The organism is Enterococcus sp. LJL120, from assembly GCF_054871765.1.
The window spans coordinates 173,014-230,684 of record NZ_JBTXLV010000002.1; the positions used below are offsets into that span (position 1 = coordinate 173,014).

General features: G+C 41.2%; 52 protein-coding genes (2 of these 52 only partly in view). 10 read left to right on the forward strand and 42 right to left on the reverse strand.

From position 1 onward, the window contains the following. The 4 genes from ACYSNU_RS03975 to ACYSNU_RS03990 all read right to left on the reverse strand — a co-directional run. Positions 1 to 215, reverse strand: partial view of a thiamine pyrophosphate-dependent dehydrogenase E1 component subunit alpha gene (locus ACYSNU_RS03975; protein ID WP_461735914.1) — the 5' end (the start) only. The gene continues 772 nt to the left of window position 1, outside the view; the window shows 215 of its 987 coding nt (coding positions 1–215); the start codon lies at positions 213 to 215; its stop codon lies off the left edge, out of view. 17 nt (positions 216 to 232) lie between these two features. After that, positions 233 to 1,645, reverse strand: a complete 1,413-nt coding sequence (lpdA, locus tag ACYSNU_RS03980) for a dihydrolipoyl dehydrogenase (RefSeq protein ID WP_461735915.1) — start codon at positions 1,643 to 1,645, stop codon at positions 233 to 235. A gap of 26 nt (positions 1,646 to 1,671) precedes the next feature. Next, a complete protein-coding gene (gene buk / locus ACYSNU_RS03985) occupies positions 1,672 to 2,742 on the reverse strand; it encodes a butyrate kinase (protein ID WP_461735916.1) in 1,071 nt (356 codons plus the stop codon). Between the two features lie 115 nt (positions 2,743 to 2,857). After that, positions 2,858 to 3,691: a phosphate acyltransferase gene (locus tag ACYSNU_RS03990; RefSeq protein WP_461736165.1), complete on the reverse strand. Its 834-nt coding sequence runs from the start codon at positions 3,689 to 3,691 to the stop codon at positions 2,858 to 2,860. A gap of 487 nt (positions 3,692 to 4,178) precedes the next feature. On the opposite strand from ACYSNU_RS03990, the gene ACYSNU_RS03995 reads away from it, so the two are divergent. Beyond that, entirely contained in the window at positions 4,179 to 4,550 is a 372-nt protein-coding gene (locus ACYSNU_RS03995) for a hypothetical protein (protein ID WP_461735917.1), read from the forward strand. Positions 4,551 to 4,813: 263 nt separating this feature from the next. On the opposite strand, the gene ACYSNU_RS04000 is transcribed toward ACYSNU_RS03995, so the two are convergent. The 10 genes from ACYSNU_RS04000 to ACYSNU_RS04045 all read right to left on the reverse strand — a co-directional run bounded on the left by ACYSNU_RS04000 (position 4,814) and on the right by ACYSNU_RS04045 (position 17,281). Beyond that, on the reverse strand, positions 4,814 to 5,707 hold the full coding sequence (locus ACYSNU_RS04000; protein WP_461735918.1) for a LysR family transcriptional regulator: 894 nt from the start codon (positions 5,705 to 5,707) through the stop codon (positions 4,814 to 4,816). A 108-nt stretch (positions 5,708 to 5,815) separates the two neighbouring features. Next, on the reverse strand, positions 5,816 to 6,925 hold the full coding sequence (locus ACYSNU_RS04005) for an alpha/beta fold hydrolase (RefSeq protein ID WP_461735919.1): 1,110 nt from the start codon (positions 6,923 to 6,925) through the stop codon (positions 5,816 to 5,818). Between the two features lie 16 nt (positions 6,926 to 6,941). Continuing rightward, positions 6,942 to 8,138 carry an MFS transporter gene (locus ACYSNU_RS04010; protein ID WP_461735920.1) on the reverse strand — a complete coding sequence of 399 codons (1,197 nt, stop codon included), beginning with the start codon at positions 8,136 to 8,138 and terminating at the stop codon, positions 6,942 to 6,944. A gap of 1 nt (position 8,139) precedes the next feature. After that, positions 8,140 to 9,738: an acyl CoA:acetate/3-ketoacid CoA transferase gene (locus ACYSNU_RS04015; protein WP_461735921.1), complete on the reverse strand. Its 1,599-nt coding sequence runs from the start codon at positions 9,736 to 9,738 to the stop codon at positions 8,140 to 8,142. Between the two features lie 87 nt (positions 9,739 to 9,825). Beyond that, positions 9,826 to 10,548, reverse strand: a complete 723-nt coding sequence (locus tag ACYSNU_RS04020) for an SDR family oxidoreductase (protein ID WP_461735922.1) — start codon at positions 10,546 to 10,548, stop codon at positions 9,826 to 9,828. Between the two features lie 171 nt (positions 10,549 to 10,719). After that, positions 10,720 to 12,279, reverse strand: coding sequence for a ribonuclease Y (gene rny / locus ACYSNU_RS04025; RefSeq protein WP_461735923.1), 1,560 nt, complete (start codon positions 12,277 to 12,279; stop codon positions 10,720 to 10,722). Positions 12,280 to 12,614: 335 nt separating this feature from the next. Continuing rightward, on the reverse strand, positions 12,615 to 14,048 hold the full coding sequence (locus ACYSNU_RS04030; protein WP_461735924.1) for a hypothetical protein: 1,434 nt from the start codon (positions 14,046 to 14,048) through the stop codon (positions 12,615 to 12,617). Between the two features lie 3 nt (positions 14,049 to 14,051). Continuing rightward, positions 14,052 to 14,606, reverse strand: a complete 555-nt coding sequence (locus tag ACYSNU_RS04035) for a sigma-70 family RNA polymerase sigma factor (RefSeq protein WP_461735925.1) — start codon at positions 14,604 to 14,606, stop codon at positions 14,052 to 14,054. 262 nt (positions 14,607 to 14,868) lie between these two features. Further along, complete coding sequence (gene recA / locus ACYSNU_RS04040) at positions 14,869 to 15,915, reverse strand: recombinase RecA (protein ID WP_461735926.1); 1,047 nt, start codon at positions 15,913 to 15,915, stop codon at positions 14,869 to 14,871. A 127-nt stretch (positions 15,916 to 16,042) separates the two neighbouring features. Next, complete coding sequence (locus ACYSNU_RS04045; protein WP_461735927.1) at positions 16,043 to 17,281, reverse strand: competence/damage-inducible protein A; 1,239 nt, start codon at positions 17,279 to 17,281, stop codon at positions 16,043 to 16,045. Between the two features lie 174 nt (positions 17,282 to 17,455). Here ACYSNU_RS04045 and ACYSNU_RS04050 point away from each other — a divergent pair, with 174 nt between their 5' ends. Both ACYSNU_RS04050 and ACYSNU_RS04055 read left to right on the forward strand, forming a co-directional pair. Continuing rightward, a complete protein-coding gene (locus ACYSNU_RS04050; RefSeq protein ID WP_265459295.1) occupies positions 17,456 to 18,001 on the forward strand; it encodes a DUF2179 domain-containing protein in 546 nt (181 codons plus the stop codon). 460 nt (positions 18,002 to 18,461) lie between these two features. Beyond that, the gene (locus ACYSNU_RS04055) at positions 18,462 to 19,919 is read left to right on the forward strand and encodes an NAD-dependent succinate-semialdehyde dehydrogenase (RefSeq protein ID WP_461735928.1); all 1,458 of its coding nucleotides are present in this window, start codon (positions 18,462 to 18,464) and stop codon (positions 19,917 to 19,919) included. 194 nt (positions 19,920 to 20,113) lie between these two features. On the opposite strand, the gene lacD is transcribed toward ACYSNU_RS04055, so the two are convergent. The 4 genes from lacD to pfkB are packed head-to-tail and all read right to left on the reverse strand — an operon-like array spanning position 20,114 to position 23,925. Beyond that, entirely contained in the window at positions 20,114 to 21,076 is a 963-nt protein-coding gene (gene lacD, locus ACYSNU_RS04060; RefSeq protein ID WP_461735929.1) for a tagatose-bisphosphate aldolase, read from the reverse strand. A 2-nt stretch (positions 21,077 to 21,078) separates the two neighbouring features. Continuing rightward, entirely contained in the window at positions 21,079 to 21,537 is a 459-nt protein-coding gene (locus ACYSNU_RS04065; RefSeq protein WP_461735930.1) for a PTS sugar transporter subunit IIA, read from the reverse strand. Between the two features lie 22 nt (positions 21,538 to 21,559). Then, entirely contained in the window at positions 21,560 to 22,990 is a 1,431-nt protein-coding gene (locus tag ACYSNU_RS04070; protein WP_461735931.1) for a PTS fructose transporter subunit IIC, read from the reverse strand. After that, complete coding sequence (gene pfkB / locus ACYSNU_RS04075) at positions 22,969 to 23,925, reverse strand: 1-phosphofructokinase (protein ID WP_461735932.1); 957 nt, start codon at positions 23,923 to 23,925, stop codon at positions 22,969 to 22,971. The genes ACYSNU_RS04070 and pfkB overlap by 22 nt, the downstream gene beginning before the upstream one ends. A gap of 147 nt (positions 23,926 to 24,072) precedes the next feature. Between pfkB and ACYSNU_RS04080 the strand changes: the two genes are divergently transcribed. Beyond that, positions 24,073 to 24,816 carry a MurR/RpiR family transcriptional regulator gene (locus tag ACYSNU_RS04080; RefSeq protein ID WP_265459300.1) on the forward strand — a complete coding sequence of 248 codons (744 nt, stop codon included), beginning with the start codon at positions 24,073 to 24,075 and terminating at the stop codon, positions 24,814 to 24,816. A gap of 83 nt (positions 24,817 to 24,899) precedes the next feature. Here the strand turns inward: ACYSNU_RS04080 and pgsA are convergent, their stop codons facing one another. The 4 genes from pgsA to yfmF form a co-directional block, all read right to left on the reverse strand. Continuing rightward, positions 24,900 to 25,478: a CDP-diacylglycerol--glycerol-3-phosphate 3-phosphatidyltransferase gene (gene pgsA, locus ACYSNU_RS04085; RefSeq protein ID WP_461735933.1), complete on the reverse strand. Its 579-nt coding sequence runs from the start codon at positions 25,476 to 25,478 to the stop codon at positions 24,900 to 24,902. Between the two features lie 67 nt (positions 25,479 to 25,545). After that, the gene (locus ACYSNU_RS04090) at positions 25,546 to 26,439 is read right to left on the reverse strand and encodes a helix-turn-helix domain-containing protein (protein ID WP_461735934.1); all 894 of its coding nucleotides are present in this window, start codon (positions 26,437 to 26,439) and stop codon (positions 25,546 to 25,548) included. Between the two features lie 357 nt (positions 26,440 to 26,796). Then, complete coding sequence (gene yfmH / locus ACYSNU_RS04095; protein ID WP_461735935.1) at positions 26,797 to 28,086, reverse strand: EF-P 5-aminopentanol modification-associated protein YfmH; 1,290 nt, start codon at positions 28,084 to 28,086, stop codon at positions 26,797 to 26,799. Continuing rightward, positions 28,079 to 29,347, reverse strand: coding sequence for an EF-P 5-aminopentanol modification-associated protein YfmF (gene yfmF / locus ACYSNU_RS04100; protein WP_461735936.1), 1,269 nt, complete (start codon positions 29,345 to 29,347; stop codon positions 28,079 to 28,081). Before yfmF ends, yfmH begins: the two co-directional genes overlap by 8 nt. Positions 29,348 to 29,849: 502 nt before the next feature. Here yfmF and mscL point away from each other — a divergent pair. After that, positions 29,850 to 30,287, forward strand: a complete 438-nt coding sequence (mscL, locus tag ACYSNU_RS04105; RefSeq protein WP_461735937.1) for a large conductance mechanosensitive channel protein MscL — start codon at positions 29,850 to 29,852, stop codon at positions 30,285 to 30,287. Positions 30,288 to 30,399: 112 nt separating this feature from the next. On the opposite strand, the gene ACYSNU_RS04110 is transcribed toward mscL, so the two are convergent. From ACYSNU_RS04110 to ACYSNU_RS04175, 14 genes are all read right to left on the reverse strand, one after another. After that, positions 30,400 to 31,854 (reverse strand): glycoside hydrolase family 1 protein, encoded by a 1,455-nt coding sequence (locus ACYSNU_RS04110; RefSeq protein ID WP_461735938.1) that lies wholly within the window; start codon positions 31,852 to 31,854, stop codon positions 30,400 to 30,402. Between the two features lie 64 nt (positions 31,855 to 31,918). After that, complete coding sequence (locus ACYSNU_RS04115) at positions 31,919 to 33,778, reverse strand: beta-glucoside-specific PTS transporter subunit IIABC (protein WP_461735939.1); 1,860 nt, start codon at positions 33,776 to 33,778, stop codon at positions 31,919 to 31,921. Positions 33,779 to 33,793: 15 nt separating this feature from the next. Beyond that, positions 33,794 to 34,633 carry a PRD domain-containing protein gene (locus ACYSNU_RS04120; protein WP_461735940.1) on the reverse strand — a complete coding sequence of 280 codons (840 nt, stop codon included), beginning with the start codon at positions 34,631 to 34,633 and terminating at the stop codon, positions 33,794 to 33,796. A 392-nt stretch (positions 34,634 to 35,025) separates the two neighbouring features. Further along, positions 35,026 to 35,460: a GNAT family N-acetyltransferase gene (locus ACYSNU_RS04125; protein WP_461735941.1), complete on the reverse strand. Its 435-nt coding sequence runs from the start codon at positions 35,458 to 35,460 to the stop codon at positions 35,026 to 35,028. Positions 35,461 to 35,981: 521 nt separating this feature from the next. After that, positions 35,982 to 36,227 carry a Veg family protein gene (locus ACYSNU_RS04130; protein WP_265459308.1) on the reverse strand — a complete coding sequence of 82 codons (246 nt, stop codon included), beginning with the start codon at positions 36,225 to 36,227 and terminating at the stop codon, positions 35,982 to 35,984. A gap of 101 nt (positions 36,228 to 36,328) precedes the next feature. Continuing rightward, positions 36,329 to 36,919 carry a sigma-70 family RNA polymerase sigma factor gene (locus ACYSNU_RS04135; RefSeq protein WP_461735942.1) on the reverse strand — a complete coding sequence of 197 codons (591 nt, stop codon included), beginning with the start codon at positions 36,917 to 36,919 and terminating at the stop codon, positions 36,329 to 36,331. 387 nt (positions 36,920 to 37,306) lie between these two features. Beyond that, complete coding sequence (locus ACYSNU_RS04140) at positions 37,307 to 38,158, reverse strand: DNA/RNA non-specific endonuclease (protein WP_461735943.1); 852 nt, start codon at positions 38,156 to 38,158, stop codon at positions 37,307 to 37,309. Positions 38,159 to 38,313: 155 nt separating this feature from the next. Then, entirely contained in the window at positions 38,314 to 39,252 is a 939-nt protein-coding gene (locus ACYSNU_RS04145; protein ID WP_461735944.1) for an NADP-dependent oxidoreductase, read from the reverse strand. Positions 39,253 to 40,246: 994 nt separating this feature from the next. Next, positions 40,247 to 41,683 (reverse strand): 6-phospho-beta-glucosidase, encoded by a 1,437-nt coding sequence (locus ACYSNU_RS04150; protein WP_461735945.1) that lies wholly within the window; start codon positions 41,681 to 41,683, stop codon positions 40,247 to 40,249. Between the two features lie 15 nt (positions 41,684 to 41,698). Continuing rightward, positions 41,699 to 43,015, reverse strand: coding sequence for a PTS sugar transporter subunit IIC (locus ACYSNU_RS04155; protein WP_461735946.1), 1,317 nt, complete (start codon positions 43,013 to 43,015; stop codon positions 41,699 to 41,701). Positions 43,016 to 43,257: 242 nt separating this feature from the next. Continuing rightward, entirely contained in the window at positions 43,258 to 43,995 is a 738-nt protein-coding gene (locus tag ACYSNU_RS04160) for a MurR/RpiR family transcriptional regulator (RefSeq protein ID WP_461735947.1), read from the reverse strand. Positions 43,996 to 44,147: 152 nt separating this feature from the next. Further along, a complete protein-coding gene (locus ACYSNU_RS04165) occupies positions 44,148 to 44,537 on the reverse strand; it encodes a hypothetical protein (protein ID WP_461735948.1) in 390 nt (129 codons plus the stop codon). A 218-nt stretch (positions 44,538 to 44,755) separates the two neighbouring features. After that, positions 44,756 to 45,976, reverse strand: a complete 1,221-nt coding sequence (pepT, locus tag ACYSNU_RS04170; protein ID WP_461735949.1) for a peptidase T — start codon at positions 45,974 to 45,976, stop codon at positions 44,756 to 44,758. Between the two features lie 9 nt (positions 45,977 to 45,985). Then, complete coding sequence (locus ACYSNU_RS04175; RefSeq protein ID WP_461735950.1) at positions 45,986 to 47,650, reverse strand: peptide ABC transporter substrate-binding protein; 1,665 nt, start codon at positions 47,648 to 47,650, stop codon at positions 45,986 to 45,988. A gap of 688 nt (positions 47,651 to 48,338) precedes the next feature. Here ACYSNU_RS04175 and ACYSNU_RS04180 point away from each other — a divergent pair. After that, a complete protein-coding gene (locus tag ACYSNU_RS04180; RefSeq protein WP_461735951.1) occupies positions 48,339 to 48,524 on the forward strand; it encodes a hypothetical protein in 186 nt (61 codons plus the stop codon). 99 nt (positions 48,525 to 48,623) lie between these two features. On the opposite strand, the gene ACYSNU_RS04185 is transcribed toward ACYSNU_RS04180, so the two are convergent. From ACYSNU_RS04185 to acpS, 6 genes are all read right to left on the reverse strand, one after another. Further along, positions 48,624 to 50,507 carry an ABC transporter ATP-binding protein gene (locus tag ACYSNU_RS04185; protein WP_461735952.1) on the reverse strand — a complete coding sequence of 628 codons (1,884 nt, stop codon included), beginning with the start codon at positions 50,505 to 50,507 and terminating at the stop codon, positions 48,624 to 48,626. Next, the gene (locus tag ACYSNU_RS04190) at positions 50,497 to 52,236 is read right to left on the reverse strand and encodes an ABC transporter ATP-binding protein (RefSeq protein WP_461735953.1); all 1,740 of its coding nucleotides are present in this window, start codon (positions 52,234 to 52,236) and stop codon (positions 50,497 to 50,499) included. The genes ACYSNU_RS04185 and ACYSNU_RS04190 overlap by 11 nt, the downstream gene beginning before the upstream one ends. A gap of 379 nt (positions 52,237 to 52,615) precedes the next feature. Further along, on the reverse strand, positions 52,616 to 52,900 hold the full coding sequence (locus ACYSNU_RS04195) for a hypothetical protein (protein ID WP_461735954.1): 285 nt from the start codon (positions 52,898 to 52,900) through the stop codon (positions 52,616 to 52,618). 210 nt (positions 52,901 to 53,110) lie between these two features. Further along, on the reverse strand, positions 53,111 to 53,470 hold the full coding sequence (locus ACYSNU_RS04200) for a type II toxin-antitoxin system PemK/MazF family toxin (RefSeq protein WP_265459322.1): 360 nt from the start codon (positions 53,468 to 53,470) through the stop codon (positions 53,111 to 53,113). Positions 53,471 to 53,482: 12 nt separating this feature from the next. Continuing rightward, complete coding sequence (alr, locus tag ACYSNU_RS04205; protein ID WP_461735955.1) at positions 53,483 to 54,604, reverse strand: alanine racemase; 1,122 nt, start codon at positions 54,602 to 54,604, stop codon at positions 53,483 to 53,485. A gap of 1 nt (position 54,605) precedes the next feature. Further along, the gene (acpS, locus tag ACYSNU_RS04210; RefSeq protein ID WP_461735956.1) at positions 54,606 to 54,965 is read right to left on the reverse strand and encodes a holo-ACP synthase; all 360 of its coding nucleotides are present in this window, start codon (positions 54,963 to 54,965) and stop codon (positions 54,606 to 54,608) included. Positions 54,966 to 55,224: 259 nt separating this feature from the next. On the opposite strand from acpS, the gene ACYSNU_RS04215 reads away from it, so the two are divergent. From ACYSNU_RS04215 to ACYSNU_RS04230, 4 genes are all read left to right on the forward strand, one after another. Further along, entirely contained in the window at positions 55,225 to 56,022 is a 798-nt protein-coding gene (locus tag ACYSNU_RS04215; RefSeq protein WP_461735957.1) for a DUF2785 domain-containing protein, read from the forward strand. 13 nt (positions 56,023 to 56,035) lie between these two features. Beyond that, positions 56,036 to 56,194, forward strand: coding sequence for a hypothetical protein (locus tag ACYSNU_RS04220; RefSeq protein WP_461735958.1), 159 nt, complete (start codon positions 56,036 to 56,038; stop codon positions 56,192 to 56,194). Positions 56,195 to 56,281: 87 nt separating this feature from the next. Next, positions 56,282 to 57,247, forward strand: coding sequence for a S66 family peptidase (locus ACYSNU_RS04225; protein WP_461735959.1), 966 nt, complete (start codon positions 56,282 to 56,284; stop codon positions 57,245 to 57,247). 166 nt (positions 57,248 to 57,413) lie between these two features. Then, on the forward strand, positions 57,414 to 57,671 hold the start of the coding sequence (locus ACYSNU_RS04230; protein ID WP_461735960.1) for a dihydrolipoyl dehydrogenase family protein. It continues 1,092 nt past the right edge of the window; only the first 258 of its 1,350 coding nucleotides appear in the window; it begins with the start codon at positions 57,414 to 57,416; its stop codon lies beyond the right edge, outside the window.

A 57,671-nucleotide genomic window follows, 5' to 3' on the forward strand; every position in this document is an offset into this window, starting at 1 on the left:
CGGTAATAAGGTAAGAAATAATCTTTTTCCGGAATAAAAGCCAATGACATAGCAACTTGCGCAACTTCGGCCCCTTGACCGGAAATATTAAAAGATGTTTTACCAATGCGGGTTAATTGCCAGAGACGTTCATCTAGCCGGCGCCCCCGCACAACATATTTATAGGCTTGGATAATTTCCTCTTTGCTTAAATCAGTTTTCTTGATTGCTTCCATTTTTATCAACCTTTCTGCTATTTATGGATGGCTTTTCCGTAAGTATCTAGGGCCGCCTCTTGAATCGCCTCGGAAAGTGTCGGATGCGGGTGGACTGCCTCGCCGATTTCAAAAGGTGAAGCATCCAGATAAAGGGCGGTGCTCACTTCAGAAATCAAATCGGTAGCGTGGGGACCAATAATAGACACTCCCAATAAATCATCCGTATCTAAATCTCGAATCACTTCAACAAAGCCCGCCTTTTCGCCGTAAACTAAAGATTTGCCATTTCCAGAAAAATTAAAACGGCCAAATTTGACCTTTTTATCTTCTGGTAAATTCTCCTTCACATAACCAACGCTGGCAATTTCCGGATTGGTGTACACAGCCCGAGGCACGTTTTTATAATTTAGTGGCTCAGTCTTTTGCTGCAATAGATGACTGACTGCCAGCTCCCCTTCTTTCATCGCAACGTGGGCCAGCTGCAGCGTATCGATACAATCGCCAATCGCGTAAATGTGGCCTTCCGTTGTCTGATAATGCTGATTGACCTCGATGCCTTTCTCGTTGTATTTTACAGAAGTATTTTGCAAGCCTAGTCCTTCAACATTAGCTGAGCGACCGATTGCCACCATCACTTTATCGACCAGCAGCGGTTCCTGCCCGTCAATCGCAACTTTGACTTTTCCCTCTTGAATTTCTGCCTCTGTCACCTTACTCTTAAGTAAAACTTTGATGCCCTTTTTGCTAAAAGTTCGTTTCAACTCTTTAGAAATCGTAGCGCTTTCATTAATCAACAGCCGATCGAGAAATTCGACGATTGTCACGTCGACTCCTAAACTATTTAATAGCGAAGCCCATTCAACGCCAATCACGCCACCGCCGACAATTACGATACTCTCTGGTAAATTTTCCAAACGCAGCATACCGTCTGAGGACAAAATATTTTCTTCATCCAAAGGTAGATTCGGCAAAGTTTTGGGACTGGAGCCAGTTGCTATAATCACATTTTTCGGTACGATAATTTCTTCTTCCTGACTCTTATCATTAAAGGTCACCGCAATAGCACCGGAAACTGGCGAGAAAATCGATGGGCCTAAGACAGCTCCTGTTCCCTTCAACACACGAATTTTATTTTTCTTACATAATTCCTCCACACCTTGATGCAGCTGATTGACAATCCCTTGTTTGCGCTCTTGCATCCTTTGGAAATTAACCACCGCGGTCTCGACCTGTTCGATACCGAATTCCCCTGAGCGTTTTATTGTGTCGTAAACTTCGGCACTTCTCAGTAAAGCTTTAGTCGGAATACAGCCGCGATGCAAACAAGTTCCACCTAATTTATCCTGTTCAACCAATACGACATTTAAACCGGCTTGAGCTGCTGAAATTGCTGAAACATAGCCACCAGTTCCGCCGCCTAATACTAATAAATCTGTTTGTTCTGCCACTTTACCTCACTCCTATTTTTTGTGGTCTACATCTGACTGTACTCTAAAGGGTCTTCCTCACCAGCCAAGACTCTATTGGCCCCTTCATATAAGGCCTGCATTTCCATCTCACCGGGAAACTTCAGCACTGGCGCTAGCCAATCAACATATTCTGTAATGACATTGCCGACATATTCAGAATGAATCAGCCCGCCAGTTAAAATAATGGCATCCACCTGCCCCTTAAAGACGGCCGCCAATTCAGAAATACTTTTGCCAACTTGGTAGCAAAGCCCGTCTAAGAAAAATTTTGCATCTTGATCCCCTGCATCAATTCGTTTTTGAATTTCCCGCACATCGGTTTCCCCTAGATAAGATTTAAGTCCGGCCTCACCAGCAATTAATTTTTTGACTTCAGCTAAGTTCAGCTGCTTGCTTAAAATAAATTCAGCAAATTCAACTAGCGGCAGCCCGCCACTCCTTTCAGGTGTGTAGGGCCCTTCTCCGTCTAAGCCGTTGACGACCTCCACCATTTTTCCTTGCTGATGGGCGCCAATACTAATGCCGCCCCCTAAATGGGCTACAATCAGTGAACTGTCTTCGTAAGTTTTGCCCAGCTTTTTGACTAGCTTGCGGGCCACTGCCTTTTGATTGAGGGCATGGGCCACACTGCGGCGCTCAATTCCTTTTAAGCCGGAAATCCTTGCTAAGGGCTGCAGTTCATCGACAACTACTGGATCGACAATAAAAGCGGGAATCCCTAACGTCTTGGTAAATTCATTGGCTAAAATTGCGCCGAGATTGGAAGCGTGGGTATTGTACTTTTCTTCCCGCAAATCCGTTAACATTGCTTCATCCACGCGGTAAGTCCCGCCAGGAATTGGTTTTAATAAACCACCACGACCGACAACCGCCTTTAACTGATCCAACATGTGCTGATCTTTAACAAACTCTAAAATCAGCTGGTAGCGAAACGCAATTTGATCCATCACCTGAGGATATTGCGCTAGTTCTGACACACTATGGCGCATCGTTGTTTCTGCAATTAGTTGATTTTCACCATAAATGGCAACTTTCGTCGAGGTTGAACCAGGGTTAATAACTAAAATGGCTTCCATAAGATTCTCCTTTTTTTAAGGCTTACAGTAACAGTGAATGCTTAAAAACTACTTTAAATATTTTTTTGATTGGCATTGGATTCATGCCTGTTAATCTTAAAAAATGACTCAAAGACTACTGCTGTTGAACTTGCTTAACCGCAAACTCTAGTGAAAAAAGCTTAGCTTCTGGTGAATCGCTTCTTGAAGTTAATACGATGGGAATTTTGGTTCCGACAATCGTGCCGCCAACCTTTGCGCCAGCATACATCGTCAGGGACTTATATAAGCTGTTGCCAACATCAATCGTCGGCACAACTAGGACATCCGCATCCCCCATAATCGGGCCTTGATAGTGTTTGTGCTGAACCGATTCCTTGGACAACGCCAGATCAAAAGAGATTGGGCCAAAGACAACGCCATTCTGTTTATTCTTAAAATGCTGTGTCACCTCTGCCGCTAAGACCGAAGAAGGCATTTTAGGATTAAAGTTTTCTGCGGAACTCAAGAGGGCAATCTTAGGCTGACTAATCCCAATCTGCTGAGCCACTTCCTCCACATTTTCGACAATCCCAATCATCGTTTCTTGATTGGGAGCGATATTCATGGCACTATCGGTTAACAAAAAAGATTGCTGAGCTGCCGGCAAATCAATCAAAGCCACATAAGAAATAACTTTCCGCGTTTTCAACTCATGTTTTTTCTGTAAGACTTCTTTTAACAGGGTATGAGTCTGAATAATTCCCTTGAATAAAATTTGAGCTTGACCTTGTGCCACCAAGGCCACCGCTTTTTCAACGACTTCTTCCTCACTTTGACAATGATGATATTCCCACAGGCTCTCATCAGCAATATTTTCCTTTGTATCAAATACAACAAATTTCATTTCAGCGGCAAAATGCTGCTGGGCATTTTGGACCACTTCTAAAATCTCCGGTTGAGAACCACCAGCAATCGAGACGACAATCATTTCGGTCACCCTTTCTTTAATTTCCTGCTGTTAATCTTAACTTACACCATTTTGTAAGCGTTAACAAATTGTTATTATTTATTCATTTATTAAAAAAATTAATACCAAAAAAGTTAGTTTTTGAGAAAAATATGAAAAGCTTTTACAGCAGTGGTTCCCCTTTGCTAACTTGGCTATAGTCAGAATATTCACTAAATAAAAACCGCGAAAAAGAAAAATATTTCACATAATTTTTTCGATAAAATCCTATTTCAAAGGTAAAAATAAATTGGATTGTGAATTTTGTTAAAAGATTAAACGAAAAACATTTTTTAAAATCCACAAATATTTTCATGGATTTTAAAAAAAGAATTTTCATTTTCAGCATGATTTTTTTGCCAGACAACTTTTTGGGTTGGAAAAATCGAACAAGTCGATTTCTTGTTATTTATAATAAAATAGGAGTAAAGTAAAGGTGAGATTAAACTAAAAAAACGAGGGTGATTAAATGTTAGATGTACGAGGTTCAATTAATAATTTAAAATGGAATACCGAGCATCATTTTCTGCATATCCAAGCGCAACATGAATTTATCAGAATCTGGGCGATTCAATTTGAGCTAGGCTACACAGATTTTCGCACCATTCAAATGGCGCTGCAATTAGATGGTAAAATTGATTTATTGAAACGCTTTGCCAAAGCGTATGATGCTGTTTATCGCTATGAATACAGCTTTGTCAAAGGTGGCTTAGAGGGCTTTAACCAAGAATTCGGTGATAAACTTGCCGATTACGATCAAGCTCATCAAACATTGCTGCAAATCATCGATGAAATTTCGCAGTTCCAGCCAGCGCCGGATGAGGATAGTAAGTTGATATAGTGCAATTCATATTTGATTTATTACTTATGTATTGCAAAGTATCGGGGTTGTGTCACAAATTTTGTAGATGTAATTTTTAAAATATATTGTATTTTTTGTGTAGTCCATTGAACCCGCAAGAGAAAAAAGGCTTGTTCTTGCGGTTCAATGGACTTCGTCGCAAATCTATAATATCTTGTAGCCTTATCAAACAGTTAATTTATAAAAAAACACTTCTATATTACTGACGTCTCAGCCATTTGTTTTATCTTAAAATAGTGCTTTTACATTTTTTTAAACCAATCTCTGACAAACGTCATAAAAGCTAGTCTGGCAGGGGTCATTTCCATGTTTTTCTTGTGGGTCATAATAATTTTCCAGTCAAAGGTTAATTCTACAGGGATTGAGATCAGTTCCTCTTTTCCATAAATATCCACAATGGGCGTCGGCAAAATGCTAATTAACTCTGGATTATGAATAATCATGTTGATCAACAAGTCCCATTGCTTACTTTTGAAAACTATTTTAGGATTAATTCCATGTTTTTGAAAACTTTCCATAATAACATGATAGAGCTGGAAATCTTCATTTAAAAGAATTAAGTTTTCATTCACTAAGTCCTCTAAAAGTAACGGTTTTTTTTGGCTAAGAGGGTGCTTTTTGTTGATAACTGCTGAAATTGTACTTTCTACAAGAATCTCCTTTTCAATCTTGGGGCTTTCGAAAGGCTCAATTAAAACAGCGATATCGACGCCTCCTTCTAAAAATTTGTTTTTTAATTTATCACCACCTAGTTCAACTACTTCAAACTCGATATTCGGATTTTGCATAGGGAAGTTGGAAATCACTTCATAAAAATAGACTGTCAAGATTACCGGCGGAATGCCAACAATGACTTTACCTGAATGACTAGTAGTAATCTCCTTTAACCTATTTTCAAATTCATTAACAGATAGTAATAAAACCGCAATTTCCTTTCTAATCTCCTCTCCTTGCTTGGTGATTTCAAGCGTCCTACCCCTTCGGTGAAACAGAGAGACTTGGTGTTCCGCCTCAAAATCTTGAATACTTTGAGTCATCGCCGGCTGAGAGATAAAGCATTTTTTTGCTGCTTTACTAACGCTTTTCATACTCAAAACAGCATAAATGTAATCTAGTTGTTTAAGATTGATACGCACTTGAACACCTCTTTCGTCCTTTGGCTATAAGAATATTGTACCCTAAAAAAAACAAAAAAATCTCAAAAGCTAGCAAAATTGTTAGCCTTTGAGATAAAATATTTGCTATTATGAATGTAAAAAATCGGCAACATCTTTGGCAAATAGTGGGCTTTCAAGAACGCCAGCCATATGGCCTTTATTACTGTCAATTTTGACTAATTGAGCCTCTTTGCCTACCCCTTTTAAGTAATCTACCATTCTTTCGTTAAAAACTGTTTGCTGAATCATGTCCTGTACGCAAGAGATCATCAGTACTTTAGAAGAAATCCGATCAAAAGCTGCTTCTAAACTTTCGTATCCATGGGCTACATCATGCATCATCGTTGCTCTGGAAGTGTAGTACCAATGACTTGCATCCATCAATGGTAAGTTAACTCCCACAACTTCTGCCAAAGCTTTTTCATAAGAGTTTGGCGTATGAATATTTTTATAAGGCTCATCATCAAAACTATCCCGAGGGTAAGTTTCCTCATAAAAAGTACCCGAAAAAGCGCCAGTGTTCATCATCTGTACTGCCAGCTCTAAGCCTTCTAACGGTTGCTGATCATCTTCGTAATTTCCGTCATGCCAGTTTTTGTCCATGGCAATAACACGCATCGCATGTTGTAAAACACTAAAGGAAGTTAGCACCGGATTTTGTGGATTTGTAATGACACCGATTACGCGTTCGACCATTTCTGGAAATTCAACAGCCCAAGACAGGGAAATCATTCCGCCAGCTGAGGCCCCCATAACAGCGTACAGTTTCGTAATACCTAACTGACTAATTAAAAATTCTCTTTGGATCCCTGCGATATCTTTAAGTGTATACGCTGGAAAATCAAGCCCCCATCGCTTACCAGTTTCAGGATTGATTGACCGTGGTCCAGTCGTAATGACGTTAGGATTATGGTACTGCACGTTCGCAAGGTTATCTGTACTGATAACAAAGAATTTATTGGTATCTACAGCCTTCCCTGGCCCGATCAACTCATCCCAGTAGCCAGGAATTAGGTCCTCTTCAGTATATTTTCCAGCCGCATGACTAGATGCGCTAAAATAATGGGAAACTAAAATGACGTTATCCTTCGCCTCATTTAAAGTCCCATACGTTTCATAACCCAACGTCACTGGGATTTTAAATCCATTTTCTAAAATATATTTCTCTAAATGAAATTGCTTTTTTTCAACTAACATTTGTTTCCTCCCAAACTTATTTTGTTTTTCCGGTTTCCGGCATTAAAAATGATCCAATAAAGAAAGACAAACTAGCAATTACCGCTAAAAGTAACCCGACTTTAAATCCAGCACTATCAATGACAACCCCAATAATATAGTAAAAGATTGTCTCAAATATATACGAGAAGGACCAAAAGATTCCCATGATTAAAGTTAATTTTGATGGTGTCATACCTGGCAGCTCTTGTGGGATAGTCATCAAAGCTGTCATTGGTAAAAACATTAGAAAGCCGACCAACGCCGCTGCTATTAAGGCAATGGTGCCAGATTTTGTCAACATCATTAATAGGGCACAGAGTGTCATAAAAAGACCTGACCATCTGACCACCGGCAACCTTTTGGTAACTTTTTTAACAACACCAATCCCTACAGCTGAACCGGCTACTCCAGAAATTGCAACTACTGTACTCAATAGCTTCGCATCAACTGCTGCACTATTAGAGATTGGAAAGACAGTTAAAATGACAATATATAAAGTTAACAAACCAGCATAAGTAAAAGGAAAAGCAAAGGTAAATTTTTCTTTTAAAGCTTGTCCTAACGTATATTTTTCAGCAACTTCATTGGCTCCGCCTTTATTCAATTCAAAATCTTCTCCAAAGATTAACCATAAAACCAATAAGACCATGCTGCAACCGGCAAAAAATAGCATGCTGTTTTGCCAGCTAACAAGCCAGTTGCTAATCGGCACTACAATCGCCATTGCTAAAATGCTCCCAATATTATAAGCAGCCGCATTGACTCCATTCACAACAACCCGTTTTTCTGGTGAGAAATAATTTAAAACAATCGGACCGAAATAAACAACAAACAAGGCACCACCAAATCCCATAATGAAGCGGGCTACTACAAATAGCCAATATTGTGGTGATAAGACTCCTAATACACTACCTCCGACAATTAAAAAGGAGGCTAAAGCAATAGCTTTTTTAGGATATAATTTCACCAAAATCCCTGCTGCCATCAAGTTCCCAATAATTTTTGCAACAGTAATTGCATTTGAAATAAATGTGGCTGATGAAAAAGATTCGAGATTAAAATAAGCCATAATTTGCGGTGTTAAGGTAGTCCCAGCAATCCAATTTACTGCAAAAAATGCATAACTCAAAAACATAATTATTTCAATAATGTACCGCCTAGAAGCCATTCTTTTTTCAGTTGTCTGTTCCATATTACCCTACCTCTCTTTGATTGCCTTTCAAATTTAAGTGCATTAATCCTTGATTGAAAATCGCTGTATCCATAACTTTTAAGTGTGCTGAAACAATCGGTTTAAATGCCATCTGATCCAGAATGTCCTTTTCTAAATCGATTCCCGGAGCTACTTCGATTAACGTCAGTCCTTCTTTTTTTAATTCAAAGACAGCCCGTTCTGTGACATAGTACACTTCTTGCTCCAGTTTACGGGCATAGGATCCGCTGAAAGTAATCTGTTCCACAACTGATACAAATTTTTGTTTTTCTCCCTCAACTAGGATTTTCAAATGCTGATTTTTTAGTTCATATTGGACATTTTTAGCAGTAAAGGTTCCCACAAAAATGACTTTTTTAGCAGTTTGAGTAATATCAATAAAACCACCCGCTCCAGCAATTTTAGGTCCAAATTTTGAAACATTAACATTTCCTTGTTGGTCGGTTTCTGCCATCCCTAAAAATGCTACATCTAAGCCACCACCATTGTAAAAGGCAAACATATCACTTTGCTGAATAATTGCTTGTGGAAAAATGGAGCTGCCAAAATCAAGATTACCTTGAGGCGTGCCCCCAAAAACTCCAGGTTCTACTGTCGGAATAAAATAATCCTCTTGATTCTCCTCACTCAAAACCTCCGCAACCACTTCAGGCATCCCAATACCATAGTTCACAACATAATCGGTGTCAGGATTAAGAAATTTGGCCGCCCTCCTAGCAATGACTTTTCTAACAGTCAATGGTGTTACTGAAACAGTATCTACCTTTTCTTTAACTCCCGCAGATATAAATTTGGCATTGAAAACTGTGTCAAAGGTTTGCTGATGATTAGCAGCCTCTTGAGCTATAACAACATAATCTACACAAACCCCTGGTATTGCAATCGATTTTGGATCCAAGCTTCCCCTCGCACGTCTTTCTTTCACTTGTACAATTACCTTGCCACCATTATTTTTAGTTGCTAAGGCCATTGGCAGTACCTCCAAAAGTAATGGTTCTTCCGCAAAAGAGATATTGCCACTATCATCTGCATAAGTACCTTTAAGTATTGCTACATCGGGAAAAATTGTCTTATAAGCTAAGCAGGTTTCCCCTGCTAAAGAAATTTTTTCAACTAGATTTTCGGTTGTTACATCATTTAACTTACCACCAGAATATTCAGGATCAACAAAAGTTTCTAGGCCAATATGTGATAGATGCAGCGGCCTCTTAGCTGCGGCATCCCGAAACATTTGTGAGATGACTCCTTGAGGAAAATTATAAGCTTCCACTAGATTTTTCTCGACCAAAGGCTGAAACTTCGGCACTAAGCCCCAATGTCCGCCGATAATTCTTTTTAGCAATCCCGGACTTGCATAATGATTTAGTCCACGGTCCCCCTTATCCCCAATTCCTGCCGCATAGGCCAAAGTCAGATTTTTTGGATGTCCAGTTTCCTGATAATTTTTTTCCACAGCTGCATGAATTTCTTCTGCCACTCCAGTTCCAATAAAACCACCAACGACTAATGTATCTCCATCTTTAATTAAGCCAGCCGCTGTCTGAGCATCAATGAAATTCACTTTTCCTGAAGCTCCCATCACTACTTCACCTCCGTATTTTACTCTCTAAATCGATTTCTATCTCGGCGCCTGAGAAAGAGTCAGATTCTTTAAAAATTTGTCCCTTTAAATTCGCATACCACCATCGACAGACAGAACATGTCCATTAACAAAAGATGCTTGATCACTCGCTAAAAATGCAACTGCCTGCGCAATTTCACTTGGTTCAGCTAATCTTTTAAGTGGATTTTGAGCCTTCAATTGCTCCAAAATTTTTTCTGGAACAGTCTGAACCATTTCAGTATTTACATAACCTGGCGCCACCGCATTCGTGCGAATATTGGCGCCCTTCCTAGTAAATTCCTTAGCCCAAGTATAAGTTAAGCCAATAACTCCAGATTTCGTAGCGGCGTAATTACTCTGCCCGATATTTCCATATATACCAACGATAGATGATAGGTTGACAATGGCACCTACCCCTTTTTGCAACATGCCTTCAACTACTTTTTGAGTTACTAAAAAAGTTCCTTTCAAATTAACATCAATTACAAAGTCCCAATCTTCTTCGTTTAACTTATTAAGTAATTTATCTCTCGTGACACCAGCGTTATTAATTAGGATATCAATTCCTTCTTCGTTATTTAAAATCTCCTGAACCCCTTGATTGACTGATATCTTGTCTGTGATATTCACCTTTTTTTGAACAAAATTCGGCAAATCTGGACCAACTTGAACGTCAAAAGAATAAACTCTTTTTGCACCTTCAGTTAAAAATAACTTTGCAATTTCAAAACCAATGCCTGCAGCGCCACCTGTGACTAAAATTACTTTCCCTGTGAATCTTCCCATCATCTCTCGCTCCTTTTTGTATCCGCTTTCATTTATAGTATACGTGACATTCTCTACTTTGATAAATACATATTATCAATTTTAATATAAGTACAGCTTATATTAAAAATAAAATTTTTTCCAAAAAAAAATCACACAGCCCGCAAGCTGTGTGATCTCGATTTGTACAAGTTACTTCGCATAGTCCGTTGCCCGGGTTTCCCGGATAACGGTAACTTTGATATGGCCTGGGTAATCCAAGTCGTCCTCAATTTTCTTGCGGATGTCACGGACCAAGCGGACCGCATCCATATCGGAAATTTCTTCTGGTTTCACCATGACGCGAACTTCTCGTCCTGCTTGAACAGCAAAACTGGATTCGACTCCAGGGAAGCCGTTGGAAATGTTTTCCAAGTTTTCTAAGCGGCGAATGTAATTTTCTAATGATTCGCTGCGGGCACCTGGCCGCGCTGCGGATAGTGCATCGGCTGCCGCTACCAAAACAGAGATGATTGAAGTGGCTTCAACGTCTCCGTGGTGGGAAGCAATTGCGTTGATGACTACCGGATTTTCTTTGTATTTTGCGGCTAATTCAGCACCGATTTCAACGTGGGAACCTTCAATTTCATGGTCAAGAGCTTTACCAATGTCATGAAGTAAGCCGGCACGTTTGGCTAACTGAATATCTTCTCCCAATTCGGCTGCTAAAACTCCGGAAAGCTTGGCAACTTCAATGGAATGGTTTAAGACGTTTTGTCCGTAACTTGTTCTGAAGCGTAGACGGCCTAAAATCTTGATTAAGTCAGGATGCAGGGTGTGGGCGCCGACTTCAAAAGCCGCTTGTTCGCCGTATTCACGAATCCGTTCATCCATTTCTTTACGAGATTTTTCAACCATCTCTTCAATCCGTGCCGGGTGAATCCGACCGTCTTGAATTAATTTTTCCAAAGTCATCCGGGCAATTTCCCGGCGAATCGGATCAAAACCAGAAAGAACAACTGCTTCAGGAGTATCATCGATAATTAAATCGATACCCGTCAGCGTTTCCAGTGTGCGAATATTCCGACCTTCACGACCGATGATGCGACCTTTCATCTCATCATTTGGTAATGCCACCACGGAAACTGTGGCTTCTGACACTTGGTCAGCGGCAGCCCGTTGAATGGCCAGTGAAAGCAAGTTCTTCGCTTTACGATCTGATTCTTCTTTGGCACGCTGTTCAGCATCCTTCACTCGCACGTTGATCTCATGATTCAACTCTTCCTCCGTTGACTTCATAATCAAACCGCGGGCATCTTCTCTCGATAGAGCAGCTACCTGTTCAAGTTTTTCCTGCTGTTCAGTGATTAAGTTTTCTACTTCTTTTTCTCGCTCGTCAATTAATTGCTGTCTAGCACCAAGTTTCTCTTCTTTGTCTTCAAGTGAGTTTTCTCGTTTTTCAAGAGAGTCGTCTTTACGGTCTAAAGACTGTTCTCTTTGAAGCAAGCGATTTTCTTGTGTTTTTAGCTCTTGTTTGCTCTCCTTCAACTCACTTTCAATTTCTTGTCGATACTTTTGGTTCTCTTCTTTAGCTTCTAACAAAGCTTCTTTTTTCAGGGTTTCTGCTTCCTTTTGGGCTCCCTCAAGGATACCCGTCGCAGAATTTTTCGCTCCAGCGATTTCTTTTTCGTGCTTAGATTTCGCTAGATAGAATCCTAAAGCCAGACCGGCAATTAAACCGATGATAGCGAGGAGAAGGCTAATAAAGTCCATGTACTCCACTCCCAAACTATCTTTTTTTATTCATAAAATCGTGTAGCTTTTTTGATAAATCTCTTCTTATCAATATGCCTACATGCATAAATAGTGCCTACTGACACATAACTTTATTCTAATGTTTGTCTTGGCAAGTGTCAACTCAATTTCCTGCTTTTGCCATAATGCCAATGGCAAAGAACTCGCTAGCTAAAATCTCCAGCATCTTCCAATAGCGGCTAACCATTTTCTCCCCTTCAACCGCCTACCATTAAGAATGAAAAAAAGTGCTGACATGCAAAAAAACTGTTCTGCAAAGGAATGTATTCTCTGCAAAACAGTTTTCTCTTCAACTAGTTTACTTGAACTTCAACTCCATTAATGATTAAAGCTTCAACATCATCAATATCTAAATACTCACCAAAAATTTGGACGTCTTCAGTTTTTTGGTAGCTGACTACTGTTAATGAGTCGCCATAATAATAAGGAAGCTCCTGACCATCCTTCATCTGTACTTGAATGTCCAGTGGCAATTCTTCTGCCGATAAATCTTCCTTCGTTTGCAAATCAGAAACAAAGCTTAGGCTAATACCCGACAATTTTACATCCTTTAAAGCGACTTTGTAGCCGGCAGAAGTAATTTCCACATCACCGAGTTCAACTGTCGGCAAACTTTGCGGTTCTTTTAACTTAATCGCCCAGTCTCCTGTTTGATAGACTTCATAATCAAGGCTTTCAATTTTTAAATCATATTGGCTTAGCTCATCTTGAGGTAAATCAAAAACAAGCTCCTCATAATCACCTCGCCCAGTCTCGTTATTGTGGGTGCCATAATCAATTCCAAAACTAGCAATCTCATTAATCTCTTTTCCAGTTGTCTTATTGACAAAAGAAACGAAGGTATACTGCCGTTGGACAGTGTTTGGTGCTTTAATTTGTAGATGCAGCAAGTCATCTTTATAGGCAATGTTAGATAGACTGACCTGCTTTGCTTCGGAAATCACCGCCGTCTTTTCCTCTGGCAACAGCATTTCTGCTCCCAACTCCTCCAGGGTGAAGCCATATTCTTTTTCTAGCTCAGGTATCATGCCGCCACCAAAACCACTTCGTTCTGAATCTTTAGTCCAAGTGGCATCCTTGGTTAAATATTGGGACAAATCAACCTCCACTATCTCATTGTTTTCCACCTGTCGACTAGAAAAACTATTCAGAGCGAAGGCATAATTGTTTGCTCCTCCGTCAAAGGTATCAATCGAATGGACCATGATGGTCGCCGTTTTCGTATCTGGATTGTAATCAACCACCTGAGCGTTACCGCCGCCGTTCATCTGCCAATCATTTAAAATCATGTCGGCACTTAGACGGTCCCCCGTCAAATCTGTCAGCTCCGCTAAAAAATGGGTGCTGTTAGTGTCCCGGAAGCTAGCCAAAGCCCGCAGCTCTAGACCTTGGTCACTGACTGTCTCCGTCAGTTTATCTGTATTAAGCAACATTTCCTCTGCTTGGTTGCCAAATAACCGATAATAAATGCTAATCAAACGGTCCGCCTGAGTAAAGGCGGTCAAAAGCATTAAGGACGCCGCTGCCGCAATTAGCCAACCAATTTTTTTGTGTTTTTTCTTTTTATGAAGAACTGGCGGGTCCGCTAATGTATCCCGCTGCTCCATGAACCGCTGTTGTATATTTTGAAAATTATCCTCAGTAAAAGTCTCCGTGTAACTCAAAAAATCATCCAGCTGTTCATCTGTTAAATGTTCTAAAGGAAGCTCATTCTTTTTGTCAGTCATTTTTTACACCTCTTTCAAATATTCACGGTCACCTAAAATTCGCTTGAGCTTTTGTTTGCCACGATATAAAAAGTTGTCCACTTCCTTTGACGAAAGCTGCATCCGTTGCCGAATCTCCTTAGGCTTTTCTTCATAAAAGAATCGGCGAATAATTATTTCCTTGAAAGGTTCTTCTAACAACTGAATTGCACTGTACAATTCCGACCAATCTTCCTCCGCCAGCGCAACAGCCTGCTCCTTGGCTTCCTGATTGTCAATCAACTGCAGCACATTTTTCTTTTGGTTTTGGCGATATTTATTAATCGCCAGACTTTTCGCCATCACAGCCAGATAACTTTTCAAGCTACCTTTGCTGGGATTAAATTTCTCTGGATACTGCCACAGACGAATAAAGACATCACTGACGACCTCTTCAATGTCCATCGCCGAAAACCTGTTCTTATCATTTAAAACGCTGGCAGCAATCGCCCATAATAATTTTGTATAATACTGCATGACCAGCTGATAAGCTCTTTCATCATGCTCAAGTAAACCTAAATAAAGCTCTTCTTCCTTCATCTTTACACCACGCTTCCCTTTTCTAATAATACAAAGAAAAAGGTTAAATTCCTCAACTTTAGGAAAAATTTCTTAGCTGAACATAAAAAAAAGGAACAAAAAGCTTTGCGTTACCTCGCTTTCTGTTCCTTGATTTTTTTCTTATAAAACAAGCAAAAGCCATGGTATTCATAGCTTCTAACTTCTTAAAATTTTTAAATCCCATTAAGTAAATAAAAAACTGAGTAAGGTGTCACCATCCTACTCAGATTGTTTGTCATTATTAGTCTAAAGGCAATTCTTCTTGGCCTTCTTCAACTGTTTCCTCGACTTCGACCGGCTCACCGATGCCATAAGCTGCCCGCACTCGTTCAGCAATTTCTTGCATCATTTCTGGATGTTCCATCAAGTAAATCTTGGCATTTTCCCGACCTTGACCAATCCGGTCGTCTTTGTAGCCGTACCAAGCGCCGCTCTTATCGACGATATCTTTTTCAACGGCCATATCCAGCAACTCGCCTTCTTGAGAAATACCCAAGCCGTACATAATATCAACTTCCGCCACTTTAAATGGCGGTGCCACTTTGTTTTTCACCACTTTAATTTTCGTGCGGTTTCCGACAATATCGGTTCCTTGTTTTAATTGTTCAGCTCGGCGAACTTCTAAACGAACCGTTGCGTAAAATTTCAACGCCCGGCCTCCAGGAGTTGTTTCGGGATTTCCGAACATCACGCCGATTTTTTCACGAATTTGGTTGATGAAAATGGCGATGGTTTTCGTCTTATTAATTGAGCCGGATAATTTCCGCAAGGCTTGTGACATTAAACGCGCTTGCAAGCCGACATGGGTGTCTCCCATTTCCCCATCGATTTCCGCACGGGGAACCAAAGCGGCTACCGAGTCGATAACCACGATGTCAATTGCACCACTGGAAACTAAAGCGTCAGCAATTTCTAGACCTTGTTCACCAGTATCTGGTTGTGAAAGCAAAAGGTCATCAATATTAACACCAAGTTTTGCAGCGTATTGGGGATCTAAAGCATGCTCTGCATCAATGAAGGCTGCAGTGCCGCCTTGTTTTTGAACTTCGGCGATTGCATGCAAAGCAACCGTCGTTTTACCAGAACTTTCTGGTCCATAAACTTCAATAATCCGGCCGCGGGGATAACCGCCGACACCTAAAGCAACATCCAACGCCAATGAACCGCTGGGAATCGTTGCGATTTGCTGGTCAATTTTTTCCCCCAGCTTCATGATAGAACCTTTACCATAATTTTTTTCAATTCTTTTAAGTGCAGCATCTAAAGCCGCTTTACGATCATCTGCCAATCGAAAATCCTCCTTATATAAATTCAACAAGTAGCTTGTCTATAACTATTTCAACTGTATTTATCATAGCTGTTTTACTGCAAAAAAGCAAGAAAAAGGCGAATGTTTGTTCGCTTTTTATTTTTCCTTATAAAGCGGCCCGCCGAATCAAATCCAAGCCCCGCATCACAGCACTGTTGCGAACATAGGAGCGGTCTCTCGTGAAGTGATATTTTGTGGCAACAGTGGGCTGATTTTTTTGCGCCAAAGCAATCCAAACTGTTCCTGGCCGTTGATTTTCTAATTCATCGGGCCCAGCTACACCTGTAAAGGAAACTGCAAAATCACTGTCTGCCAATTGCAATGCAGACTCCGCCATGGCTGTCGCACAATACTCGCTGACTGTGCCAACCTCCGCTAATTTTTCAGGATCCAATCCTAAAAATTTGACTTTGGTTTCTGGCGAATAGGTGACAAAGCCACCTTTAAAGACTGTCGAGACCCCAGGGATATCTCCCAATGCTGCTTGAAATTCACCCGCTGTCAAACTTTCTGCGGCTGTTACGGTCTTCCCTTTGGCCTTTAATAACTCTACGACAACTTTTGCTAGGGAATTGTCGTCACCATAGCCGTAGAAAAATTTTCCGACACGGGCTTGAATCACCTGTTCCATCTCATCTATCAGCTGTAGTGCCTGAGCCTCATCCGCTTCTTTGGCGGTAATTCTCAAAGTCACTTCATTGGGTTTAGCGTAAGGTGCCAGTGTTGGATTCGTTTGTGCTTCAATTAAATCCGCCAGCTCGGTCACCAGCGCTGACTCACCGATGCCAAAAAAGCGCAGTACACGGGAATACAATTTTTCTCTTGCTGGAAAAACTTCCCTCAAAACTGGTGCCGCCATCTGCGCAAACATTGGTTTCATTTCACTAGGTGGTCCCGGCAAAAGTAAATAGCTTGCAGAAACCCCTTGATAGAGACAACCAAGAGCTAGGCCAGTTGGATTTTGCAGGGTGATGCCATTTTGAATAGTTAATACCTGCCGCAGATTATTTTCTGTCATCTGGCGCTTACCGGCTGCAAAAAAACTTTCCAAATGCGCTAACCCTTCTGCATCTTGAACTAAAGGTTCCTGCACATGAGCCGCCACAACATCCTTGGTCAAATCATCATCCGTCGGGCCCAAGCCGCCGCACAAAACAACTAAGTCGCTGCGCTGATCGGCTAATTGAATCATCTCCTCAAGTCGCTTAGGGTTATCACCGACAACCGTATGGTAATAAATCTCAAAGCCTAATTCTGTCAATGACTCTGAAAGATAAGTCGCATTGGTATTGACGACCTGACCTAATAATAATTCTGTGCCGACAGCAATTATCTCTGCTCTCATAAGTTACTTCCTCTTCTCTATAAACTACGCATTTGCCTCGTAAATATTTTAGCACAGTTTCAATTATGCCGAGAAAAATTAACCCGAGAATCAAAAATTTTTTTAAGAAAATCAGATTTTTTTCGAATTGCAGCATTTTCTGGTAATCTAGGGGAAATGCTTGGGGGTTGGAAAATGGATTTTAAAATGTTAGCCATGATTTTCTTAATAAATTTTGCTTACATCACCTTAAATACACTACGTTTTATGCTAGCAATGAAGGGCTATCGCGTCATTGCTCCGCTGATTAGTATGGTGGAAATCGTGATTTATGTTTTAGGATTATCAATGGTCTTGGATCGATTAGACAATCCAATTAATTTAATCGTTTACGCTTTAGGGTACGGAATCGGCGTCAGCGTCGGTATCAAAATCGAAGACAAATTAGCTTTAGGCTATACGATGGTCACCGCCATTTTACCTAGCAACACGGAAGAGATCAGTGTCTTGCCGCAACGTTTACGGGAAGCCGGCTTTGGTGTAACCGAAAGTTTAGGCGAGGGCTTGAATGGTCCCCGGCTAATTTTAGAAATTTTATCCCCCCGCAAAGATGAAAAACAGCTCTACCAGCTGATAAAAGAAATCGAAGAACGGGCCTTTATCATCAGTTACGAACCGAAATATATCTCCGGCGGTTTTTGGACTAAAAAGATCAAAAAACGGCGGCAGAAGTTGGGCTAGCTTGAGTAAAACAATCCCTATAAAAACTAAATAAAGAATGCAAAGCTTGTCTGAAAATTAATTTTTGGACAAGCTTTTTTGCACTCGTGGCAAGCAGCAAATTTATTCAATTGAAAAAGTGAACGCTTGCCAATATCTCAAAATAATTGGCCCGCTTTTGATTTTTAAAAGGAAAAAAATGAAGGATTATTTGTTTTTTCTCTCTAGACCAAAAGCTTTGATTGCTGAATTCACTTGAGGAATCACCATTCATCGTTCCTGTTTGCTATTCCTCTTTGAGAAGCAATTTTTATCACCTGATAAAAATAACAGGCGCCATTTTTGAGACCACTTTCAAATCATGTTAGGTTAACTGTGTCACAGCCACTTAAGTGAACTCGTTTAAAGCAAACTTTTTTAATAAAAGTTTGTACGCAGTGACGGGCAACATTACTTGAAGACTATTAGGAGGAATCGAAACATGGCAAAACACGAATTACCGGAAGTCGAAACTCGTCTTTTTATTGATGGAAACTGGCGGGAAGGCTCGCAGGATAAACATCCTGTAATCAATCCCGCAACAGAGGAAGTTTTAGCGGAGGTCCACTGGGGCGGTGCAGCAGAAGCTGAGACAGCGATTGCGGCAGCTGAAGCGGCTTTACCGGATTGGTCAACAATGGCGCCAGCTGAACGGGGCAGCATTTTAACTAAATTAGCTGACTTAATTGAAGCAGATGCCACTCGTTTGGCTACAATTATGACCATGGAGCAGGGAAAACCCCTTGCCCAAGCGAAAAGTGAAATTACATCAAACGTTGAAAATCTGCGTTGGAATGCCGCAGAAGGCCAACGGGTGTTAGGAGATATTATTCCTTCACCAGATACGAATAAGTGGTTGGTGCAAAAACAACCGATTGGTGTCGTCGGGGCAATTACACCGTGGAACTTCCCTTCGAATATGATTATCCGTAAAATTTCACCAGCGCTTGCTGCCGGCTGCACGGTTATTTTAAAACCGGCAGAGGATACACCGCTATCTGCTTTGGCTTTAGCCGAATTGTTTGAAAAAGCCGGCTTACCAAAGGGTGTTGTAAATATTATTGTCGGAGACGCTGAGGCTATCGGTGAAACCTTAACCAAATCTGATGTGGTGAAAAAAATTACCTTCACCGGCTCAACTGAAGTTGGCAAAACTTTATACGAACAAGCAGCACCAACTTTGAAAAAAGTTTCAATGGAATTGGGAGGACATGCACCGTATATTATTTTCCCTGATGCTGATTTAGAGCTGGCGGTGACCACTCTGATTGAAACGAAATTTATCAATAACGGGCAAGTATGCACTTCGCCAAACCGCATCTTTTTACACAAGGATATCAAAAAAGAAGCGACTAAATTAATTTTAGAAAAAATGGCTGAGGTAACTGTTGGCAATGGCTTAGATGACCCAACAACTGGTCCCTTAATCAATGAAGAGGGTCGTAAAAAAGTTGAAGAGCAATTAAAAGATGCCCAAGACAAAGGCGCAAAAATTTTGTTTGGTGGGCAACGTTTAACCGAAGGCGACTATCAGCAGGGCTTTTTCTTTGAACCAACTGTGCTGGATTTAGTTACGACTGATATGGATATTTTCTACCAAGAAACCTTTGGACCTGTGATTCCTTTGATTGAATTTGAGGATGAAGAAGCAGTTATTCAGGCCGCTAACGATTCAGAATTCGGCTTGGCTTCATACTTCTTTGCCACCAATATCCACACGATTGACAATGTCAGCAAAAAATTGGCCTATGGTATGGTGGGCGTCAATAATACTGACCTTGAGAGTTCCGCCACACCTTTTGGCGGCATTAAACACTCTGGTTTTGGTCGTGAGAACGGCACTTACGGAGTGGAAGAATATGTTGTAGAAAAATTCGTCAACATTCGGACGGCTCGTTAAATAATAGACAGCAGCTGCAAATATTCCCGATTATCCATGGGGATACTTGTAGCTGCTATTTTTTTGAGAAAACCCGAAATACCCCGACCATAAAAATTGTTTTCAGCTTCAATCGCTGTTTGAAAAACAGGCAATTAGCTAGAACAATCCACAGTCGAGGTATCGTAGTTTAACTTATTTTCACACTACTGCTTTTATAATTCAATCGCAGTTGCGGTTTCTTTTAAGACCTCATTTAATTCTTCAATATTTTGGCGGCCTTGATTTTCCATCCAGGTCTTAGCAGCATCAGCCCCCTTGGTAATAAAAGGTTCTACGCCGTTAGCCCAAGTTGCCCGACCACAGAGGACACCGTTGAAGGTTGAGCCAGCTGCTTTGGCAAAGCGCAACGTTTCTTGGAAGAGTTCGGCGGAAACGCCGGCACTCAAAAAGATAAATGGTAATGCGCTGGCAGCACTTTGCTCTTTGAAATATTCTTGGGCCTCAGCTTTTGAGTAAACTACCTCTGTGCCGTAGCCTTCGACAAAATTCATGTTGACGGGAACTTCGACTTTTAAGACATCCACGCCATAGCGGGGCTTGGCAAATTCCTTCATCCCTTCAATCACTTTGCGGGGTTTCACTGCGGCATATTCTTTTGAGCTGGCATCGGTGATACTTGCATCATAAGAGACAACCTCTAAAAAGAATGGAAGTCCTTCAGCTGTACATTCTGAACCAATGCGTTCCATATAGGCTTTTTTGTGGTCGTTGATTGCTGTGGGTTCATCGACATCATAATACAGGAGGAATTTGCAGGCGTCTGCGCCGGCTTCCTTCAAGCGTTTAACCGACCAGACGTCTAAAATATCCGGCAGGCGGCCTGGTGTTGCGGCATCGTAGCCGGTTTTTTCGTAGGCTAACAATAGTCCGGCTGTCTTGGCCCGGACTTCAGCAGCCGGCAAGCCATATTCTGGGTCTAGTAAAATTGAAGAGGCATAAGGCGTTAATTCAGCCGAAACGATTTTCTTAAACTCAATAATATCCTGATCTGCGGCACCTGCCGTTTTGTATTTGCCAATCATTTTTTTCAAAGCACCCCGTTGGTCAATCGCCAAAGCGCTGATAATGCCATCCTCATTTAGGATATTTTTCATAAAAGTCTGCTTATTCGTCACGACTATTGCTCCTCACTTAAATTTTTATTTAGTAATGCAACAATTTCTGCTTTGGTTTGTGCCTGTTTTAACTCATCTTTAAATTCACTGCGCATCAACATGCGGGCAATGGTTGACAATAATTTCAAATGGGTGGCACCAACCTCTGCTTCTGGAATAAACAAAGCAATGATAAAATCTGTTGGCTGGCCGTCCATACTTTCCCAGTTAATTCCTTGGGTCAGCTGCATAATTAAAATACTCGCTTGCTTGACAGCGGGAGTTTTCGCATGGGGAATCGCAAATCCATCCATCATCCCGGTGGTCCCTTCTGATTCCCGTAATTTTAAGCTGTCATACACAGCGACAGCATCATTCGCAATTCCTAACGCAACTGTTTGGTCCGCTAAAAATTTGAAAATGGTATCTTGGTCGCTAAATTCTTGGTTCAAATAAATTTGCTCTTCTTGAATCACACTCATCTTACATTCTCCTCTAATTTGCTTAGCCTTCGGTGACTGGTGCAACGGACTCTTCTTTGACTTCCTTTTGAACACGATTCTTTTGGATGAAGCCAAGAATCACACCGCCGACAATTGAACCGGCTAAAATTGCTAAGACCCAAAGTAAGCCATGGGTCACCACTGGCAGAACTAAAAAGCCACCGTGGGGCGCTGGGACTTGGACGCCGAACATATAGGTCAAGACGGCTGCAATAGAAGAACCTAACATCATCGTTGGCAACACACGCAATGGATCTTTAGCAGCAAATGGAATTGCACCTTCAGTGATATGAGTTGAGCCCAAAATGAAATTAACTAAACCAGCGTTACGGTCATTGGTGTCAAAATATTTTCCAAACAGTAAGACTGCAAACCCAGTAATTAATGGTGGTGCAATACATGCGGCTGACACGCCGGCCATAAAGCTAGTATTCCCCTGAGCCAAGAGGGCTGTCCCGGTGACATAAGCAGCTTTATTGATTGGTCCTCCCATATCAAAGGCTGACATACAGCCAACAATAATGCCTAAAACAATCGGGCTAGAATTTTCAAAGCCAGCTAAAAAGGACATCATGCCTTCATTAACGGCCGACATCGGACCGGATAATAAACTCATCACAACGCCGGTCACTGCCACACCTAATACCGGATATAAGAAAATCGCCTTCAAGCCATCCAATGATTTAGGTAGTGGGCTCAGTAATTTACTAAATCCAAGAATTACAAAACCACCGAGAAAACCAGAAAGAATCCCACCGAGGAAACCAGTCCCACCATTTGCGGCAATTAGCCCGCCGACAAAACCAACGACTAACCCTGGACGTTTGGCAATACTTTCTGCGATGTATGCTGATAGAATCGGCACCATCAAGCCCATAGCTGTACTGCCGATAGTATTTAATAAAGCGGCTGTTTCATTGTACTGAGCATTGGTTGGATCGGCAGAATAAATGCCCCATAAAAATGAAATTGCTACTAAGACACCGCCGCTGACGACAAACGGCAACATGTGGGAAACACCATTCATCAAGTGCTTGTAAATCGTGTGACCAATGCCTTTTAATTCAAAACTTTTTTCTTCGACTTCACCGACGGCTTCGGCTTCAGCGGTAATCGAGCCTTTGCCGGCTAAAGCATCGGCGACTAATTTATCCGCTTCTTTAATACCCTTTGCAACCGGCACTTCGATAATTCGTTTTCCAGCAAAACGTTCGGCATGAACATCTTTATCAGAAGCAATAATCACGGCTTCAGCGTTAGCGATTTCTTCTGGCGACAATTGATTTTCCACACCAACTTGTCCGTGGGTTTCGACTTTAATCGTCACCCCTTGCCGCTTGGCCGCTTGTTCCAAAGCTTCTTGGGCCATATAAGTATGAGCAATCCCCGTCGGACAGCCAGTCGCTGCAATTAATTGATATTTTTTTTCCATAGCTCAATTTCTTCCTCTCTGTTAATCTGGATTTGTTTTTCTAAAAACGCTACATCGGAAAAATCGGTTAAGCCTTTGCGAAATGCCGTTGAACTTCCAGCAGCGATACTTTTTCTTAAACCGGCCCCAGAGGACTCATTTAAAATTAATTCTCCTAAAAAGGTACCCAATAAAGTGTCGCCGGCACAAGCTGTATTGACAACTTTGCCGCGGGGAGCATTCCCCGCTAAAATTTCTTTTTGATTGATAAAGACGGCGCCTTGTCCCCCTAAGGAAAGTAACACATTCTGGGCACCAGCCTGAATTAGCTTTTCGGTGGCCTGCAAGTAGTCATCCGTTTGAGGATTCTCTAGCTGGTACCACTCTGCCAGCTCTTCTTCATTCGGCTTAAGTAAAAAAGGTTGATAAGGCAAGCAATCCAAAATTTCTCGATAGCTACTATCAAGAATTAAGTGAACTTGCTTTTCGTAACAAATTCGGCTAATTTCAATCAGAATGTCTGGTTGAACACCACGGGGCAAACTCCCTGAAACACAAAGATAATCACCCGCTTGTAACTTTTTGATTTGATCGACTAATGCGGCAACTTTTTCAGGCGGTATTTCCGGCCCTCTGTTTACCAATTTAAATTCTTCATCCGTTTGATCCACTTGTGTAAAAACGTTGATGCGGGTCATGCCGGGTACTTTTACAAAATCCGTCGCAATTCCCTGCTCCTGCAAAAAATCATCAATATAATCTCCAGTAAAACCGGCCTTAAATCCTAAGGCGGTATTATCAATCCCTAACATTTTTAAAACTAAGGAAACATTGACCCCTTTGCCGTTGGCTTGAATATCATCATCGATTGTGCGATTAACCGTATGAGGCAAAAGATTTTCAGTTTCAATAAAAAGATCAATGGCTAAATTCATCGTACAGGTATAAACTGTCATGTTTTTACCTCCTCTCTGCTTATCCTTATTATGCCTGACAAATTGATGTAAATGTTTTCAGCTTTGACAACTTTTACTGTCAAGGTTTTCATCTTTAGCTTTATTTGAGTATAATGAAGCCAGAATAAACGAAAAGGCGGTCCAGCTATGGAAACCAAACTCAGCGATTCAGAAGCGTACCTCTGGAGTTTTATTGAAAAAAATATCCACCGGATTCCCGATTACTCCATCACGAAACTCAGTGAAGAGGCCAGCGTGTCAACGGCTACCATTGTGCGAACGATGAAGAAAAAAGGCTATGACGGCTTCACCTCCTTTAAGCATCACCTAAAGGATAATCACAATACCAATCTGAATTTTGCCGCCATTGACAAAATTGACGACCGCATCAAGCAAGTGATTTTGAAAAATGAACAAGAAGTTATCCGCACCTTAAACATGCTGGATACGTGGAATATTGAAGATGCCATTCAAAAAATTAAAGCGGCTCAGCGGGTCTTGATTTTTGCCCGTGGTTTTTCGGAGCTGATTGCCGAAGAGATGACCGTCAAATTTCAATTGACGGGGAAATACTGCGAATTTCATAAAGATCCGGAAATTATCAAAAATATCAGCAAAAAAATCCATCATGACGATACGGTAATTTTCGTGTCTTTAAATGGTGAGACCAAGGAACTGGTGACGGCCGCCAAAAACTGCTACCAAAATGAAATTGGTACCATCGCCATTACCGCCTCCAATAGTTCCAGTTTGATGCAATATATCGACATTCCCTTAGTCGGCTATAAAGCGGAAGGCTCTTTGTTTCCTGATTACGAAGTGCGTTCCCGTCTGCCTTTGTCAATTATCGGCCGAATTTTATTGGATGCTTATGCGATTCGAACCATGTAACTGTGAGACTAAAAAGTCGACCAGATAATTGTGACCATGCAAAAGGCCCCTCGGAAAAAATCCGAGGGGCCTGATTATTTTTATTACATTGAACCTTTGAAGACGTCCAAGTTTTTCAAGAAGTAGTCAACACCTGAGTAGATGGTGAAAATCAAGCAGACATAAAGTAAAATTTGGTCTAGTGGAAAACCGATGGCACTGAAAGGAATATTGTTGATAAATAAGAAAATAATCGCAAACATTTGGGTTGCCGTTTTAATTTTACCAGGCCACGCTGCTGCCATAACTTCCCCGTGTTCTACTAATAATAAACGTAGACCTGTCACTGCTAATTCACGACAGACAATAATTGCCACCACCCAAGCTGGCGCTTTATCTAAGCCAACTAGAATGATAAAAGCTGTCATAACTAACATTTTATCCGCCAATGGATCAGCAAATTTGCCGAAGTTGGTGATTAAATTATTGGCCCGCGCAATTTTTCCATCCAGCCAGTCCGTTAAGCTGGCTAGTGCAAAAATAATTGCACCTACGAGATGGGTGACCTCCAAACTTGTTCCCGCAAGATTGACCGTGCCCCAGTCCCAATTGACTGTCACAATCACAATAAAGAGCGGAATCATGCAAATCCGCAACACCGTTAATTTATTAGGTAAATTCATTTTTGATAAGCTCCTCTTTCCTCTTCAGGTTAGCCGCAAAATGTGCCGGCTGGCTAAAATTTTCAAACTAAACTGTTAAGTAGTTCAAAGTCAAACTAATGTCTCTGCGTTGCGTCGTAGTGCTATTAGGATTAAAGTTTAAGGCTTCATTATTCAATTGAATTGAAACATTTAAAGAGGCGCCTAAAACAATCGTCGCTGCTTGTGTTCCGCTTGGTAAGACCGTCGATTGAGTGTCGCCGGCTGCTAACGTGTATTGATAAACATACTCACCGTTGACTTGAACCCCTACCCAACAAGCTCCTGTTGCGGTAAAGGAAATCGTGGCAGGATCGGTCACATTATTGGCGGTCATCGCCACCGTGCGACCGGATTCGCTATCAAAAGCAATTTCCATTGCTGGTGCTTCACTGCTGGACTCAGTTGTTGAGCTTTCGGCGGTCGAGCTAGTCGTTTCTTCTGTGGAGGAACTGGATTCGGTGGTTGAACTGCTGGAACGATCCACCACCACTGAGCTTGAAGGTGTCGTGATTAAGCGATCGCTCTGGAAATTTTCCATCATAAAATAGGCGACAACCGCAATAATCGCAAAGGCCACCACACCTAAAGTAATCATCGGTAGATAGCTCCAAAAATCTTTTGGTACTTCCTCTTGGTGCCGACTGCGGCTCAGTTCTTCCTCTGGCTCGGCTTTTTCCGGAGCTGGCGGCAGCGGTTCTTCTATTGCCTTTTTGCCGTCAAAAATATCGACTAACTCATCGCCGTCTTCACCGACGGCATCGGCATATTGGCGGATAAAAGCCCGCACATAAAAAGTGCCGGGGATGGCATCAAAATCATCATCTTCTAAAGCAATTAAATAGCGTCTTTGAATTTTTGTTCTCTGTTGTAATTCTTCTATTGTTAAACCCTGCTGCTGCCGGGCGTTATGTAGTCTAGTACCAACTGTTCTCTGCTGCACGTTTTCTCATCCTTCTCCATTTAATAATCAATCATCTAGTATAATTTAGGAGATTTTTGCACCCGCTATTAAAGGAAAAAATAAAAGCCCCAAAGTATTTGGTTGTTTGGCCATTCACTGTTCATTTATTTATACATAGCATCCTCAGCTAAGTCAAAAATCTATCTCGGTAAAATTAAAAATATCCGACGCCTTTCGATGTTCATCGCCTAAATATGACGACCAGCGTTTTTTCAGATATCACCTCTAAGCATACCACAAAAAAATCCCCTTGAGGATAGAGAAAAGCCCTCTGATTGAGAATTTTAATTTTTCTCAATCATTTTAAGCGGCTGACTTCTCCTCAAGGGAATCTTACTAGTCATTAGGATAAATATAAAAGCGGCTGACTGCGCCTTTTTCAAGCAGCGCTTTACCGACTGCTAGCACATCTACCAAGGTAATTTCTTGAATGACCTTCGGCACATCAAAGAGGGTGATGCCTTCAAAAAGATTTTGACTGAACTGATTGGCAATATATTCCAAAGAGTTTAAAGATTGGAAATATTTGCCGAGCATTTTCTTTTTCAATAAAGCAAGATTTTCTTCGGTCATTTCACCATCTGTAGCGAAATTCTCAAAAATTTCCGTCACCCGGTTCAATAGTTCTTCTGGGTGGTCCGTATCGCTGCTGACATCAAGAAAATGAAAGCCCCGATCCAAGTTAAACTCATAGCCAAAGCTATCATCTAACAGGCCTTCATTATACAGCTGCAAATAATTTTGCGAGGTGTTGCCTAAAAGCAGTTGTAAAAAGAAATTGGCAGCATTGCGGTATTTTAATAAGGCCCGTCCATCAGTTGGCAGCTGATCCAAACCTTTGATGCCCATGACCGCTTTTGGTCGAGACACGGCCATTTGAATTTTGCCTTCTTTGATGACAGCACCGTCCTCTTCAGGAAAATGGCGAGCAATTTCTTTGGCCGGCGCAAATTCTTTGCTGTCTTGATTATTGCGGATAAATGTCATCAAGGCTTCCGGTTCAAAATTACCGACAACAAACAAGGTCATATTACTCGGATGATAAAACGTGTGGTAGCAGGTATATAAATCTTCTGCCGTAATTTCGGCAATACTATCCACCGTACCGGCAATGTCGATATGCAGCGGATGATTGGGATATAAATTGCCCAAAATTCCAAAGAACAAGCGCCAGTTCGGATCATCGTCATACATCTGAATTTCTTGGCCGATGATGCCCTTTTCTTTTTCAACAGTCGCTTCGGTAAAATAAGGCGCCTGCACAAAATCCAGCAATGTACCTAGGTTTAATTCCAGTTTATCTGTTGTGGAAAACAGATAACTCGTTTTGGTGAAGCTGGTAAAGGCATTGGCGGAAGCCCCCTGCTGACCAAATTTTTGAAAGACATCGCCGTCTTCTTTTTCAAACATTTTATGCTCTAAAAAGTGGGCAATGCCGTCAGGTACATGGACAAAATCTTCTTGACCTAAAGGCACAAACTCATTGTCAATGGAACCATAGTTTGTGGTAAACAGTCCGTAAATTTTGTGGTAATCATTTTTCGGCAAAAGGAAAACCTTCAAGCCGTTCGCCAGCGTTTCTTCATACAATGTTTCGTTGATTTGTTGATAATATTGTTTATTCATGTGCACCTACCCCATCTAAGAAGAAAATTGCCTGCAATTTGATTTTCGCTGCTATCCGCTGCACATCTTTGACAGTCACATCTTCAATTTGACGCAGCCATTCTTCATCGGATATTTCTGTCTGTGGCAACCAGAAATTTAAATAATCCGTTTCAACCGCCGCCTGTGAGTTATCTAAAGAAAGCAGATATTGATTGACGAGCATCGCTTTTGTCTGTTCCATCTCCAACTCGCTAATTTCGCCTTTTTTCAGACTTTCCAGCTGCTGATTAATTAAATGCAGCACCCGCTGGCGATTTTTACTTTCAATTCCCGTCTGAACACTCATAAACCCTCTAAAGGTATCGACACTACTGGAGGCATAATAAGCCAAGCTTTCTTTTTCCCGCACATTCATAAATAATTTTGAATGGGGGAAGCCACCAAATAATCCGTTGAAAACAATCAAGGCAAAACGGTCATTTTGACCATAATAAATGTCAGTGCTGTAGCCTAAATTCAATTTTCCTTGCACAACCGGCTCTTGTACTTGTCGTTCCTTCACAATGTTATCCACAGGTTGTGTGTAAAAAATTTCTGGTCGTTGAACATCTCTCGCAGCAAAAGGCAACTGCTCCATCAGTGTCACAACCTCCGCTTCTGTCACATCTCCCACTACAAAAATATCAATTTGGTCTTCTGCCATCATCACTTGATAATAATCAGCTAAATCCTTTGCTGTTAAGCTTTCCAAGTCTTCAATAGTTCCCACACTAGGTGTTTTTTGATTCTCATCGCCATCAAAATATAAGTCCTGCAAAGACAATGAGGCATAGGTTTGTTTGTCTTCTTTTAAGCTTTCTAAATAGCTTTTCAGATTGTCTTTTTCAATTTGGAAAGTTTGTTCCTCCCACTTATCCCCAAGCACATGTGGATAAAATAAAATCTCCCGCAGAAAATCCACAGAGTCCGCTAACAGATTAGCATCCTCCACATATTTGCCGTTAACCAGACTCATACTTAAATTAACCCAATGGAAATTCCCTTTGCGGCCGACATTCATGCCAAAGCTGGCGCCATATAAATCCGCCAATTTTCCACTCAATTGAGTTTGATCAGGAAAATGTAAACTATTAGTTTCCATTAAACTGGTCAGTAAAGCCCGTTTGGTCATCGTCTTTTTATCTAAACGATTGGTAAAGCGCATAAAAAAACGAACTGTTTTATATTTTTGCGTTTCAATCACATGGAGATTAACTCCTGGTTGCAGTGTATAAACCATCTCTTTTGCTCCTTTGATTTTCTGATTTAAGTTTCCGTGAAGAGCTGCGGCATTGAAGTTGTTTAACAGTTAGCAAATGATTTTTAGATGATGCCGGTCACAAAATTACCGGTAAACGTTTAAAAAAATTCACCAAACATGTCTAAACAAACTTGTAGTCCGGCTCTTTTAAAATGACTTCTGTTGTTCATTATAGCACAGGAAAGAGCTTTCCCCGCGGAATATGACTAAGGCGCAGGACCCGTAAACTTCTCATTCACTTTTTAAATTATTTCAGAAAAATTTGAGGGGTTCAAAAAAATCTTGTGCTAATTTCGGCAAACTAGCGAATGTTTTAGAAAGCAAACTCAATTTAGCAACAATTTTGTTGAAACTCCTGATTATTTGCAAAAGAGAGATTTTGTCAAAAGTTGAACAAGCGGACCGCTTTTTAAGCCAAATATTTCAAATCTCTGAAGTCATTCGCTATACTAATAATGAAAAATAAATGGAGGTTACTACTGTGATTAAAGAATTTAAAGAATTTATCTTACGAGGAAATGTCGTTGATTTAGCCGTTGGGGTTGTCATTGGTTCGGCATTCACCGCAATTGTCAAAGACGTTGTTGACGGAGTGATTACACCGTTAATTGGTGCAGTCATCTATGGCATTACCGGTGGCGGTTCGATTGAAGATACGACCAACAGTCTAAATGTTACCCTTTGGAATCAAGAATTCCAATTCGGCGCTGTCGTCACCGCAATCATTACCTTTTTAATTACCGGACTAGTACTTTTCTTCGTTGTCAAAGCCATCAATAAAGCCCGGGACATGAAAAAACAACCCGAAGAAACTGTCGAAGCTGTACCAACCGCTGAAGACTACTTGAAGGAAATTCGCGATTTATTAGCGAGCGAACAAACTTCTGTGGATAAAGAAGATATGCGGCCGAAGATGTAACTAAAAATTTTTATCAAAAAAAGCAGACGACTCAGTGTAGAATACCCCCAAAAAGTTAAACTTTTTGGAGGTCATTCCATCAACGGTTGTCTGCTTTTTAAATTGCCAAAAATTATTCCGGTAGACCGTTGTCGGCAATCACACCCTGATACCAGTCAAAGGATTTTTTCTTGAAGCGGCTGAAATCGCCGCTGCCGTCATCGTGATAATCGACATAGATGAAGCCGTAACGTTTTTTCATTTGACCGGTGCCGGCCGAGACTAAATCAATCGGCCCCCAAGAAGTATAGCCCACTAAATCGACACCATCTTGAATCGCTTCATACATCGCCTCAATATGGTCGTGTAAATAACTGATGCGGTAATCATCGTTGACGGTCCTGACGCCGTCTACTTCAATCACCTCATCAATGGCGCCAAAACCATTTTCCACCACCATCAATGGTACTTGGTATCTGGAATACACTTGATTCAACGTCGTTCGCAGCCCGAGCGGATCAATTTCCCAGCCCCAGTCATTAGCTTTCAAGTAAGGATTTTTAACCCCGTTAAACAAATTGCCTCCTTGTTTTTCAGCCGACTCGTCAACCACTGTCACTGTCGTTGATTGATAATATGAGAAGGTGTAAAAATCAACAGTTCCCTCTTTTAATAATTCTAAATCCCCCGGCTCCATCTCCAAAGAAATTCCGTGTTCTTGCCAATAGCGCTTGGCAAAATATGGATATTCTCCTTTCACTTGAACATCACCGCAATAAAAATTATTAATATTCGTCACATTTTGCGCATAAGCAATATCCTTCGGGTGAGAAGTTAACGGATAAATACAGCGATAGGCAATCATGCAGCCCATTTGAAAATTCGGTGAAATTTCCCGTGCCAATTTAACCGCTTTGGCGCTAGCAACAAATTGGTGATGCAGCGCTTGGAAACGCTGCTGTTCATTTTCCACGCCGACATTTAAGAAATCGTTGGAATCTCCGACATACATGCCACCAGTTAAATAAGTCCCCATCACCCGTGTCAGCACGTTAATTTCATTGAAGGTCAGCCAGTATTTAACGTCGTCTTTATAGCGGCGCATAATCGTTTCGGCAAAACGCAGGTAACAATCAATCATCTCCCGACTTTCCCACGCATTAAATGCTCGCGTCAAGCCAATCGGGGACTCATAATGGGAAATCGTCACCAATGGTTCAATATTGTGTTTTTTTAATTCCGCAATTAAGTCATCGTAAAATTTTAAGCCGGCTTCATTCGGTTCTGTCTCCAAACCCGTCGGAAAAATTCGCGACCACGCAATCGAAAAGCGGTAGACTTTGAACCCCATTTCGGCAAACAGGCCAATGTCTTCTTTAAAATGATGGTAATGGTCAACTGCTTGATGGCTAGGATAGAAAGCTCCTTCTTGGACTTCTCTGGTAATTTTGCGGGTGGTCTCGTAGCTGCCCCCTAATAATAAATCACTTGTCGCTAAGCCTTTGCCATCTTCAAGATAGGCTCCCTCTAGTTGATTAGCCGCCGTTGCGCCGCCCCATAAAAAGTTCTCTGGAAATGTTTTTGTCATAAGATCCTCCAACAATTTTTTATTTTCTACTATTATAATTAGGTACTATTTTTGAACAGTCTATTTAATTAATAAAAACCAATTCATCACCGACTGCTACCTGTGTTTTGTCCGTCACTTTCAGGTCACGGTCTTTGCTATTTAATAAAATGACCATCGTGGTGGTTTTAAAGCCTTCCTCGTGGAGATAATCTAAATCAGCTTTGACTAACAGCTGCCCTCTGGTTACTTGATCCCCTTGTTGCACTTGTAATTCAAAGCCGGCGCCGTCTAAACGCACCGTATCGATACCAATGTGAATCAAAACTTCATTGCCTTTATCATCGGTAATCCCAATAGCATGCCCAGATGGGAATAGGGTCGTCACTTCACCCGAAATCGGTGCGAAAAATTCGCCTTCGCTAGGTTCAATCGCAATCCCTTTGCCCATTAATTCTGTAGAAAATACATCGTCTTCGACCTGCGCTAAAGGAACAATTTCACCGGCAACAACTGCCGAAAGGGTTTGAGTGCCACCAACTAATTTCTTTTCGACTGCTTCGGCTTCTTTTTCTTCTTCAACAGCCAATTCATCGGTACCTAAACCAAAAATAATTGTCAATAAGAAGGAGGTTCCAAAGGCGATCCCCGCAGTAATCACTGCGTGCATAAAGTTGCTTGGATTGTCCCCAATAAAAACGGGTAGAGTAAAGATTCCCGGTGAACCAAAGGAGTAGCGGACCAAGCCAACCATGCCAGCGTAAAAGCCAGCAATTCCCCCAGAAATCATTACATAAGGCAATAAGCGTTTCATTTTTAAAGTGACCCCGTATAAAGCCGGCTCAGTAATGCCCGACAACGCAGTAATTCCAGCAGACAAGGCAATTTGTTTCATCTTTTTATCTTTTGTTTTAAAGAAAGTCCCGAAGGATGCACCAGATTGGGCGATATTACTTGCTAACATCCCTGGACCTTGCACAATTTCGTAACCGACATTGGTCAGCGAGATGGAGGCCAATGGTGTTAAAGAAACGTGCATTCCTACCATCACTAACAGCGGGCAGAAGGTTCCCATTAAAGTTGGTACCAACCAAGGAACATGAGTGCTTAGTAATTCCACCACATAGAACAAGCCATCACCGGCAATTGCGCCGACAGGTCCTAAAATAATTAAGGCAACTGGAGCCGTAATCGCAAACATTAAAAGCGGTTTCAACATTGTCTTTACAACATTCGGCACAAATTTTTCAGCAAGCTTATCGACATAACTCATAAACCAGATAATCAGGATGATTGGAATAACGGTCCCATTATAATTAGCGGAACGAATGGGAGCGCCAAATAGTGCCAAGCTTTCGCCTGAACTGACTAAGCTAGTAAAAGTTGGATGCAACAGCACACCGGTAATTCCTAATGCTAAAAACTGATTGGTGTTAAACTGTTTGGCTGCACTGATGGCAATTAAAAATGGCAGGAAGTAAAAGACGCTGTCGCCAATCATATTTAAAATCTGATAGTTGAGGCCTTCTTTGTCCATCCCCAAGACAACGAAAATCGACACCAGGACTCGGAACATCCCGCCGCCAATCAAGGCAATGATAATCGGTGCCATGATTGCTACGATTTTATCTAAGGCTTTCCGGAAAATATTGCGATTGTCTTCTGAATCATCATCTGGCACTTCGCCGTTACCTTCAATCGGATAATTTTTGGTAATTTCCGTATAATATCTGCTAACCTCGCCGCCGATAATTACTTGAGATTCTTTACCGGACTGGACAGCCCCCATCACTTCATCCATCTCGTCTAATTTTTTACGGTCAAATTTTTCGGTATCCTTTAATTGAAAACGCAGGCGGGTGGCACAGTGAACCAAGACACGAATATTATCCGGACCGCCAACTAATTCTACAATCTGATCGGTAATCTCTTTTGTTGTTCTCATCTTCTTACTTCCCTTCTATTCATCTAATGTCATCATCACGCGATTGATATGAATGGCCAGATAAGCCACCTCTTCTTCGGTGATGGTTTTATCGTAAATATTCTCAATAATTTCTTGAATCTTGCGGGCCTGTACAAAGCCCTTGGGATAATTGCGCTGCACTGTCAAAATTAAATCGGTATCATTATTCAGCATGGTGTCGGTCAAAAAACGCTCTGCGAAGAATTTAACGTGCATCAAAAATCTTTCGTAATGCAAGCTGTCTTCGTTAATCGCTTGATTAATCAAGAGCCGCAGCGTTTTCGTAATATTATCGACTAGACGGGTAATCTGCATGGCATTGGTATTAACCGAACTGTTTTTATTGGCATTCACAATATGAAATGCAATATTTGCGGCCTCCTGTAATGGCAGCTCCACTCCAAGAGATTGATGAATAACTGCCAATGCCTGACTTCCTACTTCAAACTCCTCTGGGTAATAACGTTTCATTTCCCAGTACATAGAGGTCTTGTGTTGAATCTGTTTGCCTAAACGCTGGATTGTGAAATAAATATGGTCCGTCAAGGTGTAATAAATATTGACGGAAAGCGTTGTGCTTAACTTTCCCTCAGCCAAGTCGATAATCTGGCGAGTTAAATTTAGATACTCTTCCGGAATATGATCTAAAAAATTCACAAACTCAGACATCTTATCTTCATCGACAGGGTAATATACTTTGGAAATACTTTCCTCCGTTAGCTGTGTACCAATCGTTTGTTTATAGCCAACGCCCTTCCCAAATACCACAACCTCACGATTATTTTGTTCAGCGATTACCACATTGACATTTAAAACCTTTTGAACTGTATACATGGAAACCTCCCGAAATTAATAAAAAAAGACATAACAAAGCACAACAATCCTGATTAGGAATCCTGTACTTTATTATGTCTTGCCTGCCTAACAGTAACATACGCATAATGAAAAGTAATAGCTATTTACTTGTGACGTTAGAATACCACACAAAAAATGAAAGCGCAACCTAATTTATTATTTTTTTTAATCGCTCTGTTGCACACCTAGCTGCAAGACCAATTGCTGTTTGATAGCTAGCTTTTTTGTGGGCAGCGTTTCTTTAGTCTCTAGACTGATTGAACAAACTCCAGCTGCCTCGTTAAAACTCGACTGTAAATCTCTAAGATTATCAGCAAATTTTTTTCTTTTCAGTGAGTCCTACTAGTTTTTATCTAGTAGTTGTCGCTTTATTATTCCTTGGCCAACCGCATCTGCACATGGGGAATATTATCCTCCAAATATTCTTCAGAAACCGTGACAAAGCCGACTCGGCCATAAAAATTTTGCAGATGGGCCTGAGCAGAAATTTCAACTGGTTTTCCTGGAAAATTTTCTTCAATAAAAGCTAGCGCTGCCCGCATCAATTCAACCCCCAGCTGTGTCCCCCGCCAGTCTTTTTTGACAATCACTCGACCGATATGAATGACCTCTTTGCCGTAAATGCGATTATAGGCGATAAGCTCACCGTCTTCACTAAAATAATTGTGAAAAGCCACCAAATCCACCTCATCCACCTCTTGATAAGGACAGTCCTGTTCCACCACAAAAATAGCAATCCGCTTTTTGACAATCTGATAAAACTCAAACGTATTAAGTTCTGAAAAATTTTTAATGTTATGCTCCATGGTTGCTCCTAAGAATGATTTAGTTTGATTCACAGCTTATGGGTTTAAAAACCATTTTTTTAAAGCTGAATTTTTGCTAATTAAATAAATATATCCACGCCGCTTAGTTAAGTATTTCCTTATGGTATACTATTTCAAAGAAAATTTGAAGGAGTCTCTCTCAGTGATATTGCAGCACTTATTAAAACCTACAAACCGCTTGAATAGGCAAATGCTCGTTACTAGCAGAGAAGCGAGATTCTCAAAGTAATTGCTTAGCAAATATTTTAAAAGCCAGCTTGCTACAGTTCAGATTCTTTCTTCAGTGGTAAGCTAGCAGCTGACAATGCTGAAATCTGTCAGTTTTGCGTCAAAACTGCTTTTTTTCACTAAAACTTTTTCCTGATTTTTTTAAAGAAAGCTGGAAAAAAATTCTTTTGCTGTAGTTGCAGCTGACCTAATATTTAAATATTGATAGAGGTCCCCCCTTAAAAAAGATCAAATAAAAAAGGACTAGCGCTAGGGCTGGTCCTTTGATTTATTTACACTGCTTCACCAAGAAATTCAATTTCAACGGTTCTGGTCAATACATCTGAGTAGCTGTAAGACACCCGTTCAAAAGAGTTTTCTTCTGGATCTAGATCGACAACAAAAACGGATGGATAAGTTTCTGTTAAAATACCTTTACGTTCCGTTTGACGCTTTCTCCCTGTCTGTGCCACCAACATGATTCTGCTGCCGATGCGACATTCAAGGTCTTGCTTAATCGTAGCTAAAGTAGTTGCCATACAATTCACCTCGAATACCATTCTAACTCATTTTCACAAAAAATTCAAGTTTATCATAGGATTTTTTGAAAATCAACTGATTTTTTTCATCAAGTTAAGATTCACATTTTTTCTTCACCATTATCACTTAATAAGTGTTGGCATAATTTCTTTTTTCCCCGATCAAAGGCGCCCCGAATACAATTTTGCGAAACATTTAATAGCTCTGGCAATTGTTTTAAATCAAATCCCTGCAAAAAATAACCCATCACCTGCTCCTCCAGCGGTGAAAATAAATTCTCATATCCACTGAGTTTCTCCCGCAGTATTAAATAATTCTCTGCTCCCGGTGTCGTATCATAACGCTCGGCTATTCGATAACGCAGCTCATCAGCATCAAGGGACAGACTTTCATATTGACCTCGACGTTTATAGGCCTGTTGTTTTCGTAGCAAGGAACGGATGCGATTGCTCATGGCCACTTTAAAATACTGGCCGATGGTGGTTCCGCGATTGTCATCAAAATGAAAAATGGTTTGAAAAAAAATCATGCGCCCTTCTTGTAACCAATCATCGTGATCCAAATCCCGTAAATAATATTGCTGCTCCAAATTTAAAACGACTGGCCGGTACTGATCAAAAAGTTTTCCAAAAGCTTCAGAGTCACCTGCTTTTGCCAAACGCAACCATTCAACTAATTCCTCTTCACTCATTTTGTCGCCCCCTTTGAGTTTTACAAGGCTATCATAACAGGTCTTCGGAAATATTTTTGGGAGCTAAACGGGACTGTGTGCAGATTTGCATTCGTTTTTACAAAATTCGCCTCTCTACGACAATTTTTACTATCTTGACTAAATTTTGCTACGAACTGGCAGCAAAAAAACTGTGACATTCGTTATAACAGAATCAAAATTCCTAAATCAAAACTAGCAAATACTGCCTAATTCAATCCTGCTGAATCGTCTCAGCCTGTGTCTTCTCTGGTCGCAAACAAATTGGACCACAGAAACAACCAGAATTTGATTTAGAATTTCATCTGTTAATCAGAATAATTTCACAGCCTTTTGGACTGATTTTTTTCAAAATAAAATTTTAGAAATTTACTCAGCAACCGTCATACTTCGGTCAATTTTACTAGACCCGTCGCTGTAATCAAAAATCACATTTGGCTGCACATTGAATTCATAGACATTGAAATCCAATGTCCCCGCACTGTCTACAGCCTGCAGCCAATATCCCCGGGGCATCAATTCATCGCCACGAAACACCGTGACAATTTGATAAAGCACCCGATTACCGGAAACTTTTTGAGCCTCTCGAATCTCAGCTTCGAATTTTGTTTGAACCTGCTGATTGGAATAGGCACTTTGGGTCGCCAAATTTTTTGGATTGTCTTCGCTGCCTTCAGCACCTTCTAAATAATTGCCATCCTCATCTAAATTAAATGAACTTGTATAAGCCAATAAATGGCCGCGATTATAAATCGGCTGCCCGTCAACTTCCTTCTGGTGCCATCCCGTTGGCTGCCAGACCTGACTGCCGCGATTTTCGGAAGAGCCTAAATTCGTTTCATCGATATAGGCTGTGACGAATGTTGTTCTATTTAATTCATCTAAATTTCCATAAACGGCGTGATTCGTTTGCCAATCTGCAATATTCAGACTCGCTTGATTATCATTGACCGTCACCACGGCCTCACCGCCACTGACAAAATCCAAAGCCGCCAGCTCATCATAGGTTGCCTGATTGTAAGGCAAGCTCCCAGTGTTGCCACCATTGTCGCTTATCTGGCTATTTCCCGCTGTTAAATTACCTAGAATAGTTGTGGCATCATCACCATTCAGCCAACTCTCCGCCAATTCAGGTAGCGTCTGACTACCGCCAAAAATCAATCCGAGAACAACCACGACACCAGCGATAATTTTTTTATTATTATTCTTTTTTTTACTCATCCAAGTCCCTCATTCACAAAAAATTCTTCCTTTGAAATCATACCAATTTTAAATTTTTTTGCAAATGGAACTAGCCGTTTATCAGTTGTGCAGCAAAAAAAATCTAATCAATCGCATTCTACCATAACGAATTCGATTGATTAGACTCTGCGTCTTTACTTCTCAACAATCAATTTCCCAGCTGAAGGGTGCCCTTCGATTCGTTCATGGGCTTCAATTACTGACGCCAAGGTAAAAGGAAATACTTCGGCAATATTAATTTTCAGTTGTTCCTTGTCGAAATTTTTAACTAGCGTTGCAAAAGCTTCTTGGTCACTGTAATCTCGATTAGGACCGTAGTGATGATATTCTACATTTGGTTTGCGAAACTCTACAGGCGGTAGCACATTTAAAACGACATAATCCGCCCCGTACTTAGCGATGTCCATCCCCGCTTCGTAGTCCCGACTGCCTTTAGTCGCATCAATCACGACGTCTCCTTGATTTTCAAAAATCTGACCAACATTTTCCTTGTCATAGGCAGCAAAACTATCTGCCCCCAAGCTGCGAACATAATTTCCATTCTTGCTTGAAGCTGAAGCCAGCACACGATTGCCATTTGCCTTAGCTAATTGAACCAATAAGGAGCCCACACCACCAGATGCCCCCAAAACAACAATCGTTTGGTCAGGAGTAATGGATAATAGGCTAAATAGTAAATGATAAGCAGTTATCCCCGTCGTTGGCAGCCCAGCCGCTTCGCTCCAGCTCATATTTTCAGGTTTGCGATACACTTTGTTGCCCGGAACCACAATTTCTTCACCGTAAGTCCCACCGACTGCATGAACAATTACTTCATCTCCAACTGTGAAGTTGGTAACGTCACTGCCGACTTCAATCACCGTTCCAGCGCCATCATTGCCGAGAACATAAGGAAATTTCACAGGTCGAGCGTCTTTCATTTTTCCCTGACGAAGACCAACATCATAAGGATTAATTCCAAAAGCTTGTAACGTTACCCGCACATGTTTTGGAGACATTTCCCGTGGCTCAGCAGCTATTTCGATAAAAACTTTTTCTGGATTACCATAATCCTTGATAGCAAAACGTTTCATAAACAATCACCTTCCTCAAAATAAGTTTACTCTTTAATAAAAAGTTTGCCAAATAAGTTAGTTTTTTAGTTGTTATGTGGTTTTACTGAAGCTTGGTTAACATTATTAGAAATTTATTCTTTTTGAAGACAAAATAGAACCCGCCAGCGGGGACTGGCGGGTTTAGGATGCTAGTTCAACTTTCATCAACTCTTATACCATTTTCAGCTTCACTCCCAGTTGAACTGTATGCGGCCCGGTGTATCTGAGAAAAAAATTTTTTTCTCAGGGCAAAAAGGGAACCCGCCAGCGGGGACTGGCGGGTTTAGGATGCTAGTTCAACTTTCATCAACTCTTATACCATTTTCAGCTTCACTTCTAGTTGAACTGTATACGACCCGTTGCTCTTCAGAAAAGGCTCTTTTTCTGAAGACAAAAAGGGAACCCGCCAGCGGGGACTGGCGGGTTTAGGATGCTAGTTCAACTTTCATCAACTCTTATACAATTTTCCGTTTCATTCTTAGTTGAACTGCATACGGCCCGTTGTACCTGAGAAAAATTTTTTCTCAGGGCAAAAAGGGAGCCCATCGGCGGGGACCGATGGGCTAGGATGCTAGTTCAACTTTCATCAACTCTTATACCATTTTCAGCTTCACTCTTAGTTGAACTGTATGCGACCCGTTGCTCTTCAGAAAAGGCTCTTTTTCTGAAGACAAAAAGGGAACCCGCCAGCGGGGACTGGCGGGTTTAGGAGTAAAAAATGAAAAAGTGTTTTATTGGGTTTGTTTTATTGGGATGAGTTCATAATAACCGGAAATTGTGAAGATTTTGTGTTTGCTGCTCAGCCTTTCTAAGAAGATTTTATAAAAAAGTCTAAACTTGAATCCTATTAGCCAAAAAAGACTGGAAAAAGTTCCTTAAATTCAATCATTCAGCGATTTGAACAAACTTAATTAAAAAAACAATCCTTCAGCCGTGTGACTAAAGGATTGTTTTTACCTAGCATTTCAATTGTTTATCCTAAATCTTCGCCGTTACTTTCAATGACTTGATGATACCAGTCGAAGGATTTTTTCTTGCTACGGGCTAAGGTGCCATTTCCCTCATTATCTTTATCAACATAGATAAAGCCATAACGTTTTTTCATTTCACCGGTGCCAGCAGAAACTAAATCGATAAAGCCCCACGGCGTATAACCCATCAAATCGATACCATCATACTCTACAGCATCCTTCATTGCGGCAATGTGGGCCCGCAGGTAATCAATTCGATAATCGTCTTCTACACGATGAGAAATGGCATCAATTTCATCGATGGCGCCAAATCCATTTTCAACAATAAATAATGGTTTTTCGTAGCGTTCGTTAAACCAATTCATGGAATAACGCAAGCCCAGCGGATCAATTTGCCAACCCCAATCAGAGGCCTCCACAAACGGATTGCGAACTAAATCTTTGGCTTCGTCGTAATCGAAGGCCGGCGCACCATCTTGGTCTGCAACTGCAAAGGACATGTAATAGCTAAAACCGATATAATCGACTGTACCCGCTTTTAACAACTCAAAATCTTCTTTTGTGCGGTCTAATTGGAAATTTTTCCGTTCAAAATATTTTTCAATAAAACTTGGATAGGCACCTTTACAATGCACATCCGTGAACCAATAGCGCCGTTGCATCGCCACCGTTGCCGCCATCATATCAGCAGGCTTGCTGGAGGCCGGATAGATTGGCACCATCGCAATCATACATCCAATTTGAAAATCGGGATTAATCTGATGACCGATTGCCACCGCTTGAGCACTAGCCACTAGCTCGTAATGGGCCGCTTGGTACATGATTTTTTCCCGGTCTTCCCCGGCTTCATATTTCAAACCAGAATTGGTAAACGGGGCAAAATCTTCATTGAAGTTTGCTTGATTATTAATTTCGTTAAAAGTCATCCAGAATTTCACTTTATCTTTATAACGGGTGAAAACTGTTTCGGCAAATTTTACAAAGAAGTCAACGACTTTACGATTGCCCCAGCCGCCATATTCTGTCACCAAATAATAAGGCATTTCAAAATGCGACAAGGTAATCACTGGTTCAATACCATATTTCAGGCATTCATCAAATAAATCATCATAAAACTGCAAGCCAGCTTCATTAGGTTCCGCTTCATCCCCCTTTGGAAAAATCCGTGTCCAAGCGATGGAAGTCCGGAAACATTTCAAGCCTAATTCGGCAAATAATTTCACATCATCTTTGTAGTGATGATAAAAATCAATCGCTTCATGATTTGGATAATTTTCTCCTGGCAGTACGCCATCCGTAATTTTACGGGGAACGCCATGGGCTCCGGCCGTCATCACATCGGCAACACTAACTCCTTTGCCGCCTGCTTGCCAGCCGCCCTCCAATTGATGGGCAGCAACTGCGCCGCCCCATAGAAAATCTTTTTTTAAAATTGTCATTCTTATAACCACTTTCTAGCCTTGTTCGACTGCTGCTAATTCGTCCAACCCATTTTCTTGGGCATAATTCATAGAATCTACTTTTCTGATAAATGGCAGGTAGATAAAGAAACCAAGCGTTAATACAAAAGCTTGCAGTAATGCTGCTTGCCAGCCGCCGATTAAGAAACCAGAAATAATTGGCGGGGTTGTCCATGGTACTTGCACGGCCGTAAACAGCGGCACAAGTCCAGTATAAAGAGCAAAATAGGTGACAACTCCAGAAACAACTGGCGTCAAGATAAACGGAATAGCCATAATTGGATTCATTACAATTGGTGTTGCAAAAATAATTGGTTCATTAATATTAAAGAAAGCCGGGCCGATTGATAAACGGCCTAATTGCTTAAATTGTGCGGAACGTGCTAGGAATACCATGTAAACAACAATTCCGATTGTCATACCAGCACCCGTCACCGTCATAAACTGATCTAAAAATTGTTGTGTTACAATATGACCGCCGTTAGCAACTGTTAATTCAAGTCCAGATTCTTTGATTGCGGTATTTTCTAAAGAGTTCGCTTGTAAAATTGGACCCATAATCCCGCCGACAATCGTTGAGCCATGGACTCCGAAGAACCATAAGAATGGCACCAAGAAACCTAACATCAATGCGCCACCTAAACTATCAGTCACACCCTGCATTGGGCTTTGAATCACATCGTAAATCCATTGTACCATTGTAGTGTCCATTAAAGCATCAAATAAAATGTAAACAAACATCGCAAAAGTAATTAAAACTGCTGCTGGAATCAAAGCAGTAAATGAGTTCGCAACATTTTCAGGAACTTGTTCAGGTAATTTAATTCGTACATCGCGTTTCAAGAACCAAGAATAGCCCCAACCAACAAATAGACCAACTAAGATGGCACTAATCATTCCTTGACCGCCAGTCCAAGTTTTATCAATAACATTGGCAATCGTCACGCCTGATTCTGCATCTGTCACGCTTGAACGCATAGTCAAAAGGAAAATAACCAAACCAATCATCCCAGCGGGCAGTCCTTCAAAGCCTTCTGTCTTCACATAGGAGTAGGCAATTCCCATTACAGCAAACAACGCCATAATTGCAAAAGATGCGCCATATGCTTGATTGAAATAATCCGCCCAACCCTGATTAGTTATAAATTCAGAAACAGCCGGCACGGGAAAATTGGCCAATAGTAAAAAGACAGACCCGACAATCGTAAATGGCATTGTGTAAAGCATCCCGTTACGCAAAGCTGTAATCGCTTTCGTATTAACGAATTTTAAAACCGGTGGCAATATTTTTTCATTAATAAAAGTATTCATCGTTTTTGCTCCTTAAAAATATTTTCTAAAAAATAAGTGCTTACCTCTCCATTAAAACTAATCTTACGTTCCACCTTCCCAATCAGTATTTAAGTTTAAAATAAATAAAAAATATTATCTGATTGCATTTAATCATAATAAACCACGAGTTGTAACCCTTTTCATATATTAAAGAACCGAATACGGTAACAATAAAAAAAATCCCTCTACGGAACAACTCGTTTCATAGAGGGCGAAGAAGCTTATAGGTGGTCAGTTAACAATTCTGCGATAAACATGGCTGGTAGCTGTGTAGAAAAATCAATATGTAGAACATTCCGCTGAGCATTTTGAATAGTATAGTCAATTACATAATCACAAAGTTTGGCGACTGGACTATTACGATTTTTAGTTATGCAGCAGATAAAAACCTCCTGCCGCAATTCAATACTGGCAATTCGTTCCAGAATTTCTTGGGTTTCGCCAGAAGAAGTAAATACTAGCAATACATTTTTTTGATTGCGGTGAAAATGGCTGTTAATCGGATAAATAAAATCTTTAATGCCAATCGCATTAAAACCTTGGTTCAGCATTTTCCGGGCAGTATATTCCGCAATGCTACCAGATTGACCAATTCCAAAACACAAGGTAATGTCTGCTTGTCTTAAAATATTGGTGACTTTTTCAATTTGATAAGCTAAATCCTGATTAAAATTATCCCGCTTTAGTATCTGAAAATGGTGGTCAATATTGTCATTGATTCCTTCTTGTTCCTCCGCAAATTTCAATTTTTGCTTATAGGACAAGCGGAATTCAGTAAAAGATTCGTAGCCAATTTTATTGATAAACCGAAAAACGGAGGTCGCCGACGTATGGGAATTCTCTGCAATATCCCGCACCCGCATATAGAGAATCTTTTCAGGGTTGTTGACAATATATCGGTAAATCTCCTGTTCAACATTGGAAAGATCTGATATATCCAGGTTTTCAAAATAGCTCATCCACTTCACCTCTAAACTTATTTCTAGCCTAATTTTAGCATATTATGGAGAATTTTATAAAAATTGACGGGGACTTGCGCAGAAATTTTCCTGTGATTGACAGGAAAATAAAAAGGCTTAGCACAAATTAGCTGCCAAAGCCTCAACATTTTTTAAATATCAATGAAACGGGAATCGAGTTTTGTCCCAGAAACAAGAAAATCCTCTGAAGTTAAGGAAAATTCCTCTGCCACCGCCTGAAAAAGCTCTTGCTTTGAAATAAGCGTTTTGACACGATACAACACGCTGCCATAATCGGTCCAACGGGCTAATTCCAAAAGTTTTGGATGGTCGGCTACTTCTGGTTTCTTCTCATTAAAGACTACCATAAAGTCGTGGAAGTATTTTCCTTTTGGCGCTGGCTCAAAAGATAGTGCCAGAGTCGCTGCAGAAAAAAATTTCAGCGGTTCATTTTCGAATTCCGAATAGGTTCGGCCATAGACAAAATACAGCGTTGAATCATCTTCACTATAATTGACATACTCATCAAACAACTCACACATGAGATACTCCTCCTTTGCTAACCTTTAGCCCTTCAAGGCAAACTATTTAGTTAGTATAAAATTATTATATCACCAACTCTTATTCATGTCATACAAAATAAAACAGCTAAAGGACATATGCACCACCCCCAAAAGTTAGACCAAAAATCTAACTTCTTTGGGGGCACTGCAACAACCCTTCAGCCGTTTTTTCTTTTATCATCTCAAAATCATTTCTCTTACTCCAGCACCGCCAACCGCACAATCTCAATCAGCGTGTCCCGGGCTTTTTCCATGGCCTCCAAAGTGATAAATTCGTATTGTCCGTGGAAATTTTCGCCGCCGGTAAAAATATTCGGCGTGGGGATGCCCTTCATGGAAATTTTTGAACCATCTGTGCCGCCGCGAAATGGGGTAATCTTTGGTTTGATGCCGAGATTTCTCATGGCGGCAATCGGTAGTTCTTTTGAAAGCGGCGCTTGGTCGATGACTTGGCGCATATTGTAATATTGGTCAAACAGATGGTACGTAATCCGCGGGCGTTCAAAGCGTTGATTGATTGCAGCGATAATTGTTTCAATCCGTACTTTTCGTTCGTTAAATTTGTCCATATCGTGGTCTCTGATGATATAGCTCAGCTTGGCTTCGCTGATGGTACCTGATAACTCATGGAGCAAATAGAATCCTTCGTAGCCACGAGTTTCCTCTGGTACCTCATCGGCTGGTAGAGCATTGTCAATTTCTTTGGCCAATTTTAAAGCATTGACCATCATGTGATAGGCTGTGCCGGGATGGACGCTCGTCCCGGCTATGGTGATTTCAATTTTGGCAGCGTTAAACGTTTCGTATTCAAAATGTCCCACTCGGCCGCTATCAATCGTGTAGGCGAAGGCCACCGGAAAATCTTCAGCAATAAAACGATCGGCACCGCGCCCGATTTCTTCATCGGGGCCAAAAGCCACCCAGATGTCGCCTCTTTCAATCTCCGGATGCGCTAGATAATAGCGGAGCAAAGCCAAAATTTCTGCGATGCCAGCTTTATCATCGGCGCCTAGTAAGGTCAAACCATTGGTGGTAATCAGTGTTTCGCCAATATAATCTTTTAAATTGGGAAATTCAGCGACCTCCATCACCAGCTGCTCTTTAGCATTTAACAAAACATCTTGGCCGTCATAATTTTCAAAAATCTGCGGCTGATTATTTTCAGCATTGTAATCGGCGGTGTCGACGTGGGCGATAAATCCGATCGCCAGTTTTTCGCTGTTACCGGCAAGTTTGCCGATAACAAAACTGTTCGCTTCGTTGTAAGTAACATTTTCTAAACCCATCACATTGAGGCGCTCTTCTAGCAATTTTGCTAAGACAATTTGACCACTGGTTGTGGGAATGGTTGTGGAGCTTTCATCCGAACGGGTATTGATTTTGACAAATTCGATAAAATCATTTAGTAACTCACTCATATTTTCACCTTACTCCGTTAAATATGCTTCACGGAAATTGTAGTAGTCGCCATAGCTATGATAAATCACGTTTTGCAGATTAGGATTAACTAAGTAATTGGCAGCACTTTGGTACAACGGCACCTGTGCAGCATCGTCAGCTAATAAAATTTCCTCGGCTGCCTGATAGTCGGTAAACATGGCATCAATGTCATTGGCGTCTGTCGTGTTGGCTTGTTCGACTAAAGCTGAATACTCTTCATTCTCATAGCCACCATAATTATAAGATGAGCCGCTGCGGTATAAGTTGAAATAAGAATTCAAATCATTGCTACCGGCAATCCAGCCAGATAAAGACATTTCATAATTGCCGTCTCTGCGGGACTGGTTTAAATTATTTGAAGGCTGCTGATCAATTGTCACCGTTAATCCTTCTAAATTGTCCTGCAATTGCGCTTGAATATATTCCGCAATTCGTTTGCCGTTATCAGAGTCATTGGCTAACAGTGATAGGGAAATGCTGTCGCCTAGTTCACTGGTGGCCTGCTCCCACTCTTCAGCCGCTGCATCAAGGTCATGTACATTGTACTCGCCGCTGTAAGCTCGGAAATCTTCGCCAGTATTTTCATTGGTGTATAAATTGGCTGGAATCAAGCCATTTAAAGCAGTGGACCCATCGGCCAAGACATTGTTGACTAAGCCTTCTTTATCAATCGCCAAAGCAATCGCTTTACGCAAATGGGCATTAGCTAAGGCCTCATTAGCAGTTTTATTAAAATCTAGGAAATAATTTGAAATTTCCTGTTGGTTGACCAAGGCTTCGCTGTCTTGGAATTGTTGAACGAATTGACCGCTAATGCGGGTTAAATCCAACTCGCCGGTATCAAACATATTGATGCCGGTATTTTCTTCAACAATCGTGGAGCCTTCGACTGTTTCCAGTTGGACTACATCCGCATCGTAATACTCTGGATTTTTTGTCAGCGTCCATGTATTGGACACTTGACTCCAGTTTTCTAAAATAAACGGTCCGCTGTAAATCATATTCTCGCTGGAGGAAGCATAATCATCCCCTAAAGCTTCCACATACTCTTCATTTTGCGGGGCTAACCAAGCAATCGAAATCACTGAAAGAAATGACGACTGTGGATTGGCTAGCGTCACTTCAAACGTTTGGTCATCCGGCGCAGCTAGGCCGATTGAATCGACATCAGCATTTCCTTGTCTAGCATCCGCACTGTTCACCACACTATCCAACCAATAAGCATTTGGTGCTGCCGTTTCCGGTGTGACTAATTTTTTCCACGCATACATAAAATCATTGGAAGTAATCGGCGTTCCATCGCTCCAATGAATATCATCCCGCAGATGGAAGGTGTAGACTAAACCGTCATCGCTAATATCAACCGATTCTGCCAAACCAGGCACTGGCGTACTGGTTTCATCTAGACGATACAAACCTTCAAAAATTTGTTGGGCCACGGTGAAGGTTACTTTATCAGTTGTCTGAGTGGTGTCCAATGTTGATAATTGAGCCGGCAAGCTAACATCAATAGCTTGTTCTGTAGCCATTTGTGTGCTGGACGATGACGCGGCCTGCGAAGAATCATTCGTTGCATTACTATCGCCAGAACAACCTGCCAAAAACAGTGCTGTTAAGCCAATTATTCCCGTTACTTTAAAAAACTTATTCATTCTTTTTCCCCCTGATTACTATAATAAAAATAAAAAATCCCTTCGCTAGCGTTGAGTAGCGAAAGGACGTATTAACTAGACGTGGTACCACCTTAATTCAAAAGCTTAAAAGCTTTCCTCACCAAATGAAATTGGTTTTTGATAACGGAAAAATTTCCGAAACTGTCTGAGACAATTTTCTTCCAAGCCCATCCTTCATCCTTTCCGTAGGGCTGACTTTCACCCTCACCAGACCTCGCTATACTACTTCCCAGATTACTTCTGCCCTTCAATAGAATTTTATTAATTTTTAATGAGTGTACTTTAATAATTATCCCTTGTCAATGAAATTATTTTAATTTTCAGAAATTAATTTCTCTGAGAGAAGAAGGAGCCTGATTTAAAAAGTTTAGATAATTTTGATGAATTTGAATATATTTCATATGATTAGATAAGGAAATAGTTTGAAATCATTTTGAACTCTGGAAAACAAAAACTATGCTAGTCACTAAAAATTTTAATCAAGACAAACGATTTATTCTGTGGAAATTGCTGGCGCAAATTCTCTACGCCACTAACTTCATTTCCCACTATCACCAAAACTCATTTTTAGACTTTACATGGCTGCTTTTAGCCAGCGCTTTTGTCCTCTATGCTTGTTATGATACAATCATAGGCGTCTGAACTATATAGAAGAAGGAAACTGCCCATGAATAAAAAAAATTGGTTAAACATTATCACCTTGATTGTCTGCTTAATTTATCTGGCAAATATCTTTTTAGGTTTTATCAGCGACCCAAGATTGCGGATGGCTTTATTGGTAGTCGCTTTTTTATTATTTCTATTAAGACGCCGAGATTTTGCGGAATTATTTCAAAACTTGAAAAATAAATAGCAAAAAAATCCCTGAGAACCCAACGCATGTAATGACACTCAAAATAGTTTTTGATGTCGTTACAGCAAACAGTGCTGTGGTCCTCAGGGATTATTTTATTTAATCTAGCTCAACCTTACCGGTGTAAAGTTGATAATACATACCTTTTTCAGCTAATAGGGAGTCGTGGTCGCCCCGTTCAATAATGCGGCCGTGATCCATCACCATAATAACACTGGAATTTTGAATCGTTGACAAGCGGTGGGCGATAACAAAAACGGTCCGCCCCTCCATCAATTTATCCATCCCTTCTTGAACAATGCGTTCAGTCCGAGTATCGATACTAGAAGTCGCTTCATCTAAAATCATCACCGGCGGATCAGCAATCGCCGCCCGGGCAATCGCCAATAATTGCCGCTGCCCTTGCGACAGTCCTTCACCGTCACCAGTAATCACCGTTTCATAACCGTTCGGCAGATGCCGGATGAACCAATCGGCATTGGCTAATTTCGCCGCCTCCACCACTTCATCATCGGTGGCATTTAATTTTCCGTAGCGAATATTTTCATGGATGGTCCCCGTAAATAAATGCGTGTCCTGCAACACAATTCCTAGCGAACGCCGCAGGGAATGCTTTTTAATTTTTTGAATATTGATGCCATCGTAACGAATTTTACCCTCTTGAATATCATAAAAGCGATTGATTAAGTTGGTAATCGTCGTTTTACCGGCACCAGTTGCGCCAACAAAGGCAACTTTTTGACCGGGTTCGGCATAGAGATTGATATCATGGAGCACCATTTTATTAGGTTCATAGCCAAAATCAACATCTTCAAAGACAACATCACCGGTTAATTTAGTGTAGGTCACATTGCCGTCATCGTGGGGATGTTTCCACGCCCAGATGCCAGTCCGGTCGATGGATTCGCTTAAAACGCCGTTGGTTTCAGTGGCGTTGACTAAAGTCACATAGCCTTCATCAGATTCCGGTTCTTCATCTAATAATTCAAAAATCCGTTCAGCACCGGCTAAAGCCATAATTACAAAATTAATTTGTTGCGAAATTTGTGAGATTGGGCCGTTTAGTGAGCGGCTCAACTGTAAGAATGAAGCAATCATCCCGACAGATAATATGGAAACACCATAAACTGATAACAAACCACCAATAATCGCAACTAAAACATATTGAATGTTCAATAAGTTCATCATAATTGGCATCAGCTGATTGGCATTGGCGTTAGCTTTGGTCGCACTACTTTGCAGATCATCATTCAAGACATCAAAATCAGCAATCACTTTTTCTTCATGATTAAAAATTTTCACGACCTTTTGACCGTGCATCATTTCTTCAATGTAGCCATTAACCTGACCTAAGTCCCGCTGTTGTGCCCCAAAATATTTACCGCTGCGGTTTGCCACAAAGCGAATCACAAAAAACATCAGGCTAACAGAAAAGATCACAAAAATTGTCAGGGGAATACTCAGGCTGAGCATCGCAATAAAGACCGCCACAAAGGTGACCATCGCTAAAAGCAGGCTGGGAATACTTTGGGAAATCATTTGGCGTAAAGTATCGGTATCATTCGTAAAATGACTCATGATATTGCCGTCAGAATTGGTATCAAAATAGCGAATCGGCAAACTTTCCAGATGCTCAAACATCTGGTCGCGGATTTTTTTCTGAGTCCCTTCACTGATGGTCACCATCATCAGGTTATAAATCAACCCGGCGACAATCCCTATCACATAAATGCCCGCCATCATCAAAACAGCCTTCAATAAGCCGCTGAAATCAGGATTGCTGCTGCCAAGCATTGGCGTGATATATTGGTCAATGACGGTTTGCAAAAACAAGGAACCCCGCACGTTGGCAAAGGCGCTAAGCAAAATTAAAATTAAGACGAAGAGCAAACGAAAACGATAGAGACGGAACATGGTTAATAGTAAACGACCCAAAGTTTTTCCAGGATTGTGGCCGGTTGGACGTTGATTTTTATTCTTCATTTTGACCAAATCCTTTCGTTTGAGATTCGTTGACTTCTTGATAAATTTGATTGTTTTGTAGCAATTCATCATGGGTGCCGATGCCGTTGATTTCACCATTTTCCATGACGATAATCCGGTCAGCATCTTGAATAGAAGAAATCCGTTGACCGATAATAAACGTTGTCGTGCCTGGGATTTCTTTTTTCAAGCCTTCCCGAATGCTGCGGTCGGTTTTAGTATCCACCGCGCTCGTTGAATCATCCATAATTAAAATCTTTGGTTTTTTCAACAAGGCTCTGGCGATACACAGACGCTGACGCTGACCACCGGACACGTTTGTTCCCCCTTGGGAAATCATCGTGTCGTATTTGTCAGGGAATTCGTCGATAAAACTATCGGCTTGAGCGATTTGACAGACGCGAATAATGTCTTCATCCGTTGCGTTGGGATTTCCCCAGCGCAGATTGTCTTTGATTGTACCAGAGAAGAGTACATTATTTTGCAGAACCATACTCACTTCATCCCGCAAAGTTTCCAAATCATAATTGCGGACGTCAACGCCACCGACTTCGACTTCTCCTTCGGTAACATCATATAAACGGGGAATCAGCTGCACCAAAGTTGATTTGGCACTCCCGGTACCACCGATAATGCCGATAAACTCACCGGATTTCACCGATAAGCTGGTTGGTTCTAGCGCCAATTTATTTTTATCATCGGTATAGCTGAAGGCGACATTTTTAAAGGTCACACTACCATCAGGAACAGTGGTAATCGGGTTGGCGATATTTTTTAAATCACTTTCTTCATTTAAAACTTCGACGACCCGACCGGCAGAAGTCCGAGCGGTAATCACCATTACAAACACCATTGACAACATATTCAAGCTCATCAAAATTTGCATCGTGTAGGTGAACATACTGACTAATTCACCAGTAGTTAAAGAAGTTTGTTCAACAATTAAGCGGGCACCTAGCCACGAAAGCAAAAGCATACAAGCGTATACACAAGTTTGCAGCAATGGCATATTAAAGGCCACAATTCGCTGCGCCTTCGAGAAGGTTTTGAAGATATCCGTCGACACTCGGCCGAATTTTCCTTCTTCGTAATCCTCCCGCACATAAGATTTTACAACGCGAATGCCCTGCAGATTTTCCTGCACGACATTGTTCAACCGGTCATAAATTTTGAAGACCCGTTGAAAAACGGGGAAGGCAAAGTGGATGATAATCCCTAGACCAATTGCCAACACAGGCACCACGCCTAAGAAAATCATTGAGAGCTGGCTGTTGATTGAAAAGGCCATAATCAATGAAAAGATTAACATCAAAGGACTGCGGACTAAAATACGAATAATCATTTGATAGGCATTTTGTACGTTGGTGATGTCGGTAGTCAGACGTGTGACTAGACTTGAGCTGGAGAAGCGGTCAATGTTTGAAAAAGAGAAGGTCTGTATACGGGCGAACATGTTGCGGCGCAGGTTGCGGGCAAAGCCGGCTGAGGCCACTGCCGCATAGCGACCAGACATGGCGCCAAAGAATAATGACACAAGGGCACAGAGGAATAAAGCAATTCCCAAACGAATAATTTCTTGACTGTCTTGACCTTCAATTCCCCGGTCAATTAAGCGAGCCATTAACAATGGAATAATAATATCCAAAATGACTTCGCCGGTTACAAATAATGGCGTGATAATACTTTGTTTTTTATACTCGCCAATATTTTCCATGAGCTTTTTAATCATTAATTTTTTTCCTTTCCTAATATTGTCGTGGCATAACTCGCAAAAATCGCTGAATTTTTCAGAATAGTCAGTTATTTCTGCCAGTCATGGGGAGAGTTCTTTAAACATCTTAGCGGAATTTGAAAGAAAAATCTAACATTTCCCACTAGTTTTCAAAAAAAGGTGGCTGTGGTATTAGAGGATACTGAAATAAAATTCCTCCAATAATATTCAGCAAAAGTTGCTAAATTTTTGAGAAGTGCGGCAAGGCCTTGCCAGGCCGCAGAGACACAGGTATTTTCTAGTTCGTCGACCGACTGAACCACAGTGACAAAACCAAGATGATTCAGATATTATTACATCTGTAAAAAACATTATGTTGCAGAATCAAAATCTCTTTTTACAAAGGATCAAAGGTAATCACCTTGCCATCCGCCACTGTCAGCGTTACCCGCATGGGCGGTTGGACGCTAGGAAATAAATTAGGTGAAATTTCATAATGGGTTTCCTGATCGCGGATTTGAAAAACAATCCGATATTTCCCTTGGGAGTCGCTATATTTTTCAATAATTAAGCCGTTTAAAACTTGCCGTGGTTGCTTCACATTGCGGACGACCCGCCTGACAGCTCGAACGACAAAAAATAAAAAAATAATTAGTACAACAATCAAAAAAAGATAATTCATGCTTTCTTCACCTCCATTATGACCAGCACTGCTGTGAAAAGAAAAAGACTGCCACACAAGTTTCAAAATAAAAGTCCCTCTAATAAGTCTCACAAGCAGTCTTCGTTTTAAAACCGTCTGCTTTGGCCTGCGCCAAACAACTTTTTTGGTTCTTTTATTTTGATAATCCTTGTATCACAATCTCCTATGTACGAAACAAACTATGTATTCTTAACCGGATTTCGTTAACGCTTCGACACCGACACTCACCAATAAGGCTTGGTTAACATCCTCCATTGCCCGCCGATCCAATCGGCAAACTTTTTCCCGCAGCCGGCTTTTATCAATCGTGCGGATTTGTTCCAGCAAAATAATCGAATTTTTTTCGATACCGCTGATTTTCGCATCAATTTGAATATGTGTCGGCAGCTTGGGCTTGGCCAGCTTGGCGGTGATGGCCGCCACGATAATTGTCGGACTGAAATAATTACCTAAATTATTTTGAATCACTAACACCGGGCGAATGCCGCCTTGCTCTGAACCCACCACAGGCGAGAGATCGGCATAAAAAATATCCCCTCTTTTAACCATTATTTTTCCCCCTTATTTTCGGTACTCCCTCGGAACCCGATCAGAAATTGTACAAGCAACTTCATAATGAATGGTTCCTAAATAATCGGCCACCTCTTGCATCGTAATGGTTTCCCCGCCATTTTTACCAATCAATGTCACCTTTGTCCCCACTGGAAATTCTTGGGGCAAACGTATCATCAACTGATCCATGCAAATTCGACCTACTATTTCACAATATGACCCTTCAACCAAAAGGGCAAAGCCTTGCATTTTTCTTAACCAGCCATCGGCATAACCAATCGGTACCGTGCCGATCCATTCTGCCTGCTGGCTTGTATAAGTTGCGCCGTAGCTGATATGTGTTCCAGCTGGCACTCGTTTCACCTGTACCAATTCAGAAACTAACTCAAAAGCTGGTTGTAATTTTTCTTCAAGAGCCAATTCGCCTCCAGAAGGATTTAAGCCGTACATGGCCACGCCATAGCGGACTAAATTACCGATTTGATTCGGATGCCACAGCGTTGTTGCGCTGTTGTTGATATGTATGTAACGCGGCAGCTTAGTTAAGCTTGCCAAAAATGCACTGAAAATATCCCGCTGCTCCAACCAGTATGTATCATCTTGGGTATCGGCCTTGGCAAAATGAGTAAAAATACCTTCCCATTCCATATTAACACGGGTTGATATTTTTTCAACTGCCATCTGCAAATCGGTAGTGTTTAAAAAACCAATGCGCCCCATGCCAGTATCAATTTTTAAATGAATTTTCAATTTCCCCGAAGTGACAATCGTCGCCAGCTCTCGTTCAAATTTCGCCAAATCAGCCAGAGTTGTGATAGTTAGGGATAAATCATATTCCAAAATTAATTTGGTATAGCGGGCATCGGTGACGCCTAAAATCAAAATTGGCTGGGTAAAACCTGCCTGCCGCAAATCAATTCCTTCATCAATCGTTGCCACACAAAAACCCGTTGCACCGCCGGCAATCGCTGCATGGGCAACAGCGGTGGCCCCATGACCGTAACCGTCGGCCTTAACAACGGCGAACAATTCACTTGCCCCGTTTAATTTTTTGACTGCGCTAGCGACATTTGCAGTAATCGCTGCTGGATCAATCACTGCCTTAGTGGGGCGATGGTAAGACGTAATCACATCAATTTCCTTCTTCCTCTAACAAAATCTGGGCAATCGCCACAGTATCTGTATGGGTAATCGTCACAAAAGTTTTACCCTGATGAGGAGATTGTGTGACTACAGGTGCACCTAATTCATTGGAAAGCACTTCGATTTCTTGGATGGCCACTTTGCCAATGCCTGTTCCCCACGCTTTTGCAAAGGCTTCTTTACAAGCAAAACGCCCTGCTAAATATTCAACCTGGCGATGCGAACTCAGCTTGTTATATTGCTCCAGCTCTTTTTCGGTTAACACTTTAGCAGCAAACCGTGGTTTATTGGCAATAATTTCCTCCATGCGGCGCAACTCCACCGCATCTATACCAATCCCTTTAATCATAACTTCAATCTCTTTTCCTATCAGAATGCATTCATTTTATCAAAAACTTAGCAAAAAGCCTATCGCCAAGCGCTTGATTAAGCATTTCTTTAGATAACATTTTTGTTAGCTTGAGCAAAAATTGTCTGCTGAAAAAATTTACCCTTTCAAATCAAATTTGTCTATAATAGCAGTATACCTGATATTTTCCTCAAAAATAAATTATTTTTTGAGAATTTTGCAAAATGTTATTCAATAAAAGAAAAGAGTTGATAAATAAATGGATACAATTTTAAAAGAAAAGCTCCAACAGTCGACACTTGTCTTTTTCAATCAAGAAACTACTTGGCTCATGGAAAATATTGGCCATCCTGATGGTCAAATTCGTGATGGCCTGGTCTACTTGCTATTGGCCCGTGGCTTAGGGGAAAATGCTTTTACAAAAGAACAGTTTCATTTTCTAACTCAGCAGACGATGGAACAAGATTTAATTTTTTATCACATAAACGAAGGGTTGCCGGCGACGGTCACCCGCACTTTTGCTGCCTTGTTGAATGGCATGCTATTAGACTCTGACAATCGAGAAGATTCCCTCTATCATTGGCTTTTGACAAATCAGGAACGAGCTTATTTTTTCCAACGGGCGCTAGCCTATTTAAAAGCGGAACAGGATTTTACCGGCTATTCAGAGCCCTACGGTTGGGTCCATGGATTTGCCCACAGCGCTGATTTTTTACTTTATGCTCTCTTGCATCAAGATTTCCCAGAGGAATTAAAACCAGAAGTATTTTCAACCATTGCCCAAGTTTTTCACCGGGCCCCAGAAGCCTTTATCGCTGGAGAAGAGCGGCGCTTAGCAACTGTCATCTATCAAGCTATTCAAAATGGTGTGCTGAGTGCCGAAGCGACAGCTGCTTGGATTGACCAAATAGAATTCCCTTCAGTTGAATTAGTGGATTTTCAACGGCTGGCAGCCTTTGAAAATTTTTTAGCGGCCATTTATTTTCATCTGACAGCTTCCCAGCAATTAACTGAAGGCCTGCGACACAGCTTGATGAATTATTTGAAGGATTATTAAGGATGAATGGGTTTTGGTGGAAGAACTTCCTTGGTTAAAAGAGCGGCAGGCGGAAAAACAAATTCACTACCAAACCACTGACAAAGTTATCGGTGGTTCAGAAGTCCTCTTTGGTGTGACTCTTTTTGAAGTTTTGGTTTCTCTTATTGTCGGTATTTTGACTTTAGTTTAGTAAATCAAAAAAAATCATGGCTGACAGCTGATTTTTTGCTATACTGGAACAGGACTTTGCAAATGAAGAAGAAACGGGGACCTCCACTTGAATATCGGTTTTTACTCGCCTGCGACACCCATCACTGCTCTTGCGCCTCAGCGCTTTGAACGAGCGCAAGCCTTTTTTGCTTCTAAAGGTCATACTTTGGTGGCGGGCCGTTTGACCGGCCAGCAGGATTTTTATCGCTCCGGCAGCATTAAAGAGCGGGCCGCAGAATTAAACGAGCTGATTCACAATGATGACTTAGATATGATTATTTCGACGATTGGCGGAACGAATTCAAATTCTCTGCTGCCTTATCTTGATTTTAAATACTTAAAAAATCATCCGAAAATTATCGTCGGTTATTCTGATGCAACAGCTTTTTTGCTCGCTGTTCGCAGCTTGGCGCCAACCTGCCGAGTTTTATATGGTCCAGCTCTAGTCGCTTCCTTCGGTGAGTTTCCACCGTTGGCAGAGGAGACGTGGGATTATTTAGAAAAAATAATTTGTACTGGAAAAAATGCTGCCATCACACTAAATGCTCCGGAATTATGGACCGATGACCAAAAAAATTGGGAAACTTATCAAGCACCGTTAACCATGCAGAAAAATCAGTGGGGCTATACTGAAACTCCCAAACTAGAGGGGCGAATTGTCGGTGGCAATTTAAATACCATGTACGGCTTTCTCGCTTCCAAATTTTTTCCGAAAATTACTCCGAATAGTTTACTGTTTATTGAAGATGCGGAAAAAGACGCGGCCACAGTCGAGAAAAATTTTGCCATGCTGAAGGCGGCCGGTGTTTTTGAAATGGTCAAAGGCATTATCTTAGGCAAGCATGCCAACTATGATGACTTAGGCAGCGGCAGACAGCCGATTGATATTTTACTTGAGGTTTTGAATGGCAATCCCTTGCCGGTCATCTATGAATACGACAGCTGTCATACCCGTCCGATGATGACCACCCCGATTGGCGCCTATGCCCATTTTGACGCGGAAGCCATGACGGTGAGTTTTTCTGATTTCTAAATTTTATAATAATAATTCTGTCAATTTAAGTGAGCCTGACTGACTTAAATTGACAGTTTTTTTATTGATTTTTGGCTTTTTTTAAAGTCGTTTTATTTAGGGAAATCTGGCGGAAGGGTTATACTGAAATTATTCAAGCTTTTCAAATTTCAGTTGGAGGTGTGTTATGGAAACCAATTTTGACGTTATCATTGTCGGCGGCGGCATCGCCGGCTTAACCGCTGCCAAAAGATTGCGACAAGCAAACTTAACAGTTGCCATTATCGAGTCCTATCAATGGGGCGGTACTACAGCTAATCATGGCAGCACACCTAAAAAATATTTGCTGGCGGCAGTTGAAGCCAAGCAAGCTATCCAAAGCCACCTCGGTAAAGGTTTTGATCAAGTGCCAAAAATTAATTGGCCAGACTTGATGACCTTTAAA

What these genes read in the sequence shown, in the direction of transcription:
- ACYSNU_RS04180 (WP_461735951.1), top strand. Translation starts at nt 48,339, where the DNA reads ATGAATAAAAAAAATTGGTTAAACATTATCACCTTGATTGTCTGCTTA.
- ACYSNU_RS03995 (WP_461735917.1), top strand. Translation starts at nt 4,179, where the DNA reads ATGTTAGATGTACGAGGTTCAATTAATAATTTAAAATGGAATACCGAG.
- ACYSNU_RS04070 (WP_461735931.1), bottom strand. Translation starts at nt 22,990, where the DNA reads ATGGAAAAAAAATATCAATTAATTGCAGCGACTGGCTGTCCGACGGGG.
- ACYSNU_RS03990 (WP_461736165.1), bottom strand. Translation starts at nt 3,691, where the DNA reads ATGATTGTCGTCTCGATTGCTGGTGGTTCTCAACCGGAGATTTTAGAA.
- acpS (WP_461735956.1), bottom strand. Translation starts at nt 54,965, where the DNA reads ATGATTAAAGGGATTGGTATAGATGCGGTGGAGTTGCGCCGCATGGAG.
- ACYSNU_RS04135 (WP_461735942.1), bottom strand. Translation starts at nt 36,919, where the DNA reads ATGAGTGAAGAGGAATTAGTTGAATGGTTGCGTTTGGCAAAAGCAGGT.
- ACYSNU_RS04045 (WP_461735927.1), bottom strand. Translation starts at nt 17,281, where the DNA reads ATGAGAGCAGAGATAATTGCTGTCGGCACAGAATTATTATTAGGTCAG.
- ACYSNU_RS04215 (WP_461735957.1), top strand. Translation starts at nt 55,225, where the DNA reads ATGGATACAATTTTAAAAGAAAAGCTCCAACAGTCGACACTTGTCTTT.
- ACYSNU_RS04150 (WP_461735945.1), bottom strand. Translation starts at nt 41,683, where the DNA reads ATGACAATTTTAAAAAAAGATTTTCTATGGGGCGGCGCAGTTGCTGCC.
- ACYSNU_RS04010 (WP_461735920.1), bottom strand. Translation starts at nt 8,138, where the DNA reads ATGGAACAGACAACTGAAAAAAGAATGGCTTCTAGGCGGTACATTATT.
- ACYSNU_RS04065 (WP_461735930.1), bottom strand. Translation starts at nt 21,537, where the DNA reads ATGAGTGTGATTCAAGAAGAGCAAATTTATTTGAACCAAGAATTTAGC.
- ACYSNU_RS04200 (WP_265459322.1), bottom strand. Translation starts at nt 53,470, where the DNA reads ATGGTTAAAAGAGGGGATATTTTTTATGCCGATCTCTCGCCTGTGGTG.
- ACYSNU_RS04185 (WP_461735952.1), bottom strand. Translation starts at nt 50,507, where the DNA reads ATGAAGAATAAAAATCAACGTCCAACCGGCCACAATCCTGGAAAAACT.
- ACYSNU_RS04130 (WP_265459308.1), bottom strand. Translation starts at nt 36,227, where the DNA reads ATGGCAACTACTTTAGCTACGATTAAGCAAGACCTTGAATGTCGCATC.
- ACYSNU_RS04080 (WP_265459300.1), top strand. Translation starts at nt 24,073, where the DNA reads ATGGAAACCAAACTCAGCGATTCAGAAGCGTACCTCTGGAGTTTTATT.
- rny (WP_461735923.1), bottom strand. Translation starts at nt 12,279, where the DNA reads ATGGACTTTATTAGCCTTCTCCTCGCTATCATCGGTTTAATTGCCGGT.
- ACYSNU_RS04030 (WP_461735924.1), bottom strand. Translation starts at nt 14,048, where the DNA reads ATGACTGACAAAAAGAATGAGCTTCCTTTAGAACATTTAACAGATGAA.
- ACYSNU_RS04110 (WP_461735938.1), bottom strand. Translation starts at nt 31,854, where the DNA reads ATGACAAAAACATTTCCAGAGAACTTTTTATGGGGCGGCGCAACGGCG.
- ACYSNU_RS04005 (WP_461735919.1), bottom strand. Translation starts at nt 6,925, where the DNA reads ATGTTAGTTGAAAAAAAGCAATTTCATTTAGAGAAATATATTTTAGAA.
- pfkB (WP_461735932.1), bottom strand. Translation starts at nt 23,925, where the DNA reads ATGACAGTTTATACCTGTACGATGAATTTAGCCATTGATCTTTTTATT.
- yfmF (WP_461735936.1), bottom strand. Translation starts at nt 29,347, where the DNA reads ATGGTTTATACACTGCAACCAGGAGTTAATCTCCATGTGATTGAAACG.
- ACYSNU_RS04175 (WP_461735950.1), bottom strand. Translation starts at nt 47,650, where the DNA reads ATGAATAAGTTTTTTAAAGTAACGGGAATAATTGGCTTAACAGCACTG.
- ACYSNU_RS04190 (WP_461735953.1), bottom strand. Translation starts at nt 52,236, where the DNA reads ATGATTAAAAAGCTCATGGAAAATATTGGCGAGTATAAAAAACAAAGT.
- ACYSNU_RS04115 (WP_461735939.1), bottom strand. Translation starts at nt 33,778, where the DNA reads ATGAGAACAACAAAAGAGATTACCGATCAGATTGTAGAATTAGTTGGC.
- buk (WP_461735916.1), bottom strand. Translation starts at nt 2,742, where the DNA reads ATGGAAGCCATTTTAGTTATTAACCCTGGTTCAACCTCGACGAAAGTT.
- ACYSNU_RS04050 (WP_265459295.1), top strand. Translation starts at nt 17,456, where the DNA reads ATGGATTTTAAAATGTTAGCCATGATTTTCTTAATAAATTTTGCTTAC.
- ACYSNU_RS04020 (WP_461735922.1), bottom strand. Translation starts at nt 10,548, where the DNA reads ATGGGAAGATTCACAGGGAAAGTAATTTTAGTCACAGGTGGCGCTGCA.
- ACYSNU_RS04055 (WP_461735928.1), top strand. Translation starts at nt 18,462, where the DNA reads ATGGCAAAACACGAATTACCGGAAGTCGAAACTCGTCTTTTTATTGAT.
- ACYSNU_RS04015 (WP_461735921.1), bottom strand. Translation starts at nt 9,738, where the DNA reads ATGGGAGCTTCAGGAAAAGTGAATTTCATTGATGCTCAGACAGCGGCT.
- ACYSNU_RS04165 (WP_461735948.1), bottom strand. Translation starts at nt 44,537, where the DNA reads ATGTGTGAGTTGTTTGATGAGTATGTCAATTATAGTGAAGATGATTCA.
- ACYSNU_RS04195 (WP_461735954.1), bottom strand. Translation starts at nt 52,900, where the DNA reads ATGAATTATCTTTTTTTGATTGTTGTACTAATTATTTTTTTATTTTTT.
- ACYSNU_RS04125 (WP_461735941.1), bottom strand. Translation starts at nt 35,460, where the DNA reads ATGGAGCATAACATTAAAAATTTTTCAGAACTTAATACGTTTGAGTTT.
- ACYSNU_RS04145 (WP_461735944.1), bottom strand. Translation starts at nt 39,252, where the DNA reads ATGAAACGTTTTGCTATCAAGGATTATGGTAATCCAGAAAAAGTTTTT.
- ACYSNU_RS04120 (WP_461735940.1), bottom strand. Translation starts at nt 34,633, where the DNA reads ATGTATACAGTTCAAAAGGTTTTAAATGTCAATGTGGTAATCGCTGAA.
- ACYSNU_RS04155 (WP_461735946.1), bottom strand. Translation starts at nt 43,015, where the DNA reads ATGAATACTTTTATTAATGAAAAAATATTGCCACCGGTTTTAAAATTC.
- ACYSNU_RS04035 (WP_461735925.1), bottom strand. Translation starts at nt 14,606, where the DNA reads ATGAAGGAAGAAGAGCTTTATTTAGGTTTACTTGAGCATGATGAAAGA.
- pepT (WP_461735949.1), bottom strand. Translation starts at nt 45,976, where the DNA reads ATGAGTGAGTTACTAAATGATTTTATCGAATTTGTCAAAATCAATACC.
- yfmH (WP_461735935.1), bottom strand. Translation starts at nt 28,086, where the DNA reads ATGAATAAACAATATTATCAACAAATCAACGAAACATTGTATGAAGAA.
- pgsA (WP_461735933.1), bottom strand. Translation starts at nt 25,478, where the DNA reads ATGAATTTACCTAATAAATTAACGGTGTTGCGGATTTGCATGATTCCG.
- ACYSNU_RS04160 (WP_461735947.1), bottom strand. Translation starts at nt 43,995, where the DNA reads ATGAGCTATTTTGAAAACCTGGATATATCAGATCTTTCCAATGTTGAA.
- ACYSNU_RS04140 (WP_461735943.1), bottom strand. Translation starts at nt 38,158, where the DNA reads ATGAGTAAAAAAAAGAATAATAATAAAAAAATTATCGCTGGTGTCGTG.